The following is a 56821-nucleotide window of genomic DNA, read 5'->3' as shown; positions in this document are numbered from 1 at the left end:
TTTGTACTGTTGCAGGATAGATCAGCAATTTATCTTCTAGTTGGATTGTCATGGGGAGTGCAAATTCGATGTAAGGGAAGCAACGGTCGCTGATTAGTTCTGTCAAACGTTAGAGGAGGAATTCTAACTTCTTGGGTAGAGTATGATTGAAGGTCTGCAAGCCGAGAACATTTTTGTAGATCGACAGTGAAATTTGAGATTACAGCAATACATTTGTTTAGATTCTGTTGATTAGGAGATAACGATGGAACCATCATTTTCTCCTCGGCATGACTTTGCTGGGGAGGTTGGGAATTCTTCCAGTTTTCAAGAAGATCGTGCGGAAAACTTACCGTCTGGCTTGTTTGTGTCAGATGCTGAGATTTTGCGTGATCTCAATGATATTTTGAAGCAAGAGGCGCAGTCAGATTCGTCAGCGCTTTGTGGCTGTCAATCCTGTGGTTGTGCTGACTGTAAGTGTCTTTCTGGTTCTGAGTCTCAGTCATCAGAAGATGAAGTGTTTGGCGATGTATTTGATGACCGCTTCGATGCTCGATCAACGCTTGATCAATTGCGGCGGGATTCTTCTTGGGAGGGTAGAGCGACAGAAGTTTTGCGGGAAGTAGGCGATTTGATGGAATCGAGAGGACTGAATACTGAGGATGTCGATCGCACCATTCGCGGTTTGACAAATCAGAATGAAACTTAAGTGGATAAAGGCAGAGTGACATGACCGAGTATGTGCTTGAAGGCGAATCCGTTGGAACCTGTGGTTGTTCTATTTCGCTAGAGTGTGTTTGTACTGGATCTGAGTCGAAGCCTATTCGATGCGGCAGTTTTATTGCTTACCACGTTTTGCAGGGGCAGATAGCTCATGTAAATGTTGCAGGACTGTCTTTAGTGCGAATTGTCGGTGATGCATCTGTGCTGTATGTGGACGCTCAGGGATCTGAACGTCAGCGTGACCTTTTGATTCAAGTTTTTACAGGGCAGATGGGAGGCTTCCTCGCAGAAATTCAGCAATTGTTTCCGCCCTTATCTGAGACTCCAAAAATTGCACCGATTTCTTATGTTCGACAGCGTGGACGTGCGAATCTTTGGATCGGACAATTTCTTGTTCGTCGTGGAATGAGTTGTACTCCCTTTCAATTTAGTGGTTAACTTATGCTCTCTGATCGCTCTTCAGAACCTTTTTCCCGATATTGGCTGTCTTTACTTCCCTGGGCTTGGTTATTAGTTGTGCTAGCCTGGCTGTGGCTGCTAGTCGATGTTCAACATTCTTCTCATGTTATGCATCATCTACCACCAGCAAATGCTTCGCGTTACCCAGTCGTCGAGACTTCTTTACAGGGTTACTCCTTGGCAATCGTTCGATCGTTGATGAGCTGGGAAATCATGGTGGTTGCGATGATGTTTCCCAGTGTGATTCCTGTTGCTGAAGCCTTTGATCGGGTAAGTCGTTCCCAATCTGATCGCTCGGTTGCACAAGCTGCTTTTTTCAGCGCTTATGCTGTTATTTGGTCTTTGTTTGCGCTGGGGCTAGAAAGCGTGCGTTTTTTATGTGTGAGTTTTGCTGGGATTTTGCCGTTGCCTGCTGAAGAACATTTTCTGTTGTCTGCTGTTGTGCTAATTGCAGCAGGATTCTTTCAGTTTACCGAGAAAAAACGTTCTTGTTTAAGGGGTTGCCGTTCTGCTGCAACCGTTATTGCTCAATACTATTTCCCAGGGTGGCGGGGCGCATGGAATTTAGGACTTCAACATGGCTGGTACTGTCTTGGCTGTTGTTTTATGCTAATGGGAGTGATGTTGGTTTTGGGAATGCATAATATCGCTCTAATGATAGCCCTAACCGCTGTGATGTCGTTGGAACGGCTTTGGCAGCATGGAGAGATTTTGGCTGCAATTACTGGGATTGTACTGTTGCTACTTGGTTTTTTGCTGTTGTTCAAAGATCTCTTTTTGTCGTTTTGGGCATGATCAAGTTGTTGCACTATCGACGGTATTTTCTCTGAAATTATGTTGAATTGATAATTCGGTTTAACACGATCGAGACATCGGCTGTCTGCTCTTTAGCTGCCCGGAAGGGCAACGTTCGCACTTTACCAAAGAGTAAGCTGAGTGTGGCTTTCTATTTCGAATGAAAAGCGTGTTTTCCAGTAATCAATTAATTGTTGTGCAAGATCTACATCTTTTACCTGAGTCAGTCCCTGCATACCGACATAAGAGACAGGGTTTTCCAAAGTGATAGTATCTGTGAATTGAATAGCTTTTCGTCCTATTTGCCAGTACCCAACACATCGTTCTAAATAGCTTTGCTGATCAATCATTGATGAAGACATCGGTTGGGCATGGATGACTCTTGTAATGCAAAGAATCTGACTTGTTGGCAGAAGATGTGCAGTTTCGGCAAATGATTCAAGTTCTGCTGGGAGTCCCTTTTCTTGACTAAGCAGTTCGATAGTCTCATCGGGCGAGCTTACAAAGCTCTTGGCTCCAGCATGAATAGCGGTCAGTCCTCGGTAGTTGTCCCAAGTAATGGTATGTGGTCGTGTTTCCCACTGTTTGAGATGAAGCGCGACAAGAGAGGCATAGGGCTGTTTAAGCGTTAGAACTCTTAAAGGTGGCATCGCTTGATCACAAGACATTAGAGTTTTTTAAAGAGCATTTGAAGTGCTATGAAAGTTTATGTAGTTGAGCAATCAGTTCCTCTGCTGGTTTTAATTTCTCAATCGGGAATGGATTTTCTGTAATTGATTTAGTAAACCCAATGATTTCCGCTTGGTTAAAGGATTCGTTAACTGTGACAAAAATATAACCAATTCGATTTGTGCAAGCTTCTGGTGGAACATCATAGCTTTTTGAATTTTTCTCATCGGAGGCAGCGATGCCCCGACATTCGAGTTTTCCTAAGTTTTTAACCTGTAAATCTCCGACGTTAGGGAGACTTTGGATTGTTGATCTGAACAACTCAGAATCTATCGGACTACTCTCAATCCCCAGTAATTCTAGGTAGTTATGAACTGCGTAGACGGCGAGAATGTTGTGAATAATTTGTCGTCGTTGTCCTGGATGACTTTTTTGTCCGAGTTGTTGAGCAATGATTTGGTTACTTTGAGTTAAAGGAATTTGAAGTCGAAACGATGAATTCATACGGTGATAGGTGTTCTTCTGAAAAAATCAGCGTTTGCCAGCGGAAAGTTTCGGCAGCGTAGCGATCGGAAATTTGACTAGCTAGAAAGTCAATCCAAACTCGAGGCGGCTTAGCTGCAAGGTCTTTTTTGTGTTCTTCAATCATCCATCTGCTAATCGGTCCCACGCATTGAGTTAAAGCATTTTCACATCTCGTGAGAAACATTTGATTGGGAACGACCCAGCTTAGGACGTGTTGAACTTTACCTTGATCTGATGCTGGGATATTGCTGAGAACCTGATTTTCCCAGTCTGTTCGATTTGAGATGTGCCATAGCTTCTCTAAGATCAGTTCTGTAGCGGGACCAAGGACATTAATCAAGGCATATTTTAGAAAGTCTTGTTCAGCCTCTGTCCATTCGATCTGTTGCTTCAATGGATAATTCATGGCATTCGCATTACTGTTTTGGGGTTGACGAATTACGTACTGATGGTGATTGAGTCGATTCTTCTGGACTATTTGGACGCAAAAGAACTTGGTTGCGAGTAATCAGCATTGTGAATTGACTATGAAAGTTTGCTCCTAGTAGTGGAACTGGACCAACGGCTGCTACAAAGTCATTAATGCTGGCTCCCCCGACCTGAATTGATCGAACTCTTCCGATTGGAATTGTGATTCTTTCTCCTGAACTTAGGGCGGCTTCGACGCTTCCTGTTTGTACCCATTTAACCTGGTCAGCAATATCTTTTGAAATAACAGTGACTGATGCTGCAGTATCGAGCAGCAAGGGATACACAGCATTATTTCCATTGAAGCTTACACCTACGACCGGAACGCCGCTTGCTCTCCGGAGAATCGGGACCCGGTAGATGGGTTGAGCTGCTGGGGCTTTTTGGTTTTGATTCGAGTTGATCTGGGCGGTTAGAGTGTTTTCTGGAACTGGTTTGCTTTCTACCTTTAATGGATTAACCAGCAAGATTCCAGGAATAACGATGGTTGTGAGAAGGCATTTTGTATAGTTCATTATCGCAGACACTTCTAGGGTGTTGTGTTTGAAAGACTTGCTTGAGCATTTTCGGCGCTGATGTTGTAACAGAGATCGGTTTAACGCAGCTTCTACAGGTTTTCATCTTGAGGATATTGGCTTTCGCGTACTTCCTTCAATAGATAGACTTCAACCGTTGGGACTGCCTCTCCTTTTGGAAGAGTTAGAAATCCGAGTGACGAAATTGAGACTTGCGAATTGTGAGCCGGGTTTATCCTTACCCTATTTGATATTATCGCAATCTGATAAACTGATGAAGTGATAATGTGAAAATTTAGGACATTTGATTTTTCAGGCTTCAAATGCTCTGAATTTCCTGCTGCTGCTGGCTTTGCTGTTTTTTAAGTTGAATGCTTTTTGCAGAATGCTTCTTAAGAAGGAGGATAAAACTTTGATTTCTGCGTTTTATAGTGAATAGTGATTCTTCACCTCGGTTACATTGACATTAACCCGAACAATAAGTCCACGTTGCTGGTTGGATTTTGACGGGTTGAGTTCGAGAACGCACTCCATTTTGGGATTGCTTTTGTTTCAGGATTGGCTGAACCTTTGTTTCACAGACCATAACTAAATTTTCTCAAGGAGAATCCTATGCGACGGTTGTGTCTAGATCGTCCTACTTTTCAGACTGGGTTGGTAGCGGTATCTGCTGCTTTATGCCTAATCTCGCTTTTTTCGAGCGCTGCTTTGTCACAGAGTAGTTCCTCTAGTCAACCTGTGTTAACCCAATCGAATCGCTCTAAGGCTACTTCATCAGATTCTCTTGGTGGAATGCAAATTGTTCCGATTCCGGTTCAGATTGGTGACAGTGTTTTAGGCATTTTGGATCGCTTTGACCCAGTTCTAAATGGACGTTACATTACTGCTTATCGCTTTGTGGGACGAGCAAACCAGCCGGTGCAAGTTCTTTTGGTTGGAAGTCGTGATGATCGCGGTAAAGATAATCTTTCGATGCAGCCCTATTTAGTTCTTTATGATTCAGCAAATCGTGTGCTTGCTCGCACCGGGGCTGCGCCTCGTTCCATTGCCGCTTTTGCGCGGTTACGTCTTCCACAAGATGGTGAATACACGGTAGTTATTGCGGGCGTGGAGCCGCAGAAGCCAGGTCGTTATCGGTTTGCAGTGCAGAACATTGAGCCTAGACTCGCTGAAACTCTAGTTGGCATAGAGATCAGCGAAACTACAGGATCGGTGCCTGCATCGCAACAGCGTCCCGATAAACGGTCTCCTCAATCTGCGCGTCCGTAGCTACTGTGTGTACCCGCTGTTCGGTTTGATGTTTCTTGTCTAGATTCAGTGGTTTGAGTGAACTCCTTAACCTAATTCACTCAAACGTTCGGTCGCACTGGTTTTAGAGTCAAACCTTCAGCGGGTCCATTCTTTATTCATTGTAATCACATTCTTTAATTTTTCAATCGTTGTTGACTTACGTTCTACCTGAGGTAGGACTTAGTTTAGCAGCGATTGTTTTGTTGCTGCAGTTTCTTTGGACTGACAGCGCTATTCCAAAATTATTGCCGCTAAGTGAGTTTTACTATTGCAGAGCAATCTAGAGCGCAATCATCTAAGTGGTTAAAAAATGCCAGGCTTGGTATTTTTGAAGAAAAGATCTCGCTCAGTGTTCTTTTTGTTTTGAGGACTAAAAAGGAAACAGATTTATTGTATTCTGGCTTAGAAGTCGCCCTAAAATGAAAAGCAAGTCCTGAAAGTGCTGCTCAAAACATCTTTTAGGGTTATTGCAGGTTCTTCTTTTCCCTGCGGAACAGGATTCTAGTTATGCCACTCAACGATCGTATAGAGAATTCCATCACGGGTTTGGTTTTGAATTCACGTTCTTCATGCAACCTCGAATCGATAGAGCATGAAGATGATTGGGGAGCTTTAATCGATACTCTTGAATTAGCGCTTCGTTTGGCAAACCGATGTAACGCTAAATTAAGTCAAAATGCACTCCACGGTGAATTGCATCCTTATCCCCAGCCGAATGGACGTATTTATTACAACTACTATCCGTATGATAGCGAGGCTCCTTCAGGTCGAAAAGATAAGCGGAAATACGTCAAGCTAAAGGAGGTTGCTGAGTTTCGCGCTCAGATATTAAGTGGGCAAAAAGTTCGGTGTCTAAGGGAGATCGAAGCGCAAGTGTATGCGTTGATTAAGCAACTTCAAGCGGCAGCTGTATTAGAAATTGAGCTTCCATTGGAGTTAGAAGATCAAGTCTTGATTTGCGTAAAGCAACGTCTTCAGGATTTGCAGGTACAGCAGTCTTGGAGTCCGTTGCTTATATCTGAAGTCAATTCTTGCTACGCGGAGATTTGTCGTCAGTCCGTTTTAAATTACCAGACGCGGCATACTCAAAAACCGCCAAAGCGATCAATCGGCGAGGGAACCAAGCGGTTCTCTGTCTATCACTATCCGATTCATGATTTAGACTGCATTGACCGAGCGGTTGAAGCAGTGATTGGGCGTATCCACCAGTAAGCGGTTATTGGTTTGGGACAAACTCGAAGGCTTAGAGATTAAGGTCAGCACTGCCTCTCGGTTGACCTTAATCCACTCGACTGATCCTGGCTCTAAAAATTCAAGTGCATGAAGCGTTAGAGTTGGTGCGAGGTCTGTCAGTGTTTCGACTTCGATTGATTGATCCTGAAGCGTTGTTTGAAGTAGAAGACAAGCGATCGCGGTTGCTGCTTTGAAATAGTCTAGGGTATCGCGAGTCATTTTGTGGCGAACCGTTTCTTTATCCCATCCAGCTTCTTCGCTAATCGTGTCAATGAGAAAGAAAGCGAGGTTGTGTAACTCTTCGTAGTCGTTAGATAAGGGGAGTTGTTGCTCTAGATGAACCACGAGTCCTTCTTCAATTTTTGTCTTCCGAATAGCGGTCTTAGAATTGTAGAACGATTGAGTGTAAGTGGGAATCCTCATGAGTTGCTTTGGCAAACATCAAGCGTTGAAGCGCGGTAGCGCCTTATTCGTTTGAATGTTGCTGTGCTGAGGTTAGGTTCCAGCTTTGAAATAGAGTTGATGTCTGGTTAGAACTGGCTTGGGTTGCAGTGATTAGGTTAAGCAGCGCCATGTCTCTTCTTTCGAGGGGACTGGGGGATTTGAATTCAGCGTTGGGATTGCTCCAGCATTTTCCATTCGCTGCGTGCTTAACGTATGAACTGCTGTCGGTTGAGTCGATGCCCAATTCAAACATGAGTTTGATCAAGGAAGGAGTTCCAATGCCTAAAGCGTGCAGCGGGAGATTGGTTGTGTTTCTGATATTTTTGACAAGTTCTATGACGAATTCAATGTCTCGAAGCCTAGGAATTAATCCGCCGATGGCAATGCCATCAAACTGCGCTTCTGTATAGCATTTTGCTAGCGCTACACTTGAACTGATGTCCCATACTGGGATGACCGCATATAGGGGTATTGTTTGACAGTAGTTTTTTGCCCAGAGCGCATTGGTTTTTGATAACTCAATTCGCCTGTTGGCTTCTGATCGCTCTAAGCTTGGAGGACAGGGAAGGTCTAGCGTTAAAGCGACATCTGCCAAACGGGATTGCGTAGAGAGAACTTTAGAGGGGGTAATAACTTGGGTTGAGTCTTGGTTCTCATCAGGAAGAACGATGTTTCCAAGAATCCAACGTTGTCCGCCTGCGGTGTGTTGTTGAACTTTAACCGAGGCGTTGGAGTATTTCAGGAGGGCGAATCCGCCAGAATCAAGCCAGAGAGGACAACCTGGATGCTGGTCTGGCTTCATCTTCTGAGCATAGTAAGTGTTTGACATTGCACCAGATGCAATATGCTTAAGAAATGGACGAACTAAGTTATCGGTTTGAGAATATCGCTGTCCTAGCGTGGTTACAGGTAGGACACAGGGAAACTTGATTGTTCCTCGATCGGTGAATAAAGTTCTCATAATGGCTGTGCCTTTGAGCTGGAATTGTTTGTGCAAGTCCGAAATAAGTTTGTTCGATCTTGTTAATTTCATTGCCCTTGCTGCTTGAGCGCCAGAAACTGTAGCGTTTTGCGGATGGCTAAGTCGATCGGCAAGCCTCTGATAAACCAGCGTAATCCAACCGTTTTTACTGTTTGCATTTTCTGACTCTTGGCAGGAATCAAATTAGGATTATGGCGTTTAATATCCTCAAATACCTGTTCTAGGATTTTGACAACTGCAGGGTTCACTCTTGTTGTTAACTCTGGTAACCCCAGTTCGGTAAGTTCATCGCGAGGATTCAATAGTTTAATTTGTACCAGCTCCTGTTCGTCAAGAAACGAGCGTTTCAGCAGTTCGGCTGTATTAGCAGATAGATTTTTACTGATAGCAGGAGGTGCAGGAATGACTTGGGTTTCGTCTGGTAGAAGCGATTGTAAGTATGACTGAAATCCTTGCTGAATTTTTGTTGTTAAAAATTCTATTTCAGCAAGGGGGGCAGATTGAAGTTCAAATCTTTTGTCCTTAAGCAAGGATTTTGCTTTGGTAATGAGCAAATTTGGTTTTGTTTCAACGATCGTTGAATTCAGTTGTTGCTGAATGTGTTCTCTGACTTTTGACTGGTCGGTTGCAGCAAAGACTGTTCCTTTGAGGTTTAATTCGAAGATTTTTTCTAGTCCGAGCACTAGTCCATCCCAGTAGCATCTGCTTTTAGAGGTCTTCCAGCGAAAGCGATCGAGAAAAATTCGTTCACCATTGACTTCTAGGATGCAAACGGAAATTCCAGGTCCATTTTTGCTCCAGCATCTGCCTGTAAAGTAAAGCTTGATTGGGTCCGCTGGCTTGGCTAGAGGTTGATTGACGGCTAGCCGCCCTTCTTGTTTCGAGGCGGTTTGTAAGGGTTCCTTTTCGGAGTCAGTGAACTGATCTGCATTTGCAAGGCATAAAGGGCATCGCCGAAACGGTTTAGTTTGCGTCCGGCTAAATGGTGATTCTTTCCATTCATGTGATGGATCGATGAGACACCGCCACCAGATGGGGAATTTTGCGTCCCATCGGACGGTGTCAGGCGTGTGTGGATTGTTGCGGGTTGGATGAAATTCTGCGACGAGTTCTCTTGCGTTTGTCACAAGTCCGCTTGAAACCAGCGGTGTCGGTTTAGGTCTGTTTGGCTTTGACTGAGGATCTAACTCGGCTTTGTCTGGTTTTTCTGGTGATGAATCTACACTTGATGAACGAATCGCAGGCTGTCCTGATTGATCTTGGTTTGAAGCAGTCTGTTGGCTTTCGCGAGATGGCGACCATTCCTGCCCTAAAAAAGTTGATACGATTTCTGATCGAGCATGATTTGGGTTGCACAAAGGGCATCCAGGGTAGCGAATGCGGTAATGAACGGATTCTTTCCACTGATGTTCTGCATTGTGTGAGCATTGCCACCAAATCAGCCTAAAGGAATTAGAGGTTAGTGTGTTAAGTTTGAGTTTTTTATTTTTGGTGGGGTGCCACTCCTGGATGAGATTTGGATGATCGATTAACCGTTCTTCTGGGGCGTGCATGGCTATGAAATTGTCAACGATAAGGTCCGGCTGTTCGTTATTATTTGGACAAGCAGAGATTAGCTTTTGAATGAGATTGTCAGGCTGTGTGCAGTCTTATACTATTCTACAAGCGTGTTCATTGTTTTGCCGAATACTCCTCTTATCGGACAGAATGGAAGATTTCATCTGCGATAAAAAACGCCCGGCACAAGTCGGGCGTTCAGGTTCTTGCAATTGAACTATGCGTTGCGACGTTTCATTAAAACTTCGTCGATTGCTTGCTGTAATCGCTTCAACTCTTGATCTTCCATGTCTTCAAGCACATCGCGGGTAATTACAACTTTGGTGATTTGTGCAGGTTCTGCTATTTTTCTTGGTGTTGCCAAGTCTGACCCTTCCACTGAAGGCAGCCTCTCTGAAACGGATTCGACTTCTGTTTCAGACACAGCCTGACTAGAGAAGATGTCATCGCTGTCAGCAGGAACGGCGTTGGGATGGTACCATTTCATGCATCCTAGCGCGATTTCGTGTACTTGATCTTCTCGATGGCTCCACCAGTTAGAGAATCCACAATGAACTTCTCCGGGGATATTTGCTTCGTGGTTGGGATCGTGCCACCCGCAGTTTTTGCATGAAGGGATGATAGCTTTGCCGTAGCTTAAAAGCTCTTCAAGTTCTGCTGCACAGCTGTGTTGATCTAACTCAGGCGTGTCTGTCTCGAGATCGAGTCTTGCAAAATACTCTTCTGTCCATTTCTTCGCTTTTTCATACCACCATTCTTCTGCGATTCGGGCGTTGTTGACTCGGATGCTTTTTTCAATTCCGGGAATCAAGCAAACGATTTCAACTCGTAACGGTTGGGATCGACACCAAGAATGATGAATGCTCCAATGAGGTGCAAAGATTTTCTGTAGCTTGTTTACTAACTTGACACACAGCTGCTCATGTCGCCATTGTTTGTATTCCTCCCGGAGTCTGTGGAAATTTTTGAAGGTTCTTCTGATTCCGTTTTGGTCGATCAAGTAGAACTTAGCGTTCTCATCTTCATCGCAGAGTTGAAGTTCTCCCCAAGTAGCCACTCGCTCTTTTTCGGTGATGAATCGCTCCGATAGTTCGATTTCTTCTTCGGTTTGATGTTCGCGAATTAAAGCTTCGATTTGGGTTTCCGTGGGTGTGACTCCCGAACAAACCAAGTTGAAGAAAGCAATTCTTGCATCGACTGGAACTCTCGTTCGAGACATTTTATCCAGCAGCGTTGCTCCAATGCGATCAAGCTGTTCAAACTGATCTTTCTCCTCGAAGATCTGGAAAGCTTCACCGATACGTCGCATTCGCTCGATCGAGCTTTCGCTCATGCCTGTTTTTTTTCCTGCCCAGTGTAGATATAGCTTCCGGCGCTTTCCGAAAAATCCTTTGATTCGAGATAGCTGCTTACCGATTGTATAGTCTTCTCTGAACCTGCGTTTGCAGGTTTGGCGAATCGTTTCTGTTGTCCGGTTCAAGAGATCTCTTTCTGCTTGCGAAAACTCGGTTTCCAAGACAGTTTGAAGTTCGGTTTCTAAGGCAAGAACTTCAAGCTGAGATGTATGGTAACTCAGCTCGGAACCAGCGGCAGTAAGGTTGGGGTCCTCAGCCATCTGTGCAGTATTCATGGTGGTTAACGGTTGTAAAGATTTGGGTGGAAATTAACGGTTGTCCCTCTATCCTACATCAACTTCAAAAAAATCGCGAGAACTCAAGAAAATTTTCTTGAGTTCTCGCGAGAATCTTTCTGATTTTTACTGGAGTTCATAACCATTTTATAGATGCCGACTGCTGTTTCTCGGGTGGCACGGCTTGTGCTTTAAAGTACCAGCTCGATTTTGAATCAGGTTTATTAATCATTTACCGATCGTCCTGTTCTTTTTAAGTGCTTTCAATCTGCTACGGGCACTGTTTTCAGATTTCCTGTGCGCTCCGCAACTTTTCGCATAAGACTAGGATGTTTCTATGCTTCAGGGTATGCTGATTGTGAGCAATAACTTTTTTCTAAAGAAGCTATGGCAAGACGACGATCAAACCAAGTAGTCTTTGATGTTCCAACCGATAAAGGTCGCTCGGTTTTGGGTCGGATTGCTTATGAAGCGCGGATCGCTAAAAGGTGGTCTCGAAAAGATGTTATCGATCGTTTGGGGGCTGCAGTTTATATCTCATCTGGGGAAATCCGAAGCCCTTATACGATTAGTGATTCTACGTTAAGAGCATTTGAGAAGGGTGCTCCCACTCGCGATCCGTTACTGATCGATGCCTTAGCAAAATTGCAGTATATTTCCCATCCTGCTGAATCGCGAGCATATACAGCCCAAGAGCTACGTTTGATTAGTTATGAACTGCTTGATGCCAAGACAGGTCAGCCCAAGCCTCGTAAACCTCCTTCTGCGGTACAGAGCGGCGAATCAGGCTTGATGCTATCGTCTTTGGCTAGCTGACTGAGCACGAACAATTGTTTTGATGCTGGGTTTAATAACCCTCCAATTGGAGGGTTAGTTTTTGGGGAAGTCAGGCTAGAATAGGGTTGGTTGTCCTGATTCATGTGAATTTTAAGTGGGCTATCAATTGGGGATGTCCACTTGGTTGAATCAGGGATTTGGGCGGGCGGGCACATCATTGCATACTTGTGTCCGTCCATCTTTCCTAAAGTCATACAGAGCGATGGATGAAATTGAGTGTACTGTAAATTTCGGCAAACTAAGTCTGCCGTTTGCTTGCGAACCAAACTCGGACGAATCACACAAATGCTGAAATTGAGGAAGAGTTTCCTGTACTCAAGATATAGCTTGTTTTACTCTTGTTTGCATTATTCCTATAGATAGATATTCTATCTTGTCTTTGTGAATCAGGCGCTGTAATTTAATCGCCTATTCTTTTTCTCGGTCCTGGTAGATTGAAAGGCTGCTGTCCATTTCTAGTTCTGATTGAGTTGTTGAATTAGCTCGGCTTCCTCTAAAACTCTAACTAAACTGCGATTGTTGATGTCATAGAGTGACTGTAGCAACTTCCCCACTGTCGAAGTTGTCCATTTTTTTGGATAGAGAACACCTTCCCATTCTGCTTTCTTGATCGTTCCTTGTATTTCTGTAGGCGTTAAATCTGTGTAGTCATTTTGCCAGCTATACGCTTGTCGGTGCAATAAAATTGGATCAAGATTGTATTCTTGGCAGAATCGATAAAACAAAGCGTGACAGCATGCGTCTCCGCTTCCATCACAGGTTCGTCCGACTTGAAACGGGCGTTTTGAGAATTTGCCCCATTGTTCGCAATCTTGCTTGTATTGTTCTAGATTATAGCTCGGGTACCAGTGAATGAGTTGTTTGATACCTCCTTCTGTTTTGACCAGGATTTCTGCTAGCCATTTGTTTATTTCGCTATCTAAACCTGCCCAAATGTGAAACTCCGGTGTTATGGCTTCTTCGATCTTTTGGTACGGCTGCATTGGGATGTCTCAGGAATTAATGTTGCTTCGGAAAACAGCGATAGCTGTTCATATTGTAGGTGTTGCTTCGTTTGTAGGAATTTTGATAAGCGATTGGGTTTCAGGGGTGTGATATCAACTCTGGTTGGAGTTAGGTCATCGCTCGTAAAGCGAATTTCATTATTTCCGTAAAGTCCTACAAGTTCAATTTGGAACAGCTCAGAAACTGTTCTTTCCGGATGATAATTCAGCGTGAGATTTTTGATTTGAATGTCGCGGTGATCGCAGCGTGTTTTGTACACTTCGCCGGGCTGAATCGGTGCTAGGTTGCAGAATGTGGTTTCTGTTTCAAGCGGATAAAGTACCCAAACACTTTCGCTGCCATCAATTTTGATGCGGTGGAATTTAGCAAACTGTTCAACAGCTTCGATGATTTCTTCGCATTGATCTTCTATCTGTGCCGCTTTCTTCAAATTACCGAGCGTAATTTCAGTCATGGTTTGTTTGACTAAGTTTCGCAGCAATTTTTCTGCTTGGAGTAATTTTGTTTCAGCGGGAAAGCCATCGGTTTGAATCTTTTTAGCCGATTGCCGAATCTGTCCTGGAAATTCAGCAATCGGTTCTAAGCGAGTTGGGGGGTTGCTCCATAATTCGCAGGCTTTGATATGTTTCTTTCCGCTGATAAACCCACCCGTTGTTTTTGCCTGGGTAGCATAGGATTGACGGTATTTTGGATCAATCAACCGGAATGTTCGATCGAGAACAGGCTGCATATAGTGAACGGTGATCCAAGAGCAGGAGCGATCTCGACGACGTGGACATTTCAGCGTACACTCGCTTTGCTGAATCATCTCGACCGTTCCTTTTACCCAGGGAATAAAAGGCGCGTTGGCTTTAAAGTCAAGAATTCCCTTTGTCCAGACGCGGTCCCCACATTCCAAGGGTAGAGCGATTGGATCGGTTGGTTTTGAGAGGAATGAAGCCAAGGTTGAGTAAGGCATAGCTAGTTTACGGAGCGACGATACGTTTTGTTGTATACAGAGCCGTTGAGCTAATGTTCTACTTTTGTTCGAGCAGCGCTGGGAATTGGTAGTAATCCTTGGAAATCCCAGATGCTGCGGGACTGTAACTCCTCGGTGACTTGGCACAGCTTCAATCTGGCTTCTTCTTCTTCTCTGCCTGTTTTGCTCAAATTGATGTGTCTTAAGGTGTGCCAAGCTCGAATTAGCTTTAATTCATCGACTTCCTTTAAAGGACGATGCGGAAAGCGTAGATCTGGGAAACTAAAGGGGATTTGCCATTCTCCTTCAGCGTTGATGCGCCCGGTCAGCCGATCAATAAAAAACTGGTAGAGTTCTAAATTGGTGACTCTACGCATTCTTAAATTCCAGTTATTTTGAGACTTTTTCCTCCATGTTTCAATCTCTTGAATGAACTGCTCGGTACTGATGTCAGCATCATTCTGCTTGACCGCTTGCCAATCTAAAGCAACGTCAAGGATCTGGTTTTGTAACAGCGTTGTGAATACTGTTAGTAGTGGATAAAGTTCGTCATTTTTTCCGTGTATGATGTTGTTTTGAATCAGGGATACCATTGGAGCCATTTCCCAAGGTAGATAGGGGGTGACTAAACACTGTACTAAGTACTTTAAGATCCTTCTTTCAGTAAGGTTTAGAGGATGGCTCTGAACTGGAAAACTATTGAACATACGCGTTTCTGGAAATCGTTGGAGCTGAGCGCTTAAAGTGTAGGCTCTTTTTGCTGGTTTTGCCTTTTATTTTGTGCTGTTAGCACCTGTGATCTTCTTAGATAATTTAGCGTTTACTTGAGCCAACAAAACTTGAGCTTGAGTCAAGCGAGATTGGGCTTTCAAAACCCTTCCAAAAATGAGTTAGCAATGTTACCAGACTATTTTTCGAGTCTGTGCTTTGTAGAATGATTGGGGCTTGGCTTGAAGGAAGGAACTCTCCTTCTAAGCTGCGTTCAACGGGCATAAGTGCACAAATTCCTTTTGTTGCAGTTGCGCCTGCGATTGTAATTGTTGCATCAACATCATTTTCGGTTGTATTGTCTACGATCAAAAATACCTGTTTTGTGTTTGGGTGTTTTGATCGTAGGTTTATTCCAAAATTAAACAGGGTCTTTTCTAACTCGGTTGAAGTAATGCTGTAGATGCTGGTTCTCCAAAGACTTACATCTTTCGCTTCGATGAGAACTAACTGAGTGATTAGAATATCGGGATGGATATCTGCCACAAACTCATGAACTCGGCGGATGCATTCATTTAGCAGGCAAAGTTGATTTAGAGACGTTCCTTGAATGAATCGTGGAAATTGCATTTGGCGGTGGTTGTTTTTGGGTGAGTCAATTGTACGGCAGATTGCCTGTGAAGCCGTTTGTAGTTTAAACACCATCACTGGCAGGGAGATTTTCCACTGCCAGTGATGGTGTTTAACTTATGCAAAGGTTTATTCGGCAAGCGAATTGTGTTTTCAGAGCCTGACTGTGGATAACGGCGTTAAATCACAGTAACTTTCTAAGAAAGATTACTGTTGTTCTACCAGTTGCTTTACCAACAGAGTCTGCTTAAGGCTCTAATTTCTTTGAGGTTGAGCGGTAAGTGCAGTTTCAATGCGTTCGCTGAGTTGTTCGCTACTTAGCTTGTAGTTTCTGTCTATGACGACAATTGGATAGCGGTAGCGATAGCGAGCGACTTCATAACAGGAATTAATTAAGGCGCGATCGAGCATCGGAATGACTTGGACCGCCAGATCAAGATTTCCAGTTGCCTCTTTGTAGTTCATCTGAATTTCTCCGTAAATTTCAGACAGTAGATTCACTTGATGGGGTGAAACTTGAATGCAAACGGCTTTGGGATCAAGAGTTCGGGCAATCCATTCCCAATCAAAGTCAGTTTCTAGGTTGACGCTGAGTGTTTGTGTCATACAGTTTGTCCTGTTGTAAAGGAGCGGTAGCGACAAAAGGTAGTAAGTGCTACAAAATACTGACCAACCAAGGTTCTAGTCGGATCAACATTCATAGTCTGATGAACTCATGAAGTGATAATGTGAGTATCTAATTTACCCTGCATCACACTTTCGACGGGCGTTAGCGATGACAGACAAGCAATTTTTTGTTGTCAGACGTTTCTTGTGTTGTAATTTCTACAAGCTCGGTAATGCTATACGGACGACAGCGACTGAAATACGATGGCGTTAGGTCGTAAACAGCTTCTGCAACTTGTTTAAGAACTCTAAAGTTTATCGCTGTGTTGCGTCCGTGGTATAACCCGCTAATTGTTCCTGGTGAGCAGCGGCTGCGTTCTGTAACCTGTGTTTGAGAAAGATTTAGTTCTTTGATTAGGTCCTGAAGCTTAAAGGTTACACCGATTGTAATAACAGGCTCGTGCGGTGGGGGATTAGGAGGAGGAGCCGTATCAAAATCAACAAGTTGAGCCAGCGTATGTAACCGAAAATATCGGCAGATAGCGATAATGCCAACTGCTTTAATTTCAATTACATCGTTGTTGAGCATTCGTTTTAGGGTTCGATCAGAAATCGTCCGGTGCAGGTCTGGACAGGTTTGTTTTATTTCTTGTGCCAGTTTTGACGTTCTCTGGATCTCCCACTGTTCCATGAGATCTTTAATTTTCCAATGAAAATCCATTTTACTTGGGTGCCAAATTAGGAGGAGGTTGGCAGGTAGAATCGTCTAGAGTTCCATGCTGAGGACTCCACCAACCGTTTGCTGTTCTGAAAAAGACCGCTGTCTGATGATCGGGTTGTTTTCGCTTGATCGCATCAGAACATCGAAGTAGATGTTTTGTTTGTTTGTCCTTTTGATATTCGTAGATCTCAAGGAAGCTTTGACAAACTGGGCATCTAACCTCAGTTTTCTGGGTTGACTCGGGTTTTGCCGTCTGACTAGTGGCAGATTTTGACCGGGGTGGTGTCCATTCCTTTCGGCTTTCATCCCAAAAGAGTACAGAATCTTCGCATTTCTCACACCTAAGGAAGAACCCTTTCTCTACCTTTTGCGAGGGTATTTTTACCATTGCAGTCTGGCAACTTGGGCACTTGGTACGTGATCTTGCGCGGTTTTTTTGAATTGTGGAAGGGTTTTGTGGGGAAGCTGAATGTGCTTCTTGGTGAAGTTTGACCAGTGATTGGCTCTTGTTCAAGGCAGGCTCCCAGTAATTTTGATGCCATCGAGTGAGCCAGGTTTCCCAATTTTCGTCGCCGTTTGCAATCTGGTCGAGGCTGATTTCCATGCCGGATGTGAACGAGGCTTCGAGCAGTTCGGGGAACGCCTTTTGTAAAAAGGCATCGGTTTGCATTCCAAGTTCTGTAGGATGGAGATGTGTTTTTATACGTTCAGCGTATTTCCAGTGCTTGATGCGTTCGATCGTATAAGCATAAGTGCTTGGTCTGCCGATACCTTCTATCTCCATCCGCTGAATTAAAGTTGGTTCGGTAAATCGAGAAGCGCTCTTGGTTTGCTTTTTGCTGTGATTGGCTTGCTGCAGCGTCAGGCTTTGATTGGAACTGAGTTGAGGAAGATCTGGCTTTTCCTGTAAGTTGTTCCAATATCGAAGAAAGCCAGTAAATTCAACGAGCTGTCCGTTTGCTTCCCAAAGTATTTCTCCAGATTGAGTCAATACTCGGGTTTGTTTTAGTTTTGCTGCATTGCATTGACTCGCGATCGCTCTTTTCCAAATCAGTAGATATAGATCAAACTGCTCGGCTGAGAGAATCCTTCTGAGTTCACCTGAACTTTGGCAGATATTGGTAGGCCGAATGGCTTCGTGCGCTTCTTGTGCGCCTTTTGGTTTGCGATGCTGATTTGTCTGGGTTGGAATGTTGGCGGGATCATTCTTTTCAAGCCACTGCCGTGCTGCGGCTTGAAAGTCTTGAGATACAGTTGTTGAGTCAGTCCGGTGATAGGTTATAAATCCTTGCTCAAATAGTTCTTGGGCGATTTTCATTGTGTCTTCGGGTGCCCATTTTAGTTTTGATCCGGCTGCTTGCTGCAAACTTGAAGTAATGAAGGGAGGGGGCGGGACCCGATGAACAATTTTTCCTTCAATTTTCGTAATTCTATGTGGATGCTGCCTGGCTTGCGCGACGATTTGTTCGGCTTCGGTTTCAGAAGTGACTCGGTCTGACTCGACGGATGGAGGTTCTGTTGAGCGATCCGTCGAGTCGTCGATCACAGTTGGATCGTTGTCCGTTTGGCTGGGAGCTTTTCGGAAAAATGCCCTGAATCCTTCTTCGTAGTCAACAAAAACAGACCAGTAATCTTTAGGTCTAAAGCTTTGGATTTGTCGTTCTCGTTCGCAGATTGTATGAAGCGCCCAACTTTGTACCCGTCCCATCGAGGAAGCTCCAATATTCCATAGGACTGGACTTCCAGTAAATCCGACTAGCTTATCTAAAATAGATCGGCACAAGCCTGCGAAAACGAGATTTTGATCAATTTTGCGAGGATTTGCAATTGCTTGCTGGACTGCAGCAGCAGTAATTTCACTGTAAACAACTCGGTCTGGATTGCGAAGATTTAGCGCTTGTTGAATGTGCCAAGAAATGACTTCTCCTTCCCGGTCTGGATCAGTTGCTAAAAAGATTCTGTCTGCTTGCTTTGCTGCTGCTTTGAGCTGTTCAATGACTTCTTTTCCTCGATCTCCGCGAGGAATAAATCGGTACGTTACTTTGTCGTCTTTGAATTCAAAGCCTAGCGCATTTTCGCCATCTTTAGCAAGTTCTCGAATATGCCCGACACTCGCCTTTACGATCCAATTAGGTCCTAAAATCTGCCGTAGCTTTCCCAGTTTCCCTCGGGATTCAACGATTAGGAGCTGTTTAGACATAATAGTTTATCGAAGTCATTAAAATGGCTAGCGTTTCTTCTAAAGGAATTTTGCTGTTCAATCTTTTGGGCGTAGAGACTCGTTCTTAGGCAGAATATATTGTAGATTCAGACATCTTGATAAGTATTGATTTTGGTGGTGTCGCTTGAATTTTCGAGGCGTTAAAACGGTTTCTTGGGTAAACAACGGCTGATTGAGATAAGCCCAAAACGGAAAGCGATCTGAGCGTTTCATTGGCTGAGATTTGCGTTGTTTGATTTAAGGTTGGTCAGGCGTAAACACGGTTTGGTGTTCGGTTTCCTGATTGTTCTATGGTGTCGATCTGTTTACTGATGTAGTGTTTGTCAATCTTTTTGTTTCTTGAGTGATCGTTTAGTTTATGCAATTGAAACATCATCGAAGGGTTGATGTAGAGTCTGACAGTTGTTTCAACTTGACTGATATCCGGGTAGACTTCTGAAAGATGCCCCAGTATTAAGTTAAGGTCTTTGCATTGCTGTAAGATGCGTTCGTTTTTATGAAACTAGATTGAGTTCGACAAAAGTGACACTGTGATTGGGCTTTGTTTGAACAATCGCGAATGAGGAATTTGAGACTGTCTTCGGGGACTCGGCAATCGTTTTTCTTGGTAAGACATTCTAGCTAATGCGGTAATGATTGGAATTGAGACCTGGCTTGATTCAGCTGCTGCTCGAATTGGAGTTCCGCTGCGAACGAGATCAATTAAATTTTGAACTTTTCTGACGATTGGATCACTGGCAGGGGTGTAGCCATTTTGAATGGCGATTTGTAGACCGTTCTCTAGATCATCAGCTGTAACTGAACGACCCGATACCGTCAGCGGTTGGAGTAGTGGATTGTTGGTAATTCGAACGCCGATGTAATTAGTATTCTGTTTGCTGGGAACCAGGTTAAATACGTAATTTCTAGTTTGCTTTTGGCTATCGATCGTCCTAATCTGTAGGTTGGTGATGTAGGCTCGCGTTGAACCTGGAAAGTTAAGTGGGTTGATCGGTCTGAGATAGATAACTTTGGTTTGTCTAGAACCAATGGGTGCATCGGGAGTGTAGACCGTTTTCGAAGGGTCAGCCAACAGAACGTGTTCGATGACTTCATCGGATTGAGTAAAGTCGATGGTGGTTGCTCGTCCAGCAATAACTCGTACGTCGAGTGGACTTGTGATGGCAATCTGGCGATCAATCAGTTGGTAATTTCCTGTTGATATGAATTGATTTTTGGTTTGTGCGGTTGCAGCAGGAGCATTGAGAATACTGACTCCAGTCCAGATTGATGTAATGGCTGCAGCAATGACAAATGTTCTCATGGATTAACCTTCAAAATATTCTGAGCGACGATGGTTACAGTTGCTCCGCGTTCAAGCACAGTAACGTTCGGTAGATTTTGTTGTTGTTGCGCTTGCTCACGGTCTTTGAGACGACGTTCGATTCGCTGAGCAGCAGGCTCTAATGCTCCTTGGAGAATTGCTCCTACAATATTTGGATCTCGACTTTGAGTTACAGTGCTTTGGGAGAAGCCCCCGCTTCCAAACGAACTGTTACTTTGGGTCTCCGGTTGATTGAGAACTTCTCCAATGCGACCAAGCCCGCCAATTGCGCCAACCAGTAAGTCGTCGCCTCGAAGCAGGGATGAATTGATCTGGTTTATATTTCGTCCTTCTAAAGGTCCACCGTTTGCACTACGAACTACTAAAATATTTCGGGGTAACGGATATTGTTGAACAGTGCCGTTTTGGTTGCGAATGACCGCGATCACGTCAGTTCTGGGAATGCCGTCTGTTGCAGTTGTTTGTGTGATTAGCGTTGTTCCTGCGGGTAAGGCAATGCTGCCGTCACCGGCAAGTAACGGCTGCGTTAATTCGATCGCACCCCGTTCTGAAGTTTGGGTTCTACCGTCAGTTCCCCAAATTAACGGGACTTTTACCCGACCTTGAACCGAAGTTCCCAGCGTGACTTCTTGGGTTTGGCGGCTTTTTTGCTGGACGGTCTGGGCAACGGCTGCTGCATTTTGAGTTTGGTTGAACTTAGGTGATGCTGCAATTTCTGTTGGGATAGCTGCAACCGGATCTATGGTTGTTTCTACTGTGGAAGTGTCGACGGGTGTAGCAGTCGTTCTTGCGAAACTGTCTGCTGCTGTGAACATTGCCAGATCTGAACTAGAGATAGGTTCGTCTTTGCTGGATTTTCGCTGAATAGAATCTAATGTGGCTTGCGGTGCGGAGGCAGCTAAACGACTAGAATCTGACTCGGTTAGGACAGGGGCGCTACCAATAATTTGTTGGCTGTTGAGGATGCCAATCTCACCCGGAGTTGGAACGACATTTTCTGGTGTTGGGGGGCTTCCAATTGTTGCTGTTTCAATCGCTGCGGATTGCTGGTCTGTTGGGGTTTTTGGTTCTGTGCTACCGCGAACGTCCAGCGCCGTGTCAGTTGCTGAGATTGCACTATTTGCCGAAGTGGCAGATGCTGTTTGCGACGAGCGATTTTCTGTTCGGTTGCTTTCGCCTTCTTGACCAAGTTCTGAAAGTTGTCTCCAACGTTCGAAGGGATCAACGGAACGTTTTTGCGGTTGTTGAGTTTGTGTAGGAGGAGTCGAACGTGTTTGAGATACCGGTGCAGGTGCTGTGGCGATTGGACGAGGAGGTGCGGGTGTGATGCGCTGGGGAGGCGTGCTAGTGGTGGTTGGTGCTATTGGCGTTGTTCTTGCAGGAGGGCTTGTGGTGGTCGAAGTCCGATTTGTTGAATTGGGTTGATTAGATTTGGGAGTTGGTCGGGGAGTTGCTGCAGGTTTTCGAGATTCATCGACTTGTCGCTGCTGCTCGGCAAAAGCCAGTCGGCTTTTAAGTTCTGCTGTTTGATCAGGAACACTAGCAGTTGGGGTCGGAGACGGCTCAGGTGCTTTTGCTTCTTCGGGTGGAGGTTTGGGTGCTAAGAATCCAAACCACAGTAAAGCTCCAGCGGCGATCGCGCCACCGATTCCTCCGACGACTGTGACGGCTCGAATGCTTCCTTTTTGTTCATTCGTTCGAGCCGACGGTGTTTCTTCGTCCTGTTTGAGCTGGTACTCTTTGCTAATCAGTAGATCTTCGCTGGCATTGTAATTTCCAGCAATCTGATTCACATCATCGCTGCTGATTGACTCTTCGTCTTGATCGATAGCTTTTTCGGCTGTTTCGCTAGCACCGTCTTCTTCGGGTGAATGGTTTGCTTCGTCTGCAAATGCTTCGTCGATGAAGTCATCGCCATAATCTTTGAATGGAGAAGCTTCTTTAGCGAGTGGTGGGTTTACGTCGGGTTCAGACGAGGATTCAAACATTCTAAGTGACATGATTTGTACCTATCTATGGCAGCTGGTTTTGATTTGGTTTAAAGGGAGCCATCTGGGTAATTTCTAACCCAGCGGACCTAAATTCGTAGATTTTTTGATCAATCCCGCTTGCGTCATTACCAAGTGGCGATTTTGGAATTTCCACTGCTCGAACGGTAAATGTCCAGTTCAGCGGGTAAGACTTGGTTTCGCTGGTTTGCTGGTTGACTTCCACTCGTTCTGCAAGCACATCAACATCCCATGTGCCGATTGCAGTTTGTCGTGGCTCGGAGACATATCGAACAATTATTGTGCTTCTGACGGTTCCGTCGAAAATGTCGCTGGGCGTGAGTTCTGCGATAATGGGCTTGCTCGCTTCGGCAAAACGAGGTTCTAATAACAGTGTAGCGGCGTTTGCGGCGGTTGTGATCTTTCTGCTTCCAACACTGACCCCTTTATCGGCTGCATTTGATCCGGGTACTTTACCATCCCAGCTAAAGGTTAAAATAATCCAGTTTTGAACAAACCTCTGAATCACTTGTGGGTAGCGGAACAGTCGATCTTGTTCGGAAATGTAGAAAGTCGAGCCGTTTACTAATTGGACTTGCGTTGTTTTTCGTCCGACTAGTGCATTCACGCGTGCTGCAATAAATAGATTGCTGAACAGATTGATAATTCCAACGGCAACCGCAACCAGTGCACAAATTGCTAAAAGGTTTTTTTGCTCAGGCAGCAAGGGTGCCTGATATTTCTTGATCTGCATAGTTAAGGATGTCTCAGTGTGTGAATGGTTGTGTTATCTCATTTTGGTGATCGCAATACTGGCAGCGGTTCCTAGCGCGTTTGAAATGCTATCAGTGATGCCTTTAACGTTTCCTGACACGCCTTGATACATTGCAACTCCTCCCCCGCCTGCAATTAACACAGCTAACCCCGGAGAGAAGATGCTAAGAAACAGCAAAAACGCTAAGTCACTATCGCTAATAGAAAACCCCTGACCTTGATTTTGAGCGCTTGTCATGACGACTGAACAAAGCCCGACGATGATGTTGTATCCTAGCTGAATGCCAATTAAGCTAAACATTCCGATTAGCCATGCCAAGATGGGTCTACCCTGAAACGGTAAAAGACTTAACCCCATTGCGATGGGAGAGAATAAAGCGGTGAGTAAAAGAGCTGCTTCTAAAATGTTGACGAATGCCCATTGAGCGGCGAGTAGAAGCTTTCGAACCAGAAATAGAAACGGACCGCTGATATCGATCGAGAAATTCTGAATGTCCGGGATATCAAAATTAATGCCAAATCGATTTTGGGCTTCATTCAGAATTTGTCGGACTAGCGGTTGTTTTTCTTGCCAGCATTCTTGCAGTTTGCCGGGAGGTAATCCTTTACACTCATTGTAAATGCTGGCGATTCGATCTCTTACGGCATCTGAAACGACGATGTTAGAGGTTGCAGCTTGGAATGTTGCTTCTCCGAGCTGTAGTCTGAGCACCCCCTGAACTTGAGCCTGTCCTACGTTTTTAATTAGCATGACGGATTGAGTTAGTAACCCCCCGTTTCCTCCGAGAAAAATGACGATAACAATAGGCCAGACAAACATCGTTGCAAGTTCTGCCCAACTTTGGCGATCGATAATTTCTTTTCCTTGGGTAAAGACAAGGTAAATAATAGAAAGTGCTGCAAACAAAAGTCCAAGTCTGATTAACGCAATCCACAGCGCTGAGTTCGGATTGAGGGCTTCGTTCCACACTTGCTGCCACGACTCGAACGTAGCGCGAGATAATCCGATTGATTGCTCTAGATTGAGCAGCGCACTGTTGTTTTGGACATCAACTTGAGCTTGGGCAAGAATCGAATGAAACATGAATTCTGAAGATAGGGTAGGGTACGTACCACTCGAATGAGTGGTACGCGGAGTTAACAAAACTGAGCGTTGATTAGTTGTCGGGCTTTCCGAGCGTGCCACCGCCAAATAAGGTGACTCCACCGGCTTGCCGCACGGCGCTGTTTGCAGCACCAGAGGTCTCCCGACGATCAGCAATGTTGCTAACTTGAGCTTCCTCTGCTGTTTGGGCAGCTAAAACATTCCCAACCGCTCGATCGACACGTCCTTGTTGAGCTTCGTTTGCCAGAGTCTGAGTTACTTCCCCAGTCAGCGACATTTGCCTGGAGATGTTTTGCAAAATCTGCTGGCTGACATCCAGATTCTGCGATTCTTGACCCAGGTTTTTATTGCTATTTGTTGCTTGTTCGGTTGCCTGCATGACTTGAGAGGCTCGATTTTGAGCCTCTCGGCTCAAGGTGGCTGTTTGCATGGTTGTTAAGCCAGTGGTTCGAAAGCCTTCATTGGATTGGTCGTTGCGGATTGAGTATGATCCTTTTCCGGGCGTTTGGTTTTCAATTCGTTCAGCAACTTGTCCTCCTGGAGTTTGAGTGCTTGAGCCGCCGAGAAGCAACTGAGTCAGTTGTCCTAAGTCAGGGGCTTGAAACGAGCCGATCGTGTTCTTCAACATTTGGGGCATGTTTTGAAAAAAGTCAGTTACCTGCTGAACAATTCCCCGTCCTTGATTGAGATTTTCTTGGACAAAGTTTTGGCGCTGCTGCTGAGTTTCCTGCGGAGTGGCAACGATCGCTCCGGCTTGTCCTGTTTGTTCTGACACAAACGGAGGTGTTCCGGGTCTTGTTTGAGCAATTGCGCTCGGAGTCCAGACTCCGATAGCAACGGCAGCGGCTCCGGCTGTGATCCATGTTTTAGTCTTCTTCATACTGTTAACTCGCCTTTTTCGAGTGTGGTTGCGAACCTTCAGTTTTTGCTGAAGGTGCTTGTTTAGTAGATTTTTTAACAATGTGCATAGCAGCAGATTCTGGCGATCCGATTGTTTTGAGGCTGTTGCCTTCGTGACGGGCTTGGAAAAGTTCACGACTGAAATGGCTCATTGCCATCAGTCGACCTTTAGCTGTATTTGGATAAAGCATCATGATTCGGTTGCGGGCTGCGACTTCTTCGTGGTTGTTTGCAACTGAGGCGAGAACCATCTCGCCTGGGTAAAACTTGACTTCCCAAAACCGTCCTAGAGTCTCGATGATCCAGCACGAACACATTTCATCGGGCTTGGGACGATAAGCATCTGAGGCGTTTTTGGCAATGATGCTTCGTGGATAGCCAAAAAATTTCTCGTATGACGGGATGGCTCCGTGGGTAATTCTTCCAGTTAGCCGATAGTTCATATTTTGGATAATCTGGCTGCCCGTTGCACACAGCGCGATCGAGTCGGGATCTTGTGCTAATAAGAGCATGGCGATTCCTTCTTTTCGTCCGGTCGCACAGGTTTCACCGACAATTTGGGCAAAGCCTTCTTTCTTGAGCAAAACAGACAATTCGTCACCAACGAACAGGCTCTTCGGATGAGAGAGTGCATTTCGGATGCAGGCTGTGTGTGCCGAAATTGCCATCAAGTAGGCATCTTGTTCATTGGATAAATCGCTTAACCCAAAGAATTTAACCGCTGGTTCTGGAGAAAAAGAGCTAGGACGACCGACTGCTTTACCTAATCTTGAGACTAGGAGCGCTGAAATTTGGCTGTTGATTTGGTTGAGTGCTCTTGCATCGATTTGTTCAAAAGACTGCAGATTGAGTCGTTCTCTAGAACAAAAGCTGAGTAGGTCTTTAAGAACTGGCATTTGCTGCCATTCTGGAGATTTCCAACCCTGTTCAAATGCTTTGTTGTAGCGATCGATGATCTCTGGGTCTCTGAGAAACATATCTAACATCTTGAGTAGTAGTGCATCTACTCGTTGAGCAAGCGCTGGGTCGTGGAGTTTGCCCATTGAAATTGCTGTTAATGCTTTTCGGATAAATTCTTTCCAAGAGTTAAGGCGCGTTTCTAGTTCTTCTCGATTGCCTTTGAACTTTCTGAGATCCGGGGGTTCTAGCAAGTTTGAACTGCCTTTGCTGATGTCGTAATATGCACCTTGAGAGCCAAGTAGTTCGACTGCAACTTTGAAGGTACTGTTTGTGCCTGATGAAATATCCATTCCGACTACCGGGATATTTTGTCCTAATGCGTCAAGCATAAATCTCCAAGCTGTGACCGATTTTCCAGATCCTGATGTCCCAATGATCAGTGCTCGTTTTGCTTCTCCAGAGAAGAGGTCGATGTAGATCGGTTTTCCCCCTCTTGATGTTAGAAATTCAACCCCTTTACGATCAATGTTGTTGGGTGTGGTCAGCGGTAATAAACCCGCAATCGTTTGAGTGTCAGGAACTAATCGCCGCTGGCTCAGAAAGTCGCTGCTGTGTAATAGCCATTTTGAAGTGACAGGTAAAGTCTGAAGCCAAATGTCCCACGCAATATTGTCTTCTCTCAATACGCGTGCGGAATCGAAACTGTTGCACATTAGATCGCAGGCGTGTGTTAACTCTTCAGCGGTATTTCGATAGACTACGAAAACCGGTGCACAGTTAATTGCGCGTGAGCCTTCGTAGATTTTGCGCTGTGCTTCAAACGACTCTTCAGCTTTTACTTCGGCTCCAATATCTCGACCTTGTCCTTTAGTAATGGCGCGAGTCCGGGCTGCTTTAGACTGTTTTGCTTGGCGAGCGAGGTTGTCTTGAATAATAACGTTGTTGGTTGTGCTCAACTCAATCCAGCTTTCGGTGTTATGAACGAAGGGGGCACTGGTAATCTTCCAGATCCATTTGATTTGCTCCCGGGTGTTTACCCATCCTTCTGGTGCATCAGCCATTGTTAAGACAGCGCATTCTTTGGCTTTGCCAGGAATGTAGACTCGATTCGTATTGTTGTTGTGCTGTGGGCATGATGATTTCCCATTCCATCCTTCGATTAGAACCGTGACGGGATGTTTCTCAGTTGTTTTTCTTTCCGAGATTTCAACACCTTTGTGGGTTTCTTCAAGCGTTAAAACCTGAGGGATTTCGGGTGCAGGAGCATCGTTGAATCGATTCCATAACCATTCCCAGAGTTCTTTACTGTTGCATGCTCGAATCGGCAGTCCGATTTTGGTGCCGAGCGTTAATTCCCATTGTACAAATCCTTCTTGATAAGCTTTTAGCAACAGGCTTTTGTAGAATTCTTCTTCGTAGAATCTTTTGTTGTCGGAAATCATGCTGAGCAAGTTGTTGGTCATCTTGCTGATTCCAGCGATCATGCGACCCAGCGGATCATTACGATAATTTGTTCCATCTTTTCCTGCAGTCCAGGTGCAAAAGATGATTTGGCTCCAGGTTTGTCGGGTTCCTTTTCGGCTTAATTCCTGGATTCTCAGTTGTTCATTGCGAAGTAAAACAGAGACCGGGGGCAATTTGCAATTTGCAGCTTGTTCTGATATTTCTTGTTGCCGCTGCTTATCGTTGCTGTAGCTTCCTGTACAGAACGTGACTCGTTCTCCGTGGGGCAGTTCTTTGGTGCCTTCCTCGATCGCTCGTGAAATTTCTGCAATTTCGTTGCTGTATAAGACATCGTGAATACCGTCGTTGTAGAATCCGAATACAAGTTGATATTGTTCACCTTGCTCTAGGAGAAATGCTGCAATTTCGCGATCGTCTTTTTTGATTTCTGCAATGCAGCACAGGTTGAGTTCGTTTTGAAATGGCATAAAGGTGCTTTTGCCTCCGCTTAGCTTGGGAACAGAAAGGGGTTTTAGCCGAATGCGAATTCGGTCATCCGGAACACGGGTGCGGATATATGGAGGACGGAATTTAGCAATCGGCGAGATATACAGATTGCGAATGTCAATCCAGTCGCCGCCTGTTTTTCCTCCAGGAGGGTTGCGAAATTTGTCGGTGAATCGGTACGGTTCTTTTCCTGTTAACAGCCACCAGCTGAGTCCGAGCCAGAAGGTGCTGACTCCAAACCAAACGTTTCCTAAACTCAAGAGTCCATTGGTCAAGACATAGCAGACGATTGCAATAGCAATAAAAGGAATGAGCTGCTCGGCTGGTATGAAGCCGATGCTGGCTTGTTTACCAAGAATTTTGTTGACTTTGACAAAGTCGCGTTCTACATCTCGTTGCATACCAACCGATCACTCATAAAAGAACAATGAACGAAGAAACTGGAACTAAAGCGGTGCTACGCTTTTTTGACAAACAGGGCGGTTAGAATGTCGATCGCGATTACCATTGCAATTGCGATTGCGACTTGCGTGACGATCGGTCGCCAGTCATTCCCCTGCTGCGCCTGGTTGTAGGCATAAAGCGCAGCAGCTACGACTAAAAGCAAAAATGCCAAGCGAAAGAGGTTGAAGACAAGTCCAATAACTGCTGGTGGGATTGCTGTACTGCCGGATTGGGCAGCACTAGCTGTCACAATTCCGGTGATGAACGTTTCAAGACCCGATAAAAAAACTGCGTGAGCTGGCGTTGCCATGTTGACGATCACGCCAATCGTTAGAGCAGCCGTCATCATGTGCCAGGGGCGCAGGCGAGTTTTTAGCACACGCTCTAGCAGCGGGGTCGATTTGCCAATATACCAAGTGCTAAGCGTAATAATTCCGGTTGCTCCAAGTGTGGCAAGTAACAGCGGATCTTGGAAACCAAGATAAAGAGCAACAAAGCCTGCAAGTAGCACAAGCGAAATGTTGATCGAAGAGAGCGCACGAACTTTGACGCTGTTGCGGATGTTTTGATGGTTTTGTTGAGAATTCATAGGTTTGGTGTGGTTATGAATGAATCGAGCTGTGTTGAATGCGTGAACGACAGACTTGAAGACAGTGAAAGGCGTATGGTTGAATTGCCACCCTCGCTATTCCCACAAGTCCTCGGGGCTGCAAGGATAAACGGAGAATCCGATTCGACTATCTGTGCTGGTTTTTCTGTACTTTGATGTTTGAAGTTGCATAGTTTGAGAATGAATGTTCTAAACAATTGACTACATCTCTGCTTGCGAAGATGTAGTGCGTTCCTTCTGCTGACCGACCTGGGCTTGGTTTCGCTGCGGATCTCGTTCGCTTTGCGCTTCGCTAACTGATTCGAGAAACTCGTTCAAGTAGTCGGCTGGAATTTTGTTCTGGCAAATATGCGCGACTTGCTCTGGTTCGCGAGCTGAGATCGCGTGAAAAACTGTGTCCTCATCTTTGTCGATAATTTCGATGATGAACTTTCCTTTGTTTGGTCCCTTTTTGACTTCGATCGCTTCGATTTGGAAGTCTGGTTCTTCTGAGTCTCCGATAAAGGCAACGCGTTCATCGTCGGCTGTTGCAGGATCAAAAAGGTGTTTGTAATCAGGATTAATTTTGAGATGCTCGACTAAATCCTGACCGTTTGTCTCACTGACGTAGCGCTCGGTTGTTTGTGGAAGCTCTAGAAGTTTTTTGTGTTCTGTTTCTTCGAGTTGATTGGTGTGAATGTTCCATAGGTTTGCTTCTGTTTTAACAGCCTCAAAGATCGTGTTGTTGCTGGTGTCAAAGATTTGAACTTGGCACCCGACTTGTCCTCCCTGTTCAACGCTCTCGGCTTCGATGGGTGACGTTTTCAGCGTTTTTGTATCAGAAAGAGGAATTCCATTCTTGAATTCTTCCTGGCTTACTTCACGAGTAACCCAGGCGTAGCGCACTAATGCTTCGGACTGGGGTGAGGGAACGGCTTCGACAGTATGGGTTACTGTTCGTGCTTCTTCAACAGACTGTTCTACAGGTGTTTCTTTGACAGCAGGAACGACGACGCTCTTAGCTTCGTTGCTGGCGGTTGAGATTGTTTGGGATTCGACCTGTGTGTCTGTTTCAGGTGCACTGGTCGATCTCGCTTGGGGTTGTAGCTGCTCTTCTAGCTGGACTTGCTCTTCGGCGGTTGTTTGCTGTTGACTAACTGCAAATTGTTCTTCTAGCTTTGTGATTGCTGCTTCCAAGGCATCCATGCGTTCGCTTAGCTTGTGCAAGTGTTCTATGATTTGGGCTAAGCGGATTTCGATGCTGTCTCGATCATCTAGGTTGAGTGGCTCAAGCGGCTTGAGCTTTGATTCTTTACTGTCAGAAGAAACCTTGTTCTCTAGCCCGGTGATTTGGTCTCCGAGTTTGTTAGAGACGACAGCTAGCGTTTGCGAAACATCTGGATCTTCATTTCCAGCTTGTTCAACTGAACGTGCTGCAATTGGTGTTTCAGTCTCACCAGATGTGTCATCAGAACCTGAAGTTTTTGGCTCCTCGCTTTCTTCTTGTTCCGGTTGCGGTAGTTTATTAACGCGTTGAGCTGCCTGGTTGTACCGATTATCGACATTTTGAAGTAGTTCTTCTGCTGTCTGGGTGTTTGCTGCTGTTTGCTCTTCGCTTTCTTCCTGCCCTAGCTGCGGTAGTTTATTAGCGCGTTGAGCCGCGTTGTTGTACCGATTCTCAAGATTTTGAAGTAATTTTTCCGCTTCGTCTAGCTGTCTTTGTACAGGATCATCGCTAGGAAGCATTGCAACCGCCGTCGCAATTGCTTGAATCCCGAGTCCAATATAGGTTTGTCCATTGACTTCTGATCCAGCATGAGCCATTCGATGTCCCAGATTCTCGATATCGTTCAGGTGCCGTTTTTGTTCATAAATTTGGTTCTCGCGTGTACTTTGTGGGTGAATCCGAGGGCTTTTCCGAAGTAAGCGGCTGCTTTGAACGCTTACTCCGTCACCTTTTTCTTCCTCAATTTCATCGATTGAGCCTGCATCATCAATGTCTAGTCCCTCAAGATCTTCTTCAAGTGGTTCTATCAGTGCTTCGAGTTCCCCCTCGATCGTTTCTACTTCATATTCAACCGCACCAACCTGTAGTACTGCCTCTAATCGAGAAGGATGGAAGTATTGCTCATCGCGGGGTTCGCTCAGTTGCTCCTTGAAATGATGGTTTAGTGCTTTGACTAGAAATTTTCCGGAGACGGTGTCTTCAGGATCTTTTCTTAAAAAGAACATTAACCCTCCCACCTCTCCGTTCTCGCGATCGCGCCAAGTCATTCCAACTTTGGCAGTCCCGCGCTGATCGCTGAACTCTTCGAACGTTTCTTTGACTTCTCCCCAGGAGCCAAAACTCATTTCATTCGCTGTAGCATGCTCAATGAATGCATCCAGCTGTTTTGTGATATGCCGAACTTTTGCAGGGTCGTTTGCAATCCCGCGAAATTCAAACTGTGGTTGTTTCGGAGACGATGAGTTAACGGCTTGTGAAAGGCGAGGTTTTGTTGTTGCCATACGCAAGAACCTAGAAACGCTGAGCGATTCTGGAGAAAGAACGGTTTATTGCAATCGGAAAAACTTGAGCTGGATTGAACGCAACTTTCATGGGTTCATCCAGAGAGGAAAATGGAAGGGCGAAGTTTTTGGAAATCTCCTCTTGCTCCACTAAGAGGATTTAACCCGAAAGATCTTTGCCCCTCTCTTTATATTTATAGATGACTTTCTGTTAGGAATACTGGCTAAATTCTAAAAAGTTTTAAAACTTTAGATTCTCTTTATTATCTATTTTAGATTTCCTAAAAGGCTTGCCACGTAAAGAGTTAATGCCAATCTAAGTAATAGAAAAAACGACTATTTTAGGCTGATTTTATAAGGGTATAACGGCGTAAATTTGTAAGGTTGTATGCTTGTATGGTTGTAAGTATGTCATTTCTTCTAACAAGAAACGCAAAAAAAAAAGCCAAGGATATCCTTGGCTTTTTCATTCATGCTTAAACAATCTCCTAGTCCAGACTAAATCCACTGGTGATTGTGTTCGTTGTCTGTTTAGCTTCAAGTTGCCGATTGTTAGTTTTTGCAGATGGAGATTGTGGTTCGCTTTTAACCATTGTTGCTACGTAAGATTTGCTTTCATTAGATAGTTCTTGATGAACATCGTTCGTTAGAACGTTTCCCTTAAAAATCGGCTGGCGATTTCTTCGGAGTGTTGTTTCCCCATCAGGTGAGATACAGGCTTTTAAATCCCCCCAAACTAAAGTGAGTGGAGCTTCTTGAGCCGGAGACCGTTCATAAGTTTGCTTTAGCTTATTCATCAGTTGATCGGTGAAATCTTGCTCGGCTATCGATGTCTCCTGCGTAGATGTTGCTTCTGCTTGATTCAATTCAGGCGGTTTAATTGATGTTGGAATGACATCTAGAAACACGGCTGATTTGCTTTTGACTCTGAGAACTGCGTCAAACGTTGTTCCTATACAAAGCTTTGGAGATTCTTCGGCAAAGATTCCCAATCTTTGCCCATTGATCTCGACAACAGGAGCGCCGTTGTAACGTCGGTAGTCAGAGTGGGCTTTATCTAACTCAATTTTGCCGATTCCACAACTTAACGGTTGAGCAGTCCAAGCTTCAGTTGTAAAGTCTTGTCCTTTTAGCTCGTTTCTGTTGATGCCGATGATAGTGAGCGGTTCGATCTTTTTCTCTTCAAGCCTTTGTGCAATTTGATCGGCAAACAAATTGAAAACAAGCGCAGCTGTGCCTGCTTTTTCTGAAGGCTCAATCAAGTTTCCATAATGTTCAGGTGGAATAATTCTTAGATCAGAGGGGATTTCTAGATCTTCGATCACCTGACTCAGGGTTGGGCTATCTTTGAAGTGTGCTTTAAGAGATTCCAGCTTGGCTTCTGGAATATTTTTCAAAGCGAATTCAACTGTGGGTAAGGCTTTGTTCATGACAATATCGAAGGTAATGCCATCATCGGTCAGCGCCATTTCCCAGGGCAGTACAAGATCGCCGTCTTTTTCTCCGAAGGGAACTGATAAAACAAAGGTGTTGCGAGGAAGTGCTTCACTCGGTAAGGTGTAGTTTGGTCTTTCTTCAAAGGTGACTGGAATTTTCTTTGCAATTTCGAGACATTTGGTTTGCGTCCTCCAGGATTCAGGTTGAGTGTGCTGACTCCGCCAAACGGCAGCGGCAGCGATCATTTTCTCTTCGTCAGATGGGAATAACTCGTTGAGTTCTGAGCGAAAGACTTCGTAAATTTTGCCGATACTTTCATTGGTTTCCTTACGGTTAAGATCGGGATCAATTTCCGCCATTGCTCGATCAAATCTGTTCTTTAGTGATTGTGGATCTACAATCTGGATTGAGCTGGTTCCATCGTTGTTGCGGACGAATTTATTGGGTTTTCCGACCCATTCGTCTGCTTTGACGATCGCATCTAGCGCATCTCTTCTCGCTTCGCCTTCAAGATTTAGGCTGTCGAGAAGTGTATCGAAATCTTCTGGAAATAGATACTTGAAGTGATGCCGTTCAATCGCCGGAATCTGTGTTGCTTCCCAGAGCGGATTAACAATTTCACGCGGGAGAACGTTGAGCGAACCTGTTTGTTCGGCGGGTAAGGGGTAGGTTCGATAGAGCCGTCGATCCTCGTCTTTCATAAAGTCGAAAAAATGAGACGGGTATAACTCTCGAAAGTCTTTACACTCCTTGAGCAGGGTATCTCCAGCGATATTGATCTCGCGTCCGTTAGGCAGCGTTACGCTTTCGATGTCGGTGAGCCGCTCAGAGTTTTTCTGATAGTCTACTTCCACTTGTAGTCCGATCATTAGTCGATCGAGCAGATTGCGTTTGTAGAGTCCAAAAAGTTCTTCTCGCACACCGGCATTTTCTTTGAAGGTGTCCAGTCCGTTTTTAAAGAATGTCCCGTTTCCTTCATTTAGTCCACCTCGGAAGATTAACTGATCCTGGCTGTTTCGGACGTACACCGTGTTTTCTTTGTCGATGTTCAGTTGCCAATCATTAACCTTGAATCGATAGGTTTCTTGGTCTTCTGGCGTATACAGCTTTAATGTTTGTGCTGCGCCTAGAATCTGTTTTGCGGCTAGGCTGGCTTTCGGAATTGCTTCTTGGTCAAACTCTGCCGATTTCACCCGCCCAATGTTAATGGCAACTCGACCGACATCGTTTTGACATGCATTATAAGCAACTTGATAAAGCGGTAAATCGTCGGTGTAAGCGACTTTCTTTCGCTGTACAACTGGAATGAACTCTCCATCTTCACCAGCTCTTAGAGCTTCTTTTGCAATCGTGGGAATTTTGTCAGCAGGGCTACAAACGATTTGGTCTCCGTCGAAATCGCCTTGATGATATTGTTCTGCGTCCTCTGGATTAAACCAGAAAACGCCTTTACTTCGACAAAGTTTTGGGTGCCGCACGTTTTCGTAGACTCGAATGTTGTCTCGACTCACGATTGGATACCGGGTAACCACAACGTCTCCTTCCGGTAAATGGGGAATGCATACTGTTCCTCGTGGTAAATCAGCGTTGGGTAGCGCCATGCCGGAACTATGTTGAAAGCCACTCTTAATAGAAAGTTCTTTCCATTGACCGGCAAGAAATTCGCGCATTCCGGTGACGATCTTGGGATGAGTGAGAAGTTCACCATTCTTATCAGCGCGTAAGATTTTAACTAAGCGCTGTTCGTTCTTTTCATTGTCTTCGCTTCGAGTTGTTTCTCCTTCGAGTGCTGATAGAACATCAAATAAAGCATCAAACTCTTCGTCATCGGTTTGTTTTTGTCGTTGAGCTAGGTCTTCGTCGTGTTTTTCGACGATGTGGCGTGCGAGCGTCAGTGGATCCCGCTGCACAGAAGCAAGTGCTTCTGCTTTTGCTTCGGTAATGGGTCCTAAATCTTGACGAATGGCATCTTCACTGAACCAGACGTTGAATTGCCACGAACTATCGTAAGTTGTGACTTTTGAGTTACTGCGATTTCCGAGAATTGCTTGCGGCAGCTCGTAGTCGCCGCAAGGAAACCATTCTGCTAATTTGTCTTTGTTGACACCTTTAATGGATGAACGATCTAAAATGATGTCATAACCTTGAGCTTCTGTTAAGCGAGTGTCTGGCTGAAAGGTTCCTTTTGCTAGAAACGAATGTTGAGGTTCAGCTTCGGCTCCGGATTCCCAGTTTTGCATCCAGGCTAGGCGAAACTGAAAAGCTCGATTGCGATCGCAGCCCATTTCGAGGGCAAGGCTTGGAGAGATCTTGCCGTGGCAATCTCCGGTTTTGAATTCAGCAAACTGTGGATCCTCGAAGTCCACAATTTTGATCCTCAAGTTGTCTTTAACATCGATGCCATTAAAGCAGTCGCTGACCAATAGTCCTCCGTAGCGGCAGGCTCCATCTCGCTGAGATTCAAAGATGGCTCCTTGTTGGTCCTCTGTGAGTTTGTGGAAATACTCTAGCAGTGTTGCATTGCCAAAGTAATAGTTCTTGCCGCTGCTGAAGACTAGCTCCCGCGTCTCGCCATCTGGGAATACCCGTGGAGCTAGCCGTTCAACGTCGTTATCGTCTTTATTAAGCTTGACTACGATTAGCGACGTGAGATCCTTCGCAGGAATCATTTTTTCTAACACAGAGTTATTCATTTCGAGCGCTTCTGAGGCAAAGCAGCCGAGTCCTTCGTTCTCAGATGCCAAAAAGACGGGAACTTTCAGTCCCCCGTCTGGTTTAACAACGGTTCTTACCATGGTAGTTTAGCTGTTTGAATGGGATGGATAGCGACGGGTGGAGCGAGCAGGCATTTGCCAAGGCATCGACGCAAAATCCTTAGGTTCAGGATAGCAAAAGTTCTTGTCTTGGCACTATTCTGGAAGAGAATACGTTAGACCCAGAGATTATGACTGACTGTAACTATCTTCCGGTTAAAGGTAAGACAACTGTTTTAGGACATCCGATGTATCGTCACCGCCAAAAAGGTGACTTCTACGGGGGTTTAAATCGTCCTGCTGGACCGATTTACTATCCGGTGGATGCATCTGGAGAGCCGATTGATCCGCCAACAAATTTCTATGGTGCTTCGGTTGCGAAGATTGTGTCTCCGCTTGATCCAAATGTGGTTGGTGAAGTTGATTTACCGACAACTCGTCGATACGCATTGGAAAATGAAGCGGCAGATGACTTGCTTAATCATCCGAGCGGCATCGGCTGGGTTTGATCGTTTGGTGTGGCAGACTGGTGTCGAAGAATCAATAGCGGTTCCGAGTCATCGACATCTTTAATTCCTTTAACCAGAGCGTTTGCTACATCAACGCGCAATGACCTTAATAAGGGAAACAACTTTGGTGTAATCGGAATGCCGATTTTGATCGATGTGCCTGCCATTAGATAGAGCACATCGTTTTCGATGTGATAATGGAGTCTGTCTTGATCCGAAAGGAGAAGCAGAACGGTCGGGAGAATTTGGGGAGTGTGTGGTGGTGTTAGAGTCATCGTAGGTTGAGATCATGGTGGGATTTTATTAATCGTTATTTCTCCTGCGCGGCAGCGCCAATCGACCACTTAAGAGTGAGAAGTTTGCTTTTTTAATGAACTCCATTTTTGTGGCTGTGAGCGTGTCTTGTACTTTCCGTTTGCATTCGACAGCGGTGCCACTGACAGAAATACCGATTTTCCAGGCTTTGATAATTTCCTGCTTGTTGGGTTTGCCCTCAATTTTTGTTTCGGACCTAAATCTAGGTAGGATGTCTGTTTCTGCTCGGATCTGACGACTGTTTCCAGTCCAATTTGACCAGCTTCATTTAGCTTTAAAGCCGAAGCCTCCAAATTTCGCTGCAGTTTTGTTAATCGAGCAATTTCATGATCCTGAATTGCAGCTAAATTTTTTCTTTGAAATCTAATAGCCTTGATTTCTAAGTCGAGCGGGTCAGCAAGCTCAGCGTAGATGTCGATCGCGCTAACTTGTTCAGATTGAAGTACTAGAATTTCGCCAATGATTGTTTGGTGCAACCCCATGAAATTACCATTTATAACGACTGTGGTAATAATCTTCTCGATTGTTAAAATCTTGTTCGGCTTGATTGAGCCATTCTGCTTCTGAATCAGATTCAAAAGAGACAGTCTCTATAGAGTTGCTCAGATCGGTAAGCAGACGGAGCTGGCGTGTGAGAACTTGAACGAGTTGAAGAAATTTCATTGATCGACACGATGCAAATCACGCCTGGGGCGCAGTCGCGCCCCAATAGATTAGTAGTGGTCGATCTGGTTGCCGAAGCGCTCTTTTACTTCTGCAAGCAACAACGAATATCAAGTGACAGCGACAGGTTCTTGTCCAGATTTGGTGAAGCTGATCATTCAACCAGTCCGAAACCTAGAATTCATCTCAAGTAGATTCGCGCTGCCTTCGGCACAGCAAGCTGCTCGCAACTTCGTTTCACCAAATCTGGACAAGAACTTAGCGACATAGGCGGGTTGGCGACAGCCAGAGACCCTGCCCAGTCAACCGATCATCATTGTCGCGACAACTATGATCGAAGCTAAAAGCTACATACAGTAGGAAATCTGCGTAACTGACGTTTAAGAATAAGGCTTCGCGGGAGCTACGCTGCACAAAGTGTTCGTTTTTTCAAAGCAGGGTTTCTGGCTGTCGTCCCGCCGATTGTGGTTATCATTTAATAGCTGCTCTATAAAAACCCCATGTGGATAATTAGCCATTGGAATCCGCTCAAGCAAACTCCGCCGTTCTAGAGCAGAGTCTAGAACTTTACCATCCTCAAAGTGAACAAACAAGTTCGCGTAAGTTTCCATCAAGCGCGATCGCATTTGGTCGAATAAACGTCCTTGATGCTCCATATACTCATACGCTTCCACATTGGGATATAGGGCTTTGAGTTGTTCTTCGCCCATGCCTAGTCTGGATGTGCCAGTGACTTCAAACGAGGTTGTTCGAGCAATTGCCGCAAAGATCACGTGGGTGAATTCGTCGAACAGACGGTTGCGACGATCGTTATCCCAGAAGAAATTGTGGCGTTGCACATTAACGGGATGGTGAACTGGGAATCGGGACGGTTCCCAACTTGAGATAGTGTAAGAGAAGCCGAATTGAGTAGCGCAGCATCTCTTTCGACTTGGAATAGCAAAATGTTTTGCGGTGCAGTCGAGCGAGGTAATGCCGCAAACGACTGTTTTCCCCCTCGACACGAGTCATTGCGACTTTACTCACTAAATGGTCAAGGTCATCAATAAAGCATCGGTAGACCGGATAACCATCGGTGATGTAGAGGAAGCATCCCCAGCACCGCAGCACTAACCACAGTTTCCAAAATGTCGCTGCACTCCGGTCTCCTAACACCCATGCCAGAATCCCTGCTTCATGTCCATTCACTGCTGTCCAGAGCCAGATTTTGTTTTTTTTGATCCGACAAAGGTTTGCAGTTCATCGACTTGGGCAAGCTCTGGAATCGTCTGACCTTGCGGTGCATCAGCGAGTTCAATCCCGGATTGTCTCACCCAGTTGATCACCGTGTTGTGACTCACACCCGTTGAGCGCTCAATGGCACGAAAGCCCATACCATTAACATACAAAGTCAAACAATGGTGTTTCACCTCGTTTGAGTAGCCTTGAGTCGAGTAGGACTCGATGAACTGGCGCCCGCAGGACTGACAGCGATAGTTTTGTTTGCTGCGACGATGCCCATTCTTGGTCACAGCAGTAGAGCCGCAATGTAGACATTTCATCCTCTCATTATCGATCTCATCCCTCTACTGTGCAACGCCGAAATTGTGAACCATGAGGATCGATTCCAGCGTTAACCAGATACGATCTCGCACTGTGTAAGGGGTGGGTTCGCGATCAGCAAAGAGCAGTGCCATGCGCCGATACCACTCCCGTTCCGAATTGGGAAGGGTAGTCCAATGTTGTGCGGCTTCTTCTGCCTCAATGATCATGCCCTCGTACAGAGCGAGCAAGACCCGCTCCATGATGGGTGCTTCACGCAGAATCGGCTGAAAGTTCTGTTCCTCGAAGTGTAAATACCACTCTAGATAGGTCCGACCCTGGAGGCGCTTGGCAGCTTGATTCGCGGTCGTGGTGAACTGCGCCATCCCACGATTGAAGAAATCACGAAGCTGATTTTGGGGAGAGATAGTCTGAACTAGGACAATCTCGCTCATGCCCTGTTCGATAGGGGTCACGAATTGCCTCCATCTTTGCACAATTTCCTATGCAAGAAATACCAGTCCGAGGAAACAAAACACGATAAGAAAAAGGATCTGTGTCTTCATCTAAGTGACTTCATTGGCTTCTTTGTGGAATGCTTCTATAAGCTAAAAACCCTAACCTACTTGGGTTCTAGCAGTTTAGCTATAGATAAGCAATTTTAAGATTATCGTTATGTGACTTTCTCGGTTTATCGGTCTGCTATTAAGTTAGCGCTGTAGCTGTCGCTGTCGATTGACTGGTCGAGCGCCATAATTTGATTTTTTAGGACGGTATGTCTGATGCTCTCGCCATACACCGCGCCAACTGTCGGGGTGTCGAGGATCGATGAGCATTGCAGTTGAAAAATGATCTTTCAGCTTTTGCACAATGCTCAAGCAACTTTTAGAAATATAGAGATCTGAAATAGTTTCTAAAATATCGATCGGTAGCTGTGCTTGTCGGCGAGCGCAAAAGTAAAGCGTTGCGCCTTTATCCGAAGTTTCTTGATCCAGCGAGTAAAGTGCAAGAATTTCTAGGGGATCGTCTGCAATAACCGCTCGTGAAAACGGGTAGCCTGTTGCGATCCAAAAAACGCTAGTTCGATGGTGCTTGTAGTTTCCGTTAGTCGGGTGAAAAAATCCGTCTTCGGCTAAGATTAGTCCGTGGTAGTCGTTATCTTCGAAGGTTCGCTCGATAAAAACTGGGTTGCCTTTTGAATCCGCATAAAGCCATTGCTGCTCGTGAAGGATATCGATTAAGGCATCTGGAAATTGGTAGTAGGCTAATGTTTGTTTGGCAATTGCCCATCGGGTTTCGTCTGCTTGAGGAGCCTGAATGAGGTCTTCTTCAGTATTCCAAAAGTCATCTGATCCAGATCCGTTGGTGTCATCGCTTGTGTCAGGACGTTTAGGTGCTTCTAGTATCCGAAGAATTTCTAAGCGATCTCGCTCTAGGTCATAAGCGATACCAAGAGATTTTAAGCCTGTAAGACTAAATGCTTTTCCCAGGCTACTTCCAGAAAACTTCTGATGATTCTTGATATATATAATTGTTCGTTTAGCGAAGTTAAGCTTGACCGTCACTTCCGCCGCCCCAAGCGACAGAATAAGGTCAACAAGCGTTGGGTTGGACTGGCTTAGATGGGTAATGAGATTGCGGATTTCGTTAAATTCTGGTGGTTTTGCGCGTTTAATCTGCTTTTTGCCCTGCGATTTTAAGCCAGTGTTTGGTGTTGATGACATCATCAGCCAGAAAAGTGTCAGGAATGTTCTGGGAAAGGATCAAAGATATTTCCGCAGGTGTAGCAAATATACGAGCGCGACCATTTAGTGTGGGCTGGACGGTAAACTTCCCGTGCATATTGCTGATTGACTTTGCCGTAGCGCCAAACAGCCCAGATTAGGATAACGACAAATGACAGCAATGTTGAATGTACGAGTAGTTTCAAACCTATACTCGAACGAGGAATGGTGTTCGGCGGCAGTGGAAGGATTGCTGACCCGATCGCGCCGATGATCGTATGAATGAGCAACGAGCCAACGCAGGCAAGTAAACCGATTCCGATCCATCTCATTCCCGGGTTTTCTAGAAATGGGGGTTCGACGCGTCGAGTGAGTAATGTTTCTTGATTTCCGGCACCCATGATAATTCCTCCTCGAAAGGAGTAACCGGAAAACCGATACTTTGAGCGGTTCATCTCGTAAGCGAGTGGAAGATTTTGAATATTGCTGCTGCTGCATTTTGGGCAGTGAGGATGCCCACGGGAATGTTGTTCTATTGTGTTCATAATGCACTAAAGGGATATGATAACTTTCAGGCTAGCCTATTTCAGGTTAGATTGACTGGATCTGAAGATTTATTCCCTTTAGTGTCGGTTTATTGACATTTCCTGGAATTAGGTCTTGATGACCCAATCGCCAGAATTTAGCGGTAGCTGAACAACCGGGCGGTTGTTATAAAACGCGACTTTAGAAGTTGCGTTTGTAGATGAATTGTGAGTTTAGAATCACAATTCATGTCGTTGTGGAATTTACTGGCAACCATTTTTGATTTGTTTTGCCAAGCAGCTAGCATGAATGCACCACCACCACTCCCAGGAAGACGGCATTCTCGTCGAAGTTAGGGAACTTTTGCACACAACTTCCCCTAAGTTGTTTCCTCTTAGAGCTTTTGGAGAAAACGAATTGTAATTGTGGCAGATTTGCCGACGACTGTCTCTAGAAATTGGTGGGCTTCTGAATGAGTTTGGTTCATCTGATAAGTTTGTGACTTGGTGATAATTTCTCCAGCACCAACTCGGAGTCTAGGCGATTATTGGTTAAGCGTGCATTTCTGGGTTTTTCCATTGGTCTGCGCTTTGATTGTTTCATCGCACAGGACTTGTAGCTGTTGTTTCATCTTGGTATCAGCGGGAGGCGTTTTTGTAGTGTTAGAGCAGCTTGCAAGCAAGCTAACTGTCAGGATTAGAAGTAGTCCTTTAATATTTTTGTCCATGACAGGGTGTGAGGCAGTGATTAAGCTTGTTGGATGGTTTTTGCTAAACTGATTGAGTTTCTGTACGGTGTCAGGAAATCTCTGATTCTATTCTAAGGGCTATCTACTTTCTTGTGGATTTTGGCGCTGGAAGCGGATAAACTGTGACACTGGCTTTTCTTCAGATTTGTAGATTTGATCCATTTGTTTTGACGGAAGTCGATTGGCTGGCAGAGCTAGCGCGAGTTCAATCTGATTGATTAGATTGTCAAAATCAACAATGTCTCGGATCATGCCGTTGCTTCCGTATTGTTGTCCATCATTAACCAAATTTTTTGCGTGTGCAGAATACAGCAAAATTGGACAACTTTTGCAAAGACCAGACTGACGTAGGTATTGCGTTAATTCGTATCCATTTATGTCAGGTAGAAAAATGTCTGAAAGGATTAAGTTAGGCGTGATCGAGTGTAGCTTTGTTATTGCCGCGATCGCGCAGTGTGCCGACTCAGTGTGAAGTCCTTCGAGTTCCAACACCGTACGAACGAGCTGGTTTGTGTCTTGTCGATCGTCTATAACCAAGACAATCTTTTTGCAAGACTGTTTCATTGATTAAAATCCGTTGTGAATTGCACTTTATAGTGAATTTAATTTATTAGATTCGTCTTGAATCTAGCGGTAGATTGTTGCTGCTGCTGCTTTCTGTCTTTTGATTTTTGCTATTGCTTAGAAGATTGGCTAGACAATCTCAACGGAAGTCAAACTGGGTTTCTTTCGTTAGATAGATTTTAACTTGATTGTTGCACTCTACTGTACGGTTATGTGCTTCAATCTTTTCAATTTAGACATCTAGTTTACAAGCTTCGATGAAGCTAGAGGGTCTTTTGGTTTTTTCTACGGGTATTTAGCCCTTAGAAATTTGATTTTTGGAACAACGGATATCAATGAATAGTTTTAATAATACCGGGCACTCTTATAAAGTTGAGCGCCCTACATCAGCCTGTACCCGGAACGATTTGACGAACGGTAATACACGGATGTTGAATCATGCTTCTGCCTCTGGAGTATCGTTACAGTATCGCGGTCGTTTGGCTGTTTTTATTGATTCTGCGAGCTTGCTGCATGCAGCAAGCCAACTGGATATTACGATCGACTACCGCAAGCTGCTAGAGGTTCTGATCAAAGATGCCTGGCTAGTGCGTGTTATGTTCTACACGGGTGCTGATCCAGGAAACGACCGACAGCATGGTTTTTTGGTTTGGCTCCAGCATCATGGATATCGTGTAGTTAGTAAGGAACTGACTTGCTTTGCAGATGGCTCAAAGAAAGCAAACCTAGATGTTGAAATTGCTGTAGATATGCTTTCTCTGTCTTCTTACTGTGACACGGTCTTACTGCTTTGTGGAAATGGGGAACTGTCTTACGCACTGGATGCTGTGAGCCACCGAGGAGTTCGGACGGAACTTGTTGGTTTGAGATCGATGACCAGCGAACGTTTAATTCGCTTATCAGATGTGTATATTGATTTAGAATCAATATCGGCTCAAATCTGTCGCGAGAATGATTCAACTACAGAGCATCGCGGAGTTACCCAGTCCAAGCTAAGGGTATAACTGAGTCATTCCTGGGTTTGTTCACTGTATTATTGCTGAAGCAAGCCGTCTTTAGACTTTTGGTAGAGATGCAGTTTCCAAACCCAAGGATTTTGTTTGTAGTCAATTTCTGGATGAAGCATTTGCCAGAGGTTTTGAAATGAGCAGTCGACGATCGTTTCAATTGAATCTTCAAGCGTGGTTGTGCAAGATTTGGGAGGTTGAACATAGTCCTGAAATAAAGGACCTTCCTCTAGAAGCTTTAGGCTGCAAAGCTTATCGGAAAATTCCGCATCATGTAGCCTAACGACATCAATTTTTGCCAACTCAACCAAATGTCGGTCGGTCAGCCACCAGCAACTTCCTGGTTTTCCAAAAGGACAAGCTAATGTGATAGTATCGGTGTCCCCGTTACTTCGGTACTGGCAGGTTTGTTGAAGGCCGTTATACCGAACCCTATAAATTCCATCTTGTCCATCAGCAGCGACGGTTGGAAAGTAGGGTTGCGGTGTAATGGGTCGCCACAGATAAGCTATGTTATGTTGAGCGACAATTTCAAATTCTGCAGGATGCAGACTCATAGGCGACTGAGTGATTGGTAGTCTGGTCATTTTATAAATTGATAGAAATACTGGAGCCAGGATAGATTCCTGCTCCAGAAATGTTGCGCTATTGAATTGAGGCTAGGCTGCTTGGGCTAGATTTGCGCTTGAAAGATAGTGGGTGCCCATTTGTGCGAGTTCACGAGCTTTTCCCTGAGCTGATTCTTTGAGTCGATACATCTGTCTGGGTCTGCCCCGACCTTCTGCTTTTTGTTGATAGCTGATGATCAATCCTTCTTCAATTAGAAATGTGATTGCGCTATAAAGCACAGTTTCAGAGAGTCGATATGTTGGGTAGGTTTTGCTGATTTGCTTAACCAGATGTGAGCCATAGGAGTCTCCTTCCAGCAGTACTGCCAGAATGTAGCAGACTGCAATTTCGGGATTAATGTAGCGAGGCGGGGGAGATTGAAGATAGCTAAAAATGTTGTCGAGCGTCATTGGTTGTGTAGTTTTCATGGGGGTTCAGGTTAACAGTTGGACAAGTCTTCGAATATCTCTGTGATTTGGCTATGAGGCGAAGCACCTGATTGCATTTGATCGATCTGAATGACATCCCGCATATCAGATGCAATTTGTTCAAGGTGCTTTAAACCTTCGGGATTAGCAACGACAGCCGCTTGAGGGATTTTGTCCAACAGAATGTAGGCGAATCCATCTTTGGTGATCCAGGTTTCCAGTGTTGGTAAATCTGGATGCAGATGCCACTGAGGAAGTGCTACTTCTGTTGGTTCAATTAACAGCGGAACTTGTTGGGGAATGAATCGCCGTTGAGTATCAGTCCCGCTTGTCGGTCTTAGCAGTTCTTCGTCTGTCTCAAAGATTGGATCCGGACTGCAAATGAAACTATAAGCCAATAGAGGACTGATTTGGGGTTCTGGAGAGTTTTCAAAATTGAGATTGTTCCACAAAAGGTACAGTGGTTTTTGCGTTTCGTTACAGCTCTGTTGAACCAAACGAATGATGAAGTCTCTCAGCATGGTCAAATTTAGGTGAGTGAAAGTAAGTGGTAGCCAGTGGCGAACTTTCCGATTCCCCAGCCAGGTGGTAACTGCTTTACCGTTTTGATCTTGGATCTGCTGTAATGCTGCTCATTGCGCGAGCAAGTTGCTGAATCCCATGTTCAGATAGCAGCCCAATTTGTTGAATCAAGTGATTTTTGATTGCCGAAGTCGAGAGATTTGCATGTTCGCTAGTTGTTGAAACTTTCATAAAGGTGAACGGATATAGGTTGATATTGCATTGTACTGTTGGTTCAATACTGCGCCGATTTTTTAGCGGTTACTTGTCTGGAATCCGGTAGAGCCGCTTAAATCAAGCCTTCTCTATCAGACAAGTTAGGGGTCGTGAATCGGGTTGAAGCCTTATTGCGTTTAAGCCTGACGTTATCGTCAGTTTGCGATATTTCTTCGGTACGATTCATACATCTGCTGGTAGACTTTTTTTGTTAGAACAGGTAGAAAAGTGGGTGACTTATTCTATTCGTGAATTTCTTGGTTTGAATCGCTGACGCAGTCTAGATACCGACAGGCAATTTCCAGTTCCTGCATGAGGGTTTGGGCAAATGTGCTGCTGATTCCTCCTTTAACAGGTGAATCCTCGCTCTCGTAGAAGCGATTCCTGTGTGCTTGAATTGAGATGAAGTCAATGTAAGGCATTCCGCTCTTTTTTTGCTGCCTGCACAGGTAAGTGTTTTCCTCAGAATCTTGCATTGTTTTTGTTACTGTTACTGTATTCCAACAGACCGCAACGGATTGATTTGTTTTGGGAAAATGAGCTTCCTTATGAGCGCTAACAAACTGAAAAACTCGCGGGCAGAAGTTGGTTTCGCATTGTTCGATCGACGCTGACTTTGAATTGGTTTCTGCCGATTTTTGCTGGTTCCCAATTGAATTAGGGGGATGGTCTGAATTCATTTTGTTTCGCTGAAACTGAACGAGTGTGAGCAGGATTGTTTCAAACAGATTGCTGGACTGAGACTTTGTTTCGGTCAGTTCATGTTCAACATGACGGTTGTTCGACTGTGGCATAACTTTTGGTTTTCCTACAAAAAAGAGGGGGAGTCCCCCCTCTTTATGCATGACCCTAGATCAATGATAGTTAGAGTGTTGATTGGTAGATGGCTGGGTTTTCCCTGACCTGGTTCCACAGCTTTTTGTTGCTTCCCACTTTGAGGTTCCGCCCTACGCTAATTTTGGCTCGCTTCAGTTGGTTCTCGTCTAGGTTTCCGTACAGTTCACTGATAATTTCTTCAACTTTCCACTGTCGTTCTTTATCACCATCTAAAATGTCGCGGGTTGCATCTTGAAAGAGTTTGCCTGCATAGTCACCCTGCATTTTCTTCGGATCAAACTCAGGCTCTGCTGCTGCCGGAGATGATTTAGTTTTGGTCGACTTGCTGGTTCGGTCTTTTTGGGCTTTTGAGGATGGGGACCGATCTCGCTGCTGTTTTGACGTGGGTGTCGTGCTTACTTGCTGAACGGTTGAGCTTGGGATTTGGGGTGTCTTTAGATCCGGTGCATGGGATGAAGTATCTTCGAGCGGTTGGGAGAAAGACGGGAAAACTAAGGGACCAGGACTTTCGTTTATTTCAAGTTTTCTATTGAGACTCGCTACTCTTTTTGCTGGAACTTCGGTTAGAGAAGTTTCTTGTTTTGCTTGGCGATTGGCATACCATTCGTAAAATCCCAGCGTCTGTGGAACTTTAGCGTTAATGATCAGCTTTCTGATCATGTTGTTCCTGCTCACTAGTGATTTTGTTGCTAAGTATTCTAGGTATTCTAGTTCCAGTTCGTTCAACTCAAACTCTGCTTTTTCGGTTTGAAACATCAATTTATAGGTCATGCTGAATTGCTCCTATCGGAATCTCTACTTGATAATACCTATAGGATGTAATTCCAACCGCTAAAAATCATTAAACTTTGAATCTGCAAAGATTTGATTGTATCGAGTAATTTGACATTGTTGCGTTGCCACACTCCGCACTTGAGCATTATATTAGGAGCCAGTGTTGTCAGGGTCTAAACTTGAGTAATCCGACGAATGTTCAAGCGTTTCGAGGTTTAGCTTTTCGTCAATGAGCCACTGTAGTCCATTGTAGAATGTTGTGAATGTTGGCACCTGAGAAACTTGTTCTTCGGTTGCAACTGACCCGAAAACGACTTTCCATCCCGCTTGTAGCTTAAGCAAACTAATTTTGCCTTCGAACTCCTCGTTGGCAATTGATTCTGCCTGTTTTAACAATTCACTGATCTTGCTGACGTAGGCAGTGTGTAGCTGTTTGACCCAGTTAATCGAGCTGAGTGTGTATGTTAACAGTCTTTGGGTTGAAGTACAAAGATCTGATACTTCACGGGTTTCATGTCCGATCTCGATCCGTTCTTTTGCCCACCAGCACAGTTTTTCAAGGATTGTATTATTTGCAATGATTAAGCCGTAAACGAGTTTGAGGCTTTGTTGAATTAAATGAATTTGATCTAAAGGAAGATTTCTGGGCTGTACTGAGATTGCTTCAAGCTGTAGTTCTTGAAGCCAGGCTGGATTCGACCGGAGGCTATTTGTAATCGTTTTGATGATAGTTTCTGAGGTTTTTCCGCCTTGTTGACTGCGCTCTACTTCTTGGCGCAATCGCGCTGTCGGTGGGTGATTGTTGAGAATTTGCCAGAATAAGTCCGGGTTTAAAATTGAATTCGGGTCAGGAGTTAGCATGATAAGTTAGGCAGTTGCTATGAGAGAGCAGTCTGTGGAGTCTTTGAGCAGAGCGGCTGCACGGATTTCCAGAACGGATTTCCCCGACTGTTAGTCCCAGTTACAATTAAAAAAGCCTGTCCAAGTTCAACAGAAGGGTCTTTGAGGTTGAGTTTTGCGTCTTGAGCAGTATACCAATGTCGAGTGTTGCTATTGTCTCTTGCACGAAATGCGCTAACGGAATAGCGATCTCCTTGCGGGGTTGTGAAGTAGCATCTTAGGGTTGTGAACCGATTGGCTTTTCCCCAAATCTTTGCGTCTAAGATGCCAACCCATTCTCCATCGGGTAGCGGATCAAAAGTATAGTCTCCAGGATTAAATCCGCGTTTGACTGCTTCTTCATGTGTTTCAGTTTGGTTGATACTTCGGCTATTTTTAGGAAAGCGATCGGCGAGACTGTCGATTAGTCCTTCTAAATGAGCAAGCAGTTTTTTATCTTCTATCGATGCGGAGCGTGTCAGGACACTAATTTGTCTTTTTAAGTACCTTAATCGTTGCTCTTGTCTCCACGTTTTGGGTGCGGGAGTAACATTTGCGATTTCACAGCACAAGGATTCTGCCTGCTGAATAACCTTTGGTACAAATAAACTCATGATAGTATTGGTTATGATTCGGTTTAATGCAGATCTGCTAGAGTTTTACTGATGTGACGGATTTGAACTTCGCTCAAGCCAAGCTCCACAGATATTGCTGCCTTTGATCCAAAGCGCCGTGGTTTTAGGGCAGTTTCTCTGACGGTAAAGTTTTGGCTTGGAACTGAAGTTTTAGGCATAAATGAGAAGGTAGCTGATTCGTCAGTTTCTTTGCTAATCTAGCTGTGTCTTGTAAACAGACGGTTCACGAGTGGCACCGCCTGTTGCTGATTCGATTGTGAAAAGACAAGTGCGGTCGTATTGATTAAGCCCCGCAGTTTCTGCTATTGTAGCGAACCACCGTTGTTTTGGTCGAAATCGCAGAGGTTTTAATTTAAGATTGTGGAGAAATCTTAAATTTTTCAAGTTCAAAGATTATGTTTTTCTGAAGAAACGTGCTTTTGAGTTATTTCTACCTTGCGTTAGAGGTAAAATCTTGTCATCATCTGAATAATGAAAGGATAAAGTCAAGCTGTACGTGTTATAACGTTTCAGCTATTCTAAAGGCTTGCCCAAGCTGGCGAAGGGCAGATGTGTAGCTTTTCAAACGAATATTGCTAAAGCCAAGGAGTTATGAATGGATACCAATCCTTTTCAGCTGCCAGATCAGGCAGCTACCGAGGATGTCGGGTTTCGCGTGGACAAGAATGCGCTAGGGGATGGTTTATCTACTCCAGTCGGATCTACTACTTTTGATGTAGATGTCTCTCGTGAACTAGACGATGTCCTGAATCAGCTAAATACTCAAGCTTCCGACACTGTTGAAGTTAATGTTGAAGCACTGCTGCAGGAAACTCCGTACGAGCGGCTTGACGATGTTGGTGCTCTTTCTGCTGTAGCTGGAGAAGATTCTCTTTCTGTTTTTGATATTGGACCGCTTAAGGGGTTGTTATCTGTGATGGAGGGAGTGAATGACGGACTGGAGCAAGAAGGTTTTGGACCTCAGTCAGTTCAACGTCTGGTTGAGCAGTTTCAGTCATTTCAATCGGGTGTTCAACTGTTTTGATAAAACTTAATTTAGCTTGTCTCTTTTTTAGGATCGATCGTCGTCTCCCAATCTTTGCAGATTGTTCGGGCTTGACCTGGATGGAGAGCACATGGAAAAAGGTAATAATCTTTACTAGCGTAATAGCAAGTTTGGCAAGCTGTTCCGGTTAAGTCCGTTGTATGGGCGCGGTCGATCTGCTCGGTTCCATCGAGTCTACTTGTTGTTAAGCTGGTGGATCTAGAGCGTTCTCTTCGTGATTCGATCTGGTTCATGCGTTGATGAATGACGACCGCTAGCATCAGACCGATGAGTCCAGATGCCGAGGATGTGTTCATTTTGAAGCAGTAAACCTGATACATCAATCCGAAACAAGCTGTAATAATCCATCGGTGTTTGGCACGACATTCAATAAATGCGTCAGTAATCTGAAGGAATATCCAGAGCAAACAGAACATTGAAGCGGTTTGGATTAACCAAGACATGATTAAACTGCATCGTGACTTTAAGCGTGCTGGATTATAAGGACGATTGAAAGTCACGATGCAGTTTTTAGCGAGAATGACGCAGTAGATGAACGGTTTTGTAATTTTTGCCTATTTGTTGGGATTCGCTTCGAATAAACACCGATCGCTGTCGCATCCGGCAGGACCGTGACTCAGATCGATTCCTTGGTCGTATTGAAGCAGTGCAGCGTAGAAATCGTTTGTTTTCCGACGGCGACGGATGTCGTGTTGTAGCTGTTGGTATGTCGATTTTGAGATGGGTTCAAACGGTAAGCGAGGATAGGTTTCTAGATTATCAAACCGGGCTAGGAGTGCAGCAGAGACATAGCCCTCATTCGACTGAATTGCCTCGAAGATACGGTGAGCCAGTGGCTCGATTTCTGGTTCGCGTAGTTCGATCGTTGCGCTTGTATTATGAGTTGTGTAAAAGCGCTGGATCTGCATATAAAAATCGAACTGCGCTAGTGCAGGAAAATTCTCGATCGCGATTTCATCTGCACCTGGAAGGTTAGCCCAGCTTACTTCAACTGGAATTTCGACTAACCATTCACTGCATCGAGGATCAAATGGATTCTCAAGTAGCCTTCCTTGTTCGTCTTTATCTGATTGTGAAGGAATCACGCTGTATCCGTAATCTAGACACGCCTGAGCAACTGGATCATTTTTGCCGAATGTGATTCGGCGTAAAAATCGCTGTGCTTTCGGTGGGTGCCAGCCGGGACTTGCGCCTGTGAGCAGCGATTTTGTTCCTGAGGGTTGCACTGTTGTGCAGCGATTAGGTCGGCGCAAGTGATGGCGATCGCAGTAATTCCAGACAGTGGTATGAACGACTTCCTTCCAGGCAGTAAGGTAAAAGCGTTCTGCTTGTCTGAAGAAGTCTGACTGATAACTCCAGGTTCCTTCAGCAAAAGCAAAATTTGGTGCAGTAAATTCTTTTTTTCCCCACTGATTTGGACGACCTGCTTTCCACCATCGCAGCCAGTCGATCCCAAACGCTTTGACAAAGAAGTCAAATAATCCGGTGAATGAAACGCCTACGATCGGATCAAGTTCCCGCGAGGTTTGGAAGCGGGATTCTACAAACGTGTGGTTCAGTAATACTGCGACCGATAAAGCAGCGGCTATAAAAGCCTCTTTTTGTTCTTCGAGATTGTTTGGATCAATCAGATTAAGATGAACTTCGCCCAAATTGCAGTGAAATTGGGAAGACGCAATTTCCCCGCAAGGGTTTAAAGCGTAGCGTTCTAAGCGGTGCTTGATCTCTAGATCGGGCATTTCTGGCTTCCGATTATGAATCCACCTAGCTCCTTGTCCCGTTCTATAAGCATGAATAAACGCGAGTCGATCGGATGTATCCCGAAACAAGTCAACGTTGCTTCTGGCGATAGATTCCGCCGCATATTGAATTGCTCCTTCGCCAGAAAAAAATTGTTTGCGGACTGATTCTAGGCACTGATTTAGTGTGGGGGGTTGATGAAAAACACGAGTATGATTTGCCATTCGCAGTGCATCGCGATCGGGATCGATGCGCCACGTGCCGTTTTCATCTTGTGACCAGAGATGATCTTTCGCAGTAGCAGCAGCTTGATCATTGCTTGAAAACTGTCGAAGTCCTGCGGAGCGACGCACGTTCCCGGCAACGACGACAACTGCTGCTTCGTCGATGAGCAAACAGCACTCGAGCGCCGTGAGCTGTCGTCCAACTGCCCGATTTAAAATTGCGGTAATTCGTGGATACAGTTCCGCAAGTTTGATGGGATTTGCTACGCCTCCGAATCCGTTGAGTGGCTCCCCTTCCGGACGGACATCGCTGAGATCTACGGTGATATCAAGATTTGAATAAGCGCGTTTGTCGCTGGCAAGTTCTAAAATTGTTTGATAAGCGTCAACCCATCCCTCCCGACTATCGCCAACGCGAATTTCTACACATTTTCCAGAGTCGGTGATGCAGGTGCGTTCTTGCCGTTGCGAGATCGGGGTTTTGCCTGTGGCTCCGATGATTTTAACGTTGAGTGTATTGCAAATGGGGGGAAGTTGCCGGATGTAGCACTCTTCGAGGACTGCGCCGGTTCCACAGCCCATCATGGCAAGGTTCATCATTAATCCAAAGGATTTCCAATCAACGATGTTGAGACTTGTGCAATTGTAAGCGCCCGAAAAGTTTTCGGGTTTTAGCAACCACTCGGTGCCTCCGACCCAAAGCCATCTGCCAGATGGCAGACTTTTCAGTGAGTAGAACATTCGTTCAAGCAGATCTGTTTCGCTAGGAGTGAGGTGACCGAGCGAAGTTAGTCCCTGAATTGCTCGGTCAAGCACTACTCCTAAAGACTCCCGAAGACCTTTGGTTTTTCGAGAGTAAGTTCTGTAAAAAACCGGATTAGCAGTAGGGGCAGATTCAGAAAATTGAGGTGAATTTTTGGAAATTGCTTGAGTCATGGCTGTTAAATGAATAAAAGAGTGAACGCATTTGCAATCGCATTGACTTAAGTCAAATTGAGGCAACAGTGAAATTGAGTGACAAGGTTCGATTGTTTTTGTCTGAAGCGAGCTATCGGACAAATTGCGGAAGTGCTTTAGTCGAAATCAAATCCTTGTGGCGTTGGCTTGTTTGGAGATTCGATCTGGGTTGATCTTAATTCGCGCGGCATTTGCTCAAACTGGGCGGCGCTTTTTTTGCTGAGTGGAACTTCAACTTCGGTGGTGAAGCAATTTCCGATTAACGTAGTTCGTTTTGCCTCGTTTCGAACCGAGCAGTATCCGTTTGGGTGAACTAAAGCAATCCATTGTTGAGGTTTATTGCCAATCGGAAGTTTCACAGGTTCATCAGAGGGTTCGATTTTTTCATAGCTGATTCGGATAGCCTCGAGTAGTTTTTGAGAGAGCTGGTCCGGTGAACCCGACAATGAGGCATCGAACTGGGGTAGCTCTTTGTTCCATTTCTTGAGCGTTTGCTCGACTTCGTTTGCAGTTTTACAGAGTTTAGATTCTGCTTTGGACTGACCGTGAATATGTGCTTTGCAGTCTAACCATTGTTCATGAACGTTGACTTCGTTCTGAACCAGACTGAGATAAACTGGGTATTTTTGGGGTAGCTCTGTCAATGTGGTCGACGGCTGTGGTTGTGGCTGTAAGTGGGTGGGTTGAGTTGCAGTTTCGGTTGTTGTTTGCGTGTCTAAGATTGTTTTAGCAATGTCGCGCTGCTGAGTTGCGAGGGCATCAGCTCTTTCATTTAGTCTATGCCCGCTGTGTCCTTCAACCCACTCAAATTCTTGAATCCGATCGCGAGATAAGGCTTTGTATTCCGCCCATAAGTCTTTGTTTTCGTGTGCTTTTTTCTTTTCAGTTGCAACATTGATCACATATTGAGAATCCGCAATGACTTTAATCGGATGATCTGAGAACCTTAGTGCTTCTTCGGAATTTGAGTAGAGTTCTCGTAACCCTTCAATTAGTGCGGTTGTTTCCATACGATTATTGGTTGTTTTGAGTGCGTAACCACTCAGCTCAACTTCTTTGCCGTTTGGATACTGAATGAATGTTCCCCATCCTCCGGGATACTGCTGTTTTTGGTGTTTCATCGAGCAGGCTCCGTCACAGGCAAGTAGAATAGGTGGCTTTGATGGATTAAACTGCTGCGTTTGCGTGAAATTGATCTCAAGAAGTGCTGTTTCTTCTAAATATTGTCGCTGAGTGAGCGGACACGTGTAGCTAGCTTTGCAGATTTCCCACCCTTGGTTAGAAAACGTAACGCTTTCTAACCCCTTTACTGTGCCAGTTGTATCTAAATTGATGCCTAATGCATTGGCGGTTTCTGGCTCTAGAAACAAACGGGCGGTTCTTGCTGTTGGTGAAATGAGATCCTGAAGTCGGTCGAGTAGCGAAGATTGATCTGTTAAGTTTGTTGATTCGGCTGCTTGTACCCAGTCTTTTAAGCTGAGTGTCTCAGACTGGGTACAAGCAGCTTTCCAGGACTCTAGCTGATCGAGTCTGGTTTTTACTGCTGTCTGTGGGATGGAGTGGTATACGATTGGTGCGCCATCGTCGTCAAGGCGGCTAAAGTGGGTCCAGGTTCTAGAAGCTTTGTCGAATCGAAAGGATTCAAGCCCATCTCCAGCGTTATGTGTTGAGAGGTCGTATTGAATCGTGCCTTCATTGGGCTTAAATCGATTAAATTCTAATTTTCTAAGCTGAATGTCAAGTCCTTGATTTGTCAAGGTTTCGGGGGCGGTTAAACTAACATCGCGATTTGGAGATTTCGCCTGCATAAATCCTTTGGGATTTGCACTTATTTGGCAGCCCTGAGACTGAAGGTAGTGTTGCACTAGGCGATCGGTTCCTGCTGCATCACCAACCACAAAAGATGCTTTTGCTGCAATTGCCTGAGCGAGAAGGGGCTTATATTTTTGCTCGAAAGTTTTTTGAATTTCGGCTTCGGCTGCACGCCAAGGACCGTTTCCGGATACCATAACAATGTCAGCGCTTGTGTATTTGCCTGTATTCGCTAGTCCTATCTCAGCCCAGGCTTGGCGATAGTTCTCGGTTGATGATGCTTTGGATGAAGCCGCATAGCCAATAAATTGCGTCGCCAATTCCCCCATTTCTATATCTTTTTTCATGTGCCTTGCAGCTTGGGCGTTGAGCGGCTTTAGCTTTATCAATGGATTTGTGGGCTTTGTGATTTCTTGAGATACAGCTTGCTGCTCAGTTGCTGATTGAATTACATCGATAAATGCTTGAGGAAGGCGGATGTTTGTGGGAATTTCTTTGTTGAGCCAAAGAGCGCCAATTTCTGCTTCTGTATAGCCTCCGGCTCCACAACCGATTTTAGTCACCAAAAACTCCTTATTGGGCAGTGTTTTGGCGAATCTGCACAGCTGATGAATTTGCCGATCGATGGCTTCTAGTGGAACGGAGCGAAGCGACCGATTTTCGGCGTTGGACAAATTTTTTGTTACGATCGCGTAAGTTTGCCCTGCATAGGGTTGCATTCCCCGATATTTTGCTCCAAACTTCAGCGCCTGCTTTGCTCCGAAAGCTCCGTGTCGATATTCGGTGTTTGCACCAAAGACGAAGATTTGATGCGGTTCTAACTGCGTGATTTGGTCGGGGCTAGCGGGAGCGAATGGAGCTGTTGTGGTTAGGGGTATCGAGCGGCGAGGGTGACTATGCTGTTCTGATCGAATCGTGCCTTGTTTGCTAACAAGTTCATAGTGTTTAGCTTGTGTGGGTGTTTTTGCTTCGTTGACTAAATCTGCTAATGCACGCGCTTGAGAAATCGGACTGCTTGCATACCGATCGGTTAGGATCTTTCCTTTTGAGATTTCGACCAGTTCTTGAAAGGCTTGTGGATTTTCGATCGTCCACTGTTGCCAAAGTGTTCTGTATTCTAAATAGGCTTGTTCCGGTGTTAATGGCGCGAGCGGAGCTTTGCCTTTACCGAGTCGCCAGTCATCGCCCTGAATTCGGTAGCCTTTTACGTCGAGTTGATAAGCTTCCTCGATCGTTCGTCCATCGCTCAACCGAGCATATAGGGCACTAAATCTTTTATCTCCTTGACTTGAGACTTCATAACCGCTGTTTCCAGGAACCACCCTTGCCCAGTGTGTTTGATCGGGCTGCGTCGGAAATGGTTTAATCTCACCATCGATCCAGTCACCTAAGGGCTGCATTTTAAGTCCCCAAAGATTATCCGGATTTGTTTGACTAAGCTGTTTGAGATATTTAGCGCTGTGTTTCTCTGTCTTAGCCCATTCTTCTTGATAGTTTGTATCCGCTGCGAGATCCGGAGTAATCTGGTACTCACGTCCGACTCGAAAAGCAACTGCTTTTCCGCTTTCCCCGATCGCGATTGCAATGTCGCCTCTACGAATTCCCCATCTTTCTGACGGCTGGAAGTTTCGGGTTGTATGGCAACGACCGTATCCGCGCATTGCCTCGATGCAAGTTGTTACATTTGAAGGAGTTTGAGGTAGATCCCCAAAGTTCTTCAGTGGAAAAACCATTTGTATTTGCTTTAGTTGAGCCATGGCGATTAACTGAAAGGCAACGACATAAAGTTAACCCGGTAGGGTTAGCTAACTAATACAACTCAGATTCGATGCGCGGAGTTGGTGAAGCAAGGCAATTGCGGTGTCGGACTGTGTTTAGCGTAACATCTGATTGAAAGTCTGCAGGAGTTTAGAGGATTGCGTTATCACTATATAGGTTTATCAGATCATCTTTTTATGATTAGATTAAGCTATCTGTTCCAGATGTCTTCTTCCCACAGTTTGTTTACAAGCATTTCGATTTCTTCCTTTTCCTTGCATCTACCTAACTGTTTCTGCAAATGTTCAAGCAGGTCAAGCTTATCGCCTGCTGATATTCTAAGTATGATGTGGCTTAGGTAGGTTGTTATCTTGGGACTGTGGTCGATTGGAATTAGATTATATGTCTCTAAATACAAAAAGTCTGCTTCTTCTCGATTGATAGTGTACTCGGCAGCACTTTGAAGACTGTCTAAGATTGCGCGACGGATTTCATAAGCCGATTGAATTGAGAGACTTGATTCTTCGAGGTGGAACCCGGAGAGATCTGGGCTTATTTCAAGCTTTTCCAGAATTTCCGAATAACTGAGTTGAACTGTGCAGACTCGAATACCGAAGGCGCTTGTTCCTATCCACAGCAGTAGTCCGAGAGCGGCATCGGTTTTTTGGTTGATTTGACGGATGTGATGTTCTGTTGATTTTGAAGTAACTTTAACTGTTTCTGGGCTTTCAATTAAGAGGTTGACCGTCATTGTGAGCGATAGAAGTAGGTTGACATATAAGAATCGAGTGAGCCAGCGCAGATATTCAGCATTTTTCCAACTAAACATGGATAGATGTTTTTACAACATCTAAAAGTACGTTCGTTTCGGCACTGTGCTTCAAACTATTACTCAAAATTTTGTTGTTTTGAAGCGGGTAACTTGATCGGCAAGATTCAGAATTGCTTCAGGAAATTGTTCTCCTGTCAGAACAATATCGAGTTTGCCAGGACGAGAGGCGAGTACTCTTAAAACCCTTAGTGATGTAGAAAAGTCCTGAAACGATTAGTTTATCGAGAGTCTTATGTGAGACAAGAATAGCTTGGGCGGGGCAAATTGTGAGATGCTCAAGTTCCTACACCAAAGCAATCTTATGCAGTTGC

54 protein-coding genes and 1 pseudogene (1 of these 55 cut by a window edge) are annotated in these 56821 nt (G+C 45.0%); 9 read left to right on the top strand and 46 right to left on the bottom strand.

Translation table 11 applies throughout. The features are described 5' to 3' along the window. Positions 1-52: the 5' end (the start) of a hypothetical protein gene (locus tag ACQ4M5_RS00275; protein WP_430673596.1), read on the bottom strand. The gene continues 236 nt to the left of window position 1, outside the view; only the first 52 of its 288 coding nucleotides appear in the window; the start codon lies at positions 50-52; its stop codon lies off the left edge, out of view. A 192-nt stretch (positions 53-244) separates the two neighbouring features. Here ACQ4M5_RS00275 and ACQ4M5_RS00270 point away from each other — a divergent pair, with 192 nt between their 5' ends. From ACQ4M5_RS00270 to ACQ4M5_RS00260, 3 genes are all read left to right on the top strand, one after another. Beyond that, complete coding sequence (locus ACQ4M5_RS00270) at positions 245-688, top strand: hypothetical protein (RefSeq protein WP_430673595.1); 444 nt, start codon at positions 245-247, stop codon at positions 686-688. A gap of 20 nt (positions 689-708) precedes the next feature. After that, positions 709-1140, top strand: coding sequence for a DUF1326 domain-containing protein (locus tag ACQ4M5_RS00265; protein WP_430673594.1), 432 nt, complete (start codon positions 709-711; stop codon positions 1138-1140). Positions 1141-1338: 198 nt separating this feature from the next. After that, positions 1339-1956 carry a DUF2182 domain-containing protein gene (locus ACQ4M5_RS00260; protein WP_430673593.1) on the top strand — a complete coding sequence of 206 codons (618 nt, stop codon included), beginning with the start codon at positions 1339-1341 and terminating at the stop codon, positions 1954-1956. 122 nt (positions 1957-2078) lie between these two features. On the opposite strand, the gene ACQ4M5_RS00255 is transcribed toward ACQ4M5_RS00260, so the two are convergent. Genes ACQ4M5_RS00255 through ACQ4M5_RS00240 form a run of 4 tightly spaced genes read right to left on the bottom strand, consistent with a single transcriptional unit; the run spans position 2079 to position 4133 of the window. Then, the gene (locus ACQ4M5_RS00255) at positions 2079-2624 is read right to left on the bottom strand and encodes a hypothetical protein (protein ID WP_430673592.1); all 546 of its coding nucleotides are present in this window, start codon (positions 2622-2624) and stop codon (positions 2079-2081) included. Between the two features lie 28 nt (positions 2625-2652). Continuing rightward, positions 2653-3129: a DUF1822 family protein gene (locus ACQ4M5_RS00250; RefSeq protein WP_430673591.1), complete on the bottom strand. Its 477-nt coding sequence runs from the start codon at positions 3127-3129 to the stop codon at positions 2653-2655. Then, a complete protein-coding gene (locus tag ACQ4M5_RS00245; protein WP_430673590.1) occupies positions 3086-3556 on the bottom strand; it encodes a hypothetical protein in 471 nt (156 codons plus the stop codon). Before ACQ4M5_RS00245 ends, ACQ4M5_RS00250 begins: the two co-directional genes overlap by 44 nt. Positions 3557-3566: 10 nt before the next feature. Further along, entirely contained in the window at positions 3567-4133 is a 567-nt protein-coding gene (locus ACQ4M5_RS00240) for a retropepsin-like aspartic protease family protein (protein WP_430673589.1), read from the bottom strand. Positions 4134-4745: 612 nt separating this feature from the next. Here ACQ4M5_RS00240 and ACQ4M5_RS00235 point away from each other — a divergent pair. Next, positions 4746-5402, top strand: a complete 657-nt coding sequence (locus ACQ4M5_RS00235; RefSeq protein WP_430673588.1) for a hypothetical protein — start codon at positions 4746-4748, stop codon at positions 5400-5402. Between the two features lie 573 nt (positions 5403-5975). After that, the gene (locus ACQ4M5_RS00230) at positions 5976-6635 is read left to right on the top strand and encodes a hypothetical protein (protein ID WP_430673587.1); all 660 of its coding nucleotides are present in this window, start codon (positions 5976-5978) and stop codon (positions 6633-6635) included. Here ACQ4M5_RS00230 and ACQ4M5_RS00225 read toward each other — a convergent pair. The 4 genes from ACQ4M5_RS00225 to ACQ4M5_RS00210 form a co-directional block, all read right to left on the bottom strand. Next, on the bottom strand, positions 6582-7079 hold the full coding sequence (locus ACQ4M5_RS00225; protein WP_430673586.1) for a hypothetical protein: 498 nt from the start codon (positions 7077-7079) through the stop codon (positions 6582-6584). The genes ACQ4M5_RS00230 and ACQ4M5_RS00225 overlap by 54 nt on opposite strands. A gap of 43 nt (positions 7080-7122) precedes the next feature. Continuing rightward, the gene (locus ACQ4M5_RS00220; protein ID WP_430673585.1) at positions 7123-8061 is read right to left on the bottom strand and encodes a tRNA-guanine transglycosylase; all 939 of its coding nucleotides are present in this window, start codon (positions 8059-8061) and stop codon (positions 7123-7125) included. A gap of 68 nt (positions 8062-8129) precedes the next feature. Further along, positions 8130-9635, bottom strand: a complete 1506-nt coding sequence (locus ACQ4M5_RS00215) for a zinc-ribbon domain-containing protein (protein WP_430673584.1) — start codon at positions 9633-9635, stop codon at positions 8130-8132. Between the two features lie 221 nt (positions 9636-9856). Next, positions 9857-11269 carry a hypothetical protein gene (locus ACQ4M5_RS00210; protein WP_430673583.1) on the bottom strand — a complete coding sequence of 471 codons (1413 nt, stop codon included), beginning with the start codon at positions 11267-11269 and terminating at the stop codon, positions 9857-9859. Between the two features lie 387 nt (positions 11270-11656). On the opposite strand from ACQ4M5_RS00210, the gene ACQ4M5_RS00205 reads away from it, so the two are divergent. Then, positions 11657-12085, top strand: coding sequence for a hypothetical protein (locus ACQ4M5_RS00205; protein WP_430673582.1), 429 nt, complete (start codon positions 11657-11659; stop codon positions 12083-12085). A 476-nt stretch (positions 12086-12561) separates the two neighbouring features. On the opposite strand, the gene ACQ4M5_RS00200 is transcribed toward ACQ4M5_RS00205, so the two are convergent. The 16 genes from ACQ4M5_RS00200 to ACQ4M5_RS00125 all read right to left on the bottom strand — a co-directional run bounded on the left by ACQ4M5_RS00200 (position 12562) and on the right by ACQ4M5_RS00125 (position 35669). Continuing rightward, positions 12562-13089, bottom strand: a complete 528-nt coding sequence (locus ACQ4M5_RS00200; protein WP_430673581.1) for a hypothetical protein — start codon at positions 13087-13089, stop codon at positions 12562-12564. Beyond that, on the bottom strand, positions 13056-14069 hold the full coding sequence (locus ACQ4M5_RS00195; RefSeq protein ID WP_430673580.1) for a hypothetical protein: 1014 nt from the start codon (positions 14067-14069) through the stop codon (positions 13056-13058). Before ACQ4M5_RS00195 ends, ACQ4M5_RS00200 begins: the two co-directional genes overlap by 34 nt. 50 nt (positions 14070-14119) lie before the next feature. Next, positions 14120-14662, bottom strand: a complete 543-nt coding sequence (locus ACQ4M5_RS00190; RefSeq protein WP_430673579.1) for a hypothetical protein — start codon at positions 14660-14662, stop codon at positions 14120-14122. A 220-nt stretch (positions 14663-14882) separates the two neighbouring features. Next, positions 14883-15482, bottom strand: a complete 600-nt coding sequence (locus ACQ4M5_RS00185) for a hypothetical protein (RefSeq protein ID WP_430673578.1) — start codon at positions 15480-15482, stop codon at positions 14883-14885. Between the two features lie 180 nt (positions 15483-15662). Beyond that, entirely contained in the window at positions 15663-16013 is a 351-nt protein-coding gene (locus tag ACQ4M5_RS00180; protein ID WP_430673577.1) for a hypothetical protein, read from the bottom strand. 163 nt (positions 16014-16176) lie between these two features. Next, positions 16177-16734, bottom strand: coding sequence for a helix-turn-helix domain-containing protein (locus ACQ4M5_RS00175; RefSeq protein ID WP_430673576.1), 558 nt, complete (start codon positions 16732-16734; stop codon positions 16177-16179). A gap of 1 nt (position 16735) precedes the next feature. Next, entirely contained in the window at positions 16736-18934 is a 2199-nt protein-coding gene (topA, locus tag ACQ4M5_RS00170) for a type I DNA topoisomerase (RefSeq protein ID WP_430673575.1), read from the bottom strand. Between the two features lie 523 nt (positions 18935-19457). Continuing rightward, the gene (locus tag ACQ4M5_RS00165; RefSeq protein ID WP_430673574.1) at positions 19458-20258 is read right to left on the bottom strand and encodes a hypothetical protein; all 801 of its coding nucleotides are present in this window, start codon (positions 20256-20258) and stop codon (positions 19458-19460) included. Continuing rightward, positions 20255-22279 carry a hypothetical protein gene (locus ACQ4M5_RS00160; RefSeq protein ID WP_430673573.1) on the bottom strand — a complete coding sequence of 675 codons (2025 nt, stop codon included), beginning with the start codon at positions 22277-22279 and terminating at the stop codon, positions 20255-20257. The genes ACQ4M5_RS00165 and ACQ4M5_RS00160 overlap by 4 nt, the downstream gene beginning before the upstream one ends. A 13-nt stretch (positions 22280-22292) precedes the next feature. Next, positions 22293-23021, bottom strand: a complete 729-nt coding sequence (locus ACQ4M5_RS00155) for a hypothetical protein (protein WP_430673572.1) — start codon at positions 23019-23021, stop codon at positions 22293-22295. Positions 23022-23054: 33 nt separating this feature from the next. Then, positions 23055-24125, bottom strand: coding sequence for a hypothetical protein (locus tag ACQ4M5_RS00150; protein WP_430673571.1), 1071 nt, complete (start codon positions 24123-24125; stop codon positions 23055-23057). Between the two features lie 73 nt (positions 24126-24198). Further along, positions 24199-25026, bottom strand: a complete 828-nt coding sequence (locus ACQ4M5_RS00145; protein ID WP_430673570.1) for a hypothetical protein — start codon at positions 25024-25026, stop codon at positions 24199-24201. Positions 25027-25030: 4 nt separating this feature from the next. After that, complete coding sequence (locus tag ACQ4M5_RS00140) at positions 25031-28297, bottom strand: hypothetical protein (RefSeq protein WP_430673569.1); 3267 nt, start codon at positions 28295-28297, stop codon at positions 25031-25033. Positions 28298-28353: 56 nt separating this feature from the next. Continuing rightward, on the bottom strand, positions 28354-28929 hold the full coding sequence (locus ACQ4M5_RS00135; protein ID WP_430673568.1) for a hypothetical protein: 576 nt from the start codon (positions 28927-28929) through the stop codon (positions 28354-28356). 222 nt (positions 28930-29151) lie between these two features. After that, entirely contained in the window at positions 29152-31437 is a 2286-nt protein-coding gene (locus tag ACQ4M5_RS00130) for a hypothetical protein (RefSeq protein WP_430673567.1), read from the bottom strand. Positions 31438-31925: 488 nt separating this feature from the next. Continuing rightward, positions 31926-35669: a hypothetical protein gene (locus tag ACQ4M5_RS00125; protein WP_430673566.1), complete on the bottom strand. Its 3744-nt coding sequence runs from the start codon at positions 35667-35669 to the stop codon at positions 31926-31928. A gap of 149 nt (positions 35670-35818) precedes the next feature. Here ACQ4M5_RS00125 and ACQ4M5_RS00120 point away from each other — a divergent pair, with 149 nt between their 5' ends. Continuing rightward, positions 35819-36136, top strand: a complete 318-nt coding sequence (locus ACQ4M5_RS00120) for a hypothetical protein (protein WP_430673565.1) — start codon at positions 35819-35821, stop codon at positions 36134-36136. Here the strand turns inward: ACQ4M5_RS00120 and ACQ4M5_RS00115 are convergent. The 8 genes from ACQ4M5_RS00115 to ACQ4M5_RS00080 form a co-directional block, all read right to left on the bottom strand. Beyond that, the gene (locus ACQ4M5_RS00115; protein ID WP_430673564.1) at positions 36109-36411 is read right to left on the bottom strand and encodes a hypothetical protein; all 303 of its coding nucleotides are present in this window, start codon (positions 36409-36411) and stop codon (positions 36109-36111) included. The two genes, ACQ4M5_RS00120 and ACQ4M5_RS00115, sit on opposite strands and share 28 nt — an antisense overlap. Positions 36412-36480: 69 nt before the next feature. Next, complete coding sequence (locus tag ACQ4M5_RS00110) at positions 36481-37029, bottom strand: hypothetical protein (protein WP_430673563.1); 549 nt, start codon at positions 37027-37029, stop codon at positions 36481-36483. A 465-nt stretch (positions 37030-37494) separates the two neighbouring features. Next, entirely contained in the window at positions 37495-37953 is a 459-nt protein-coding gene (locus ACQ4M5_RS00105) for a hypothetical protein (protein ID WP_430673562.1), read from the bottom strand. Between the two features lies 1 nt (position 37954). Continuing rightward, a protein-coding gene (locus ACQ4M5_RS00100) for an IS1 family transposase (protein ID WP_430673561.1) occupies positions 37955-38655 on the bottom strand; the annotation gives its coding sequence in 2 pieces (ribosomal slippage) (positions 37955-38319 and positions 38319-38655; 702 coding nt in all). A 24-nt stretch (positions 38656-38679) separates the two neighbouring features. Further along, complete coding sequence (locus ACQ4M5_RS00095) at positions 38680-39111, bottom strand: hypothetical protein (protein ID WP_430673560.1); 432 nt, start codon at positions 39109-39111, stop codon at positions 38680-38682. Positions 39112-39345: 234 nt separating this feature from the next. After that, positions 39346-40362, bottom strand: a complete 1017-nt coding sequence (locus tag ACQ4M5_RS00090) for a hypothetical protein (protein ID WP_430673559.1) — start codon at positions 40360-40362, stop codon at positions 39346-39348. Positions 40363-40376: 14 nt separating this feature from the next. Continuing rightward, positions 40377-40760, bottom strand: coding sequence for a hypothetical protein (locus ACQ4M5_RS00085; protein WP_430673558.1), 384 nt, complete (start codon positions 40758-40760; stop codon positions 40377-40379). Between the two features lie 950 nt (positions 40761-41710). Further along, positions 41711-42196: a response regulator gene (locus ACQ4M5_RS00080; protein WP_430673557.1), complete on the bottom strand. Its 486-nt coding sequence runs from the start codon at positions 42194-42196 to the stop codon at positions 41711-41713. A 335-nt stretch (positions 42197-42531) separates the two neighbouring features. On the opposite strand from ACQ4M5_RS00080, the gene ACQ4M5_RS00075 reads away from it, so the two are divergent. After that, on the top strand, positions 42532-43200 hold the full coding sequence (locus ACQ4M5_RS00075) for an NYN domain-containing protein (protein WP_430673556.1): 669 nt from the start codon (positions 42532-42534) through the stop codon (positions 43198-43200). Positions 43201-43229: 29 nt separating this feature from the next. Here the strand turns inward: ACQ4M5_RS00075 and ACQ4M5_RS00070 are convergent, their stop codons facing one another. From ACQ4M5_RS00070 to ACQ4M5_RS00035, 8 genes are all read right to left on the bottom strand, one after another. Next, complete coding sequence (locus ACQ4M5_RS00070) at positions 43230-43760, bottom strand: hypothetical protein (protein WP_430673555.1); 531 nt, start codon at positions 43758-43760, stop codon at positions 43230-43232. Positions 43761-43862: 102 nt separating this feature from the next. Further along, a complete protein-coding gene (locus ACQ4M5_RS00065; protein WP_430673554.1) occupies positions 43863-44240 on the bottom strand; it encodes a PadR family transcriptional regulator in 378 nt (125 codons plus the stop codon). Between the two features lie 11 nt (positions 44241-44251). Beyond that, complete coding sequence (locus tag ACQ4M5_RS00060; protein ID WP_430673553.1) at positions 44252-44761, bottom strand: hypothetical protein; 510 nt, start codon at positions 44759-44761, stop codon at positions 44252-44254. A 498-nt stretch (positions 44762-45259) separates the two neighbouring features. Further along, positions 45260-45811, bottom strand: a complete 552-nt coding sequence (locus tag ACQ4M5_RS00055; protein WP_430673552.1) for a hypothetical protein — start codon at positions 45809-45811, stop codon at positions 45260-45262. Between the two features lie 70 nt (positions 45812-45881). Further along, on the bottom strand, positions 45882-46625 hold the full coding sequence (locus tag ACQ4M5_RS00050; RefSeq protein ID WP_430673551.1) for a hypothetical protein: 744 nt from the start codon (positions 46623-46625) through the stop codon (positions 45882-45884). 153 nt (positions 46626-46778) lie between these two features. Continuing rightward, the gene (locus tag ACQ4M5_RS00045) at positions 46779-47489 is read right to left on the bottom strand and encodes a hypothetical protein (protein WP_430673550.1); all 711 of its coding nucleotides are present in this window, start codon (positions 47487-47489) and stop codon (positions 46779-46781) included. Between the two features lie 17 nt (positions 47490-47506). Then, the gene (locus ACQ4M5_RS00040; protein ID WP_430673549.1) at positions 47507-48121 is read right to left on the bottom strand and encodes a hypothetical protein; all 615 of its coding nucleotides are present in this window, start codon (positions 48119-48121) and stop codon (positions 47507-47509) included. 23 nt (positions 48122-48144) lie between these two features. Beyond that, complete coding sequence (locus tag ACQ4M5_RS00035) at positions 48145-48300, bottom strand: hypothetical protein (protein ID WP_430673548.1); 156 nt, start codon at positions 48298-48300, stop codon at positions 48145-48147. A 437-nt stretch (positions 48301-48737) separates the two neighbouring features. Here ACQ4M5_RS00035 and ACQ4M5_RS00030 point away from each other — a divergent pair, with 437 nt between their 5' ends. Further along, complete coding sequence (locus tag ACQ4M5_RS00030) at positions 48738-49166, top strand: hypothetical protein (RefSeq protein WP_430673547.1); 429 nt, start codon at positions 48738-48740, stop codon at positions 49164-49166. An 11-nt stretch (positions 49167-49177) separates the two neighbouring features. Here ACQ4M5_RS00030 and ACQ4M5_RS00025 read toward each other — a convergent pair whose 3' ends face one another. From ACQ4M5_RS00025 to ACQ4M5_RS00005, 5 genes and pseudogenes are all read right to left on the bottom strand, one after another. Then, complete coding sequence (locus ACQ4M5_RS00025; protein ID WP_430673546.1) at positions 49178-49630, bottom strand: hypothetical protein; 453 nt, start codon at positions 49628-49630, stop codon at positions 49178-49180. 111 nt (positions 49631-49741) lie between these two features. Further along, a complete protein-coding gene (nrdJ, locus tag ACQ4M5_RS00020; protein ID WP_430673545.1) occupies positions 49742-52153 on the bottom strand; it encodes a ribonucleoside-triphosphate reductase, adenosylcobalamin-dependent in 2412 nt (803 codons plus the stop codon). A 71-nt stretch (positions 52154-52224) separates the two neighbouring features. Further along, on the bottom strand, positions 52225-55677 hold the full coding sequence (locus ACQ4M5_RS00015) for an A1S_2505 family phage non-structural protein (protein ID WP_430673544.1): 3453 nt from the start codon (positions 55675-55677) through the stop codon (positions 52225-52227). A gap of 212 nt (positions 55678-55889) precedes the next feature. Continuing rightward, positions 55890-56507 carry a hypothetical protein gene (locus ACQ4M5_RS00010; protein WP_430673543.1) on the bottom strand — a complete coding sequence of 206 codons (618 nt, stop codon included), beginning with the start codon at positions 56505-56507 and terminating at the stop codon, positions 55890-55892. Between the two features lie 63 nt (positions 56508-56570). Further along, positions 56571-56684 (bottom strand): annotated as a pseudogene (locus ACQ4M5_RS00005) (cob(I)yrinic acid a,c-diamide adenosyltransferase); the annotation flags it as partial. Positions 56685-56821 lie beyond the last annotated feature (137 nt).

This window comes from Leptolyngbya sp. AN10, assembly GCF_050565645.1.
GTDB lineage: Bacteria > Cyanobacteriota > Cyanobacteriia > Leptolyngbyales > Leptolyngbyaceae > Leptolyngbya.
This window is presented reverse-complemented; position numbering and strand designations above follow the sequence as displayed.

What these genes read in the sequence shown, in the direction of transcription:
- ACQ4M5_RS00270 (WP_430673595.1), top strand. Translation starts at nt 245, where the DNA reads ATGGAACCATCATTTTCTCCTCGGCATGACTTTGCTGGGGAGGTTGGG.
- ACQ4M5_RS00265 (WP_430673594.1), top strand. Translation starts at nt 709, where the DNA reads ATGACCGAGTATGTGCTTGAAGGCGAATCCGTTGGAACCTGTGGTTGT.
- ACQ4M5_RS00255 (WP_430673592.1), bottom strand. Translation starts at nt 2,624, where the DNA reads ATGTCTTGTGATCAAGCGATGCCACCTTTAAGAGTTCTAACGCTTAAA.
- ACQ4M5_RS00250 (WP_430673591.1), bottom strand. Translation starts at nt 3,129, where the DNA reads ATGAATTCATCGTTTCGACTTCAAATTCCTTTAACTCAAAGTAACCAA.
- ACQ4M5_RS00245 (WP_430673590.1), bottom strand. Translation starts at nt 3,556, where the DNA reads ATGAATTATCCATTGAAGCAACAGATCGAATGGACAGAGGCTGAACAA.
- ACQ4M5_RS00240 (WP_430673589.1), bottom strand. Translation starts at nt 4,133, where the DNA reads ATGAACTATACAAAATGCCTTCTCACAACCATCGTTATTCCTGGAATC.
- ACQ4M5_RS00235 (WP_430673588.1), top strand. Translation starts at nt 4,746, where the DNA reads ATGCGACGGTTGTGTCTAGATCGTCCTACTTTTCAGACTGGGTTGGTA.
- ACQ4M5_RS00225 (WP_430673586.1), bottom strand. Translation starts at nt 7,079, where the DNA reads ATGAGGATTCCCACTTACACTCAATCGTTCTACAATTCTAAGACCGCT.
- ACQ4M5_RS00220 (WP_430673585.1), bottom strand. Translation starts at nt 8,061, where the DNA reads ATGAGAACTTTATTCACCGATCGAGGAACAATCAAGTTTCCCTGTGTC.
- ACQ4M5_RS00215 (WP_430673584.1), bottom strand. Translation starts at nt 9,635, where the DNA reads ATGCACGCCCCAGAAGAACGGTTAATCGATCATCCAAATCTCATCCAG.
- ACQ4M5_RS00210 (WP_430673583.1), bottom strand. Translation starts at nt 11,269, where the DNA reads ATGAATACTGCACAGATGGCTGAGGACCCCAACCTTACTGCCGCTGGT.
- ACQ4M5_RS00205 (WP_430673582.1), top strand. Translation starts at nt 11,657, where the DNA reads ATGGCAAGACGACGATCAAACCAAGTAGTCTTTGATGTTCCAACCGAT.
- ACQ4M5_RS00200 (WP_430673581.1), bottom strand. Translation starts at nt 13,089, where the DNA reads ATGCAGCCGTACCAAAAGATCGAAGAAGCCATAACACCGGAGTTTCAC.
- ACQ4M5_RS00195 (WP_430673580.1), bottom strand. Translation starts at nt 14,069, where the DNA reads ATGCCTTACTCAACCTTGGCTTCATTCCTCTCAAAACCAACCGATCCA.
- ACQ4M5_RS00190 (WP_430673579.1), bottom strand. Translation starts at nt 14,662, where the DNA reads ATGGTATCCCTGATTCAAAACAACATCATACACGGAAAAAATGACGAA.
- ACQ4M5_RS00185 (WP_430673578.1), bottom strand. Translation starts at nt 15,482, where the DNA reads ATGGTGTTTAAACTACAAACGGCTTCACAGGCAATCTGCCGTACAATT.
- ACQ4M5_RS00180 (WP_430673577.1), bottom strand. Translation starts at nt 16,013, where the DNA reads ATGACACAAACACTCAGCGTCAACCTAGAAACTGACTTTGATTGGGAA.
- ACQ4M5_RS00175 (WP_430673576.1), bottom strand. Translation starts at nt 16,734, where the DNA reads ATGGATTTTCATTGGAAAATTAAAGATCTCATGGAACAGTGGGAGATC.
- topA (WP_430673575.1), bottom strand. Translation starts at nt 18,934, where the DNA reads ATGTCTAAACAGCTCCTAATCGTTGAATCCCGAGGGAAACTGGGAAAG.
- ACQ4M5_RS00165 (WP_430673574.1), bottom strand. Translation starts at nt 20,258, where the DNA reads ATGAGAACATTTGTCATTGCTGCAGCCATTACATCAATCTGGACTGGA.
- ACQ4M5_RS00160 (WP_430673573.1), bottom strand. Translation starts at nt 22,279, where the DNA reads ATGTCACTTAGAATGTTTGAATCCTCGTCTGAACCCGACGTAAACCCA.
- ACQ4M5_RS00155 (WP_430673572.1), bottom strand. Translation starts at nt 23,021, where the DNA reads ATGCAGATCAAGAAATATCAGGCACCCTTGCTGCCTGAGCAAAAAAAC.
- ACQ4M5_RS00150 (WP_430673571.1), bottom strand. Translation starts at nt 24,125, where the DNA reads ATGTTTCATTCGATTCTTGCCCAAGCTCAAGTTGATGTCCAAAACAAC.
- ACQ4M5_RS00145 (WP_430673570.1), bottom strand. Translation starts at nt 25,026, where the DNA reads ATGAAGAAGACTAAAACATGGATCACAGCCGGAGCCGCTGCCGTTGCT.
- ACQ4M5_RS00140 (WP_430673569.1), bottom strand. Translation starts at nt 28,297, where the DNA reads ATGCAACGAGATGTAGAACGCGACTTTGTCAAAGTCAACAAAATTCTT.
- ACQ4M5_RS00135 (WP_430673568.1), bottom strand. Translation starts at nt 28,929, where the DNA reads ATGAATTCTCAACAAAACCATCAAAACATCCGCAACAGCGTCAAAGTT.
- ACQ4M5_RS00130 (WP_430673567.1), bottom strand. Translation starts at nt 31,437, where the DNA reads ATGGCAACAACAAAACCTCGCCTTTCACAAGCCGTTAACTCATCGTCT.
- ACQ4M5_RS00125 (WP_430673566.1), bottom strand. Translation starts at nt 35,669, where the DNA reads ATGGTAAGAACCGTTGTTAAACCAGACGGGGGACTGAAAGTTCCCGTC.
- ACQ4M5_RS00120 (WP_430673565.1), top strand. Translation starts at nt 35,819, where the DNA reads ATGACTGACTGTAACTATCTTCCGGTTAAAGGTAAGACAACTGTTTTA.
- ACQ4M5_RS00115 (WP_430673564.1), bottom strand. Translation starts at nt 36,411, where the DNA reads ATGACTCTAACACCACCACACACTCCCCAAATTCTCCCGACCGTTCTG.
- ACQ4M5_RS00090 (WP_430673559.1), bottom strand. Translation starts at nt 40,362, where the DNA reads ATGATGTCATCAACACCAAACACTGGCTTAAAATCGCAGGGCAAAAAG.
- ACQ4M5_RS00085 (WP_430673558.1), bottom strand. Translation starts at nt 40,760, where the DNA reads ATGGGTGCCGGAAATCAAGAAACATTACTCACTCGACGCGTCGAACCC.
- ACQ4M5_RS00080 (WP_430673557.1), bottom strand. Translation starts at nt 42,196, where the DNA reads ATGAAACAGTCTTGCAAAAAGATTGTCTTGGTTATAGACGATCGACAA.
- ACQ4M5_RS00075 (WP_430673556.1), top strand. Translation starts at nt 42,532, where the DNA reads ATGAATAGTTTTAATAATACCGGGCACTCTTATAAAGTTGAGCGCCCT.
- ACQ4M5_RS00070 (WP_430673555.1), bottom strand. Translation starts at nt 43,760, where the DNA reads ATGAGTCTGCATCCTGCAGAATTTGAAATTGTCGCTCAACATAACATA.
- ACQ4M5_RS00065 (WP_430673554.1), bottom strand. Translation starts at nt 44,240, where the DNA reads ATGAAAACTACACAACCAATGACGCTCGACAACATTTTTAGCTATCTT.
- ACQ4M5_RS00060 (WP_430673553.1), bottom strand. Translation starts at nt 44,761, where the DNA reads ATGCTGAGAGACTTCATCATTCGTTTGGTTCAACAGAGCTGTAACGAA.
- ACQ4M5_RS00055 (WP_430673552.1), bottom strand. Translation starts at nt 45,811, where the DNA reads ATGCCACAGTCGAACAACCGTCATGTTGAACATGAACTGACCGAAACA.
- ACQ4M5_RS00050 (WP_430673551.1), bottom strand. Translation starts at nt 46,625, where the DNA reads ATGACCTATAAATTGATGTTTCAAACCGAAAAAGCAGAGTTTGAGTTG.
- ACQ4M5_RS00045 (WP_430673550.1), bottom strand. Translation starts at nt 47,489, where the DNA reads ATGCTAACTCCTGACCCGAATTCAATTTTAAACCCGGACTTATTCTGG.
- ACQ4M5_RS00040 (WP_430673549.1), bottom strand. Translation starts at nt 48,121, where the DNA reads ATGAGTTTATTTGTACCAAAGGTTATTCAGCAGGCAGAATCCTTGTGC.
- ACQ4M5_RS00035 (WP_430673548.1), bottom strand. Translation starts at nt 48,300, where the DNA reads ATGCCTAAAACTTCAGTTCCAAGCCAAAACTTTACCGTCAGAGAAACT.
- ACQ4M5_RS00030 (WP_430673547.1), top strand. Translation starts at nt 48,738, where the DNA reads ATGGATACCAATCCTTTTCAGCTGCCAGATCAGGCAGCTACCGAGGAT.
- ACQ4M5_RS00025 (WP_430673546.1), bottom strand. Translation starts at nt 49,630, where the DNA reads ATGTCTTGGTTAATCCAAACCGCTTCAATGTTCTGTTTGCTCTGGATA.
- ACQ4M5_RS00015 (WP_430673544.1), bottom strand. Translation starts at nt 55,677, where the DNA reads ATGGCTCAACTAAAGCAAATACAAATGGTTTTTCCACTGAAGAACTTT.
- ACQ4M5_RS00010 (WP_430673543.1), bottom strand. Translation starts at nt 56,507, where the DNA reads ATGTTTAGTTGGAAAAATGCTGAATATCTGCGCTGGCTCACTCGATTC.